This is a genomic window from Nodularia chucula CCY0103, from assembly GCF_963923915.1.
GTDB classification, from domain to species: domain Bacteria; phylum Cyanobacteriota; class Cyanobacteriia; order Cyanobacteriales; family Nostocaceae; genus Nodularia; species Nodularia chucula.
Genome location: NZ_CAWUOL010000005.1, coordinates 57672 through 112343, shown reverse-complemented (window position 1 = coordinate 112343; position 54672 = coordinate 57672). Strand labels below are relative to the sequence as shown.

Annotated in this window: 48 protein-coding genes and 1 tRNA gene (1 of these 49 cut by a window edge); 32 read left to right on the top strand and 17 right to left on the bottom strand. The window is 39.3% G+C overall.

The annotated features are described in order from the left end of the window. Window positions 1-74: 74 nt before the first annotated feature. Window positions 75-1049 carry a quinolinate synthase NadA gene (gene nadA, locus ACM0OP_RS03365; protein ID WP_414526968.1) on the bottom strand — a complete coding sequence of 325 codons (975 nt, stop codon included), beginning with the start codon at window positions 1047-1049 and terminating at the stop codon, window positions 75-77. A gap of 150 nt (window positions 1050-1199) precedes the next feature. Between nadA and ACM0OP_RS03360 the strand changes: the two genes are divergently transcribed. Then, window positions 1200-2132 carry a TIGR04168 family protein gene (locus ACM0OP_RS03360; RefSeq protein WP_414526967.1) on the top strand — a complete coding sequence of 311 codons (933 nt, stop codon included), beginning with the start codon at window positions 1200-1202 and terminating at the stop codon, window positions 2130-2132. Between the two features lie 128 nt (window positions 2133-2260). Then, a tRNA-Ser gene (locus ACM0OP_RS03355) sits at window positions 2261-2345 on the top strand. Between the two features lie 266 nt (window positions 2346-2611). On the opposite strand, the gene ACM0OP_RS03350 is transcribed toward ACM0OP_RS03355, so the two are convergent. From ACM0OP_RS03350 to ACM0OP_RS03340, 3 genes are all read right to left on the bottom strand, one after another. Continuing rightward, complete coding sequence (locus ACM0OP_RS03350) at window positions 2612-2824, bottom strand: hypothetical protein (protein WP_414526966.1); 213 nt, start codon at window positions 2822-2824, stop codon at window positions 2612-2614. 472 nt (window positions 2825-3296) lie between these two features. Next, window positions 3297-3725: a type II toxin-antitoxin system VapC family toxin gene (locus ACM0OP_RS03345; RefSeq protein ID WP_414526965.1), complete on the bottom strand. Its 429-nt coding sequence runs from the start codon at window positions 3723-3725 to the stop codon at window positions 3297-3299. After that, entirely contained in the window at window positions 3718-3951 is a 234-nt protein-coding gene (locus tag ACM0OP_RS03340; protein WP_414526964.1) for a hypothetical protein, read from the bottom strand. The genes ACM0OP_RS03345 and ACM0OP_RS03340 overlap by 8 nt, the downstream gene beginning before the upstream one ends. A 198-nt stretch (window positions 3952-4149) precedes the next feature. On the opposite strand from ACM0OP_RS03340, the gene ACM0OP_RS03335 reads away from it, so the two are divergent. From ACM0OP_RS03335 to xseB (ACM0OP_RS03320), 4 genes are read left to right on the top strand one after another with little or no spacing between them, the layout of a single operon-like run. After that, entirely contained in the window at window positions 4150-4437 is a 288-nt protein-coding gene (locus tag ACM0OP_RS03335) for a type II toxin-antitoxin system Phd/YefM family antitoxin (RefSeq protein ID WP_414526963.1), read from the top strand. Continuing rightward, entirely contained in the window at window positions 4430-4711 is a 282-nt protein-coding gene (locus tag ACM0OP_RS03330; RefSeq protein WP_414526962.1) for a type II toxin-antitoxin system RelE family toxin, read from the top strand. Before ACM0OP_RS03335 ends, ACM0OP_RS03330 begins: the two co-directional genes overlap by 8 nt. A 58-nt stretch (window positions 4712-4769) precedes the next feature. Further along, on the top strand, window positions 4770-6017 hold the full coding sequence (xseA, locus tag ACM0OP_RS03325) for an exodeoxyribonuclease VII large subunit (protein WP_414526961.1): 1248 nt from the start codon (window positions 4770-4772) through the stop codon (window positions 6015-6017). Next, entirely contained in the window at window positions 6010-6246 is a 237-nt protein-coding gene (xseB, locus tag ACM0OP_RS03320; protein ID WP_414526960.1) for an exodeoxyribonuclease VII small subunit, read from the top strand. The genes xseA and xseB (ACM0OP_RS03320) overlap by 8 nt, the downstream gene beginning before the upstream one ends. Before the next feature lie 12 nt (window positions 6247-6258). On the opposite strand, the gene ACM0OP_RS03315 is transcribed toward xseB (ACM0OP_RS03320), so the two are convergent. The 3 genes from ACM0OP_RS03315 to ACM0OP_RS03305 are packed head-to-tail and all read right to left on the bottom strand — an operon-like array spanning window position 6259 to window position 13363. After that, the gene (locus ACM0OP_RS03315) at window positions 6259-11691 is read right to left on the bottom strand and encodes a CHAT domain-containing protein (protein ID WP_414526959.1); all 5433 of its coding nucleotides are present in this window, start codon (window positions 11689-11691) and stop codon (window positions 6259-6261) included. A gap of 17 nt (window positions 11692-11708) precedes the next feature. After that, window positions 11709-12659: a DUF1822 family protein gene (locus ACM0OP_RS03310; protein ID WP_414526958.1), complete on the bottom strand. Its 951-nt coding sequence runs from the start codon at window positions 12657-12659 to the stop codon at window positions 11709-11711. Window positions 12660-12664: 5 nt separating this feature from the next. Then, window positions 12665-13363, bottom strand: coding sequence for an RNA polymerase sigma factor (locus ACM0OP_RS03305; protein WP_414526957.1), 699 nt, complete (start codon window positions 13361-13363; stop codon window positions 12665-12667). A 386-nt stretch (window positions 13364-13749) separates the two neighbouring features. Here ACM0OP_RS03305 and ACM0OP_RS03300 point away from each other — a divergent pair, with 386 nt between their 5' ends. Next, a complete protein-coding gene (locus ACM0OP_RS03300) occupies window positions 13750-14283 on the top strand; it encodes a glycine-rich domain-containing protein (RefSeq protein ID WP_414526956.1) in 534 nt (177 codons plus the stop codon). Window positions 14284-14497: 214 nt separating this feature from the next. Here the strand turns inward: ACM0OP_RS03300 and ACM0OP_RS03295 are convergent, their stop codons facing one another. Together ACM0OP_RS03295 and ACM0OP_RS03290 are read right to left on the bottom strand one after the other, a co-directional pair. Then, a complete protein-coding gene (locus tag ACM0OP_RS03295; protein ID WP_414526955.1) occupies window positions 14498-15058 on the bottom strand; it encodes a hypothetical protein in 561 nt (186 codons plus the stop codon). A gap of 443 nt (window positions 15059-15501) precedes the next feature. Beyond that, window positions 15502-17967 (bottom strand): tetratricopeptide repeat protein, encoded by a 2466-nt coding sequence (locus tag ACM0OP_RS03290; protein ID WP_414526954.1) that lies wholly within the window; start codon window positions 17965-17967, stop codon window positions 15502-15504. Window positions 17968-18466: 499 nt separating this feature from the next. Here ACM0OP_RS03290 and ACM0OP_RS03285 point away from each other — a divergent pair, with 499 nt between their 5' ends. The 15 genes from ACM0OP_RS03285 to ACM0OP_RS03215 all read left to right on the top strand — a co-directional run bounded on the left by ACM0OP_RS03285 (window position 18467) and on the right by ACM0OP_RS03215 (window position 35651). Continuing rightward, window positions 18467-18679 carry a hypothetical protein gene (locus ACM0OP_RS03285; protein ID WP_414526953.1) on the top strand — a complete coding sequence of 71 codons (213 nt, stop codon included), beginning with the start codon at window positions 18467-18469 and terminating at the stop codon, window positions 18677-18679. A 74-nt stretch (window positions 18680-18753) separates the two neighbouring features. Next, the gene (locus ACM0OP_RS03280) at window positions 18754-20238 is read left to right on the top strand and encodes a tetratricopeptide repeat protein (protein WP_414526952.1); all 1485 of its coding nucleotides are present in this window, start codon (window positions 18754-18756) and stop codon (window positions 20236-20238) included. A gap of 234 nt (window positions 20239-20472) precedes the next feature. Further along, a complete protein-coding gene (locus tag ACM0OP_RS03275) occupies window positions 20473-22341 on the top strand; it encodes a hypothetical protein (RefSeq protein ID WP_414526951.1) in 1869 nt (622 codons plus the stop codon). Between the two features lie 50 nt (window positions 22342-22391). Then, on the top strand, window positions 22392-23903 hold the full coding sequence (locus tag ACM0OP_RS03270) for an Hsp70 family protein (RefSeq protein WP_414526950.1): 1512 nt from the start codon (window positions 22392-22394) through the stop codon (window positions 23901-23903). A 17-nt stretch (window positions 23904-23920) separates the two neighbouring features. Further along, complete coding sequence (xseB, locus tag ACM0OP_RS03265) at window positions 23921-24154, top strand: exodeoxyribonuclease VII small subunit (protein WP_414526949.1); 234 nt, start codon at window positions 23921-23923, stop codon at window positions 24152-24154. A gap of 32 nt (window positions 24155-24186) precedes the next feature. Next, on the top strand, window positions 24187-25371 hold the full coding sequence (locus ACM0OP_RS03260; RefSeq protein ID WP_414526948.1) for a hypothetical protein: 1185 nt from the start codon (window positions 24187-24189) through the stop codon (window positions 25369-25371). 2 nt (window positions 25372-25373) lie between these two features. After that, window positions 25374-26210, top strand: coding sequence for a mechanosensitive ion channel family protein (locus ACM0OP_RS03255; protein ID WP_414526947.1), 837 nt, complete (start codon window positions 25374-25376; stop codon window positions 26208-26210). Window positions 26211-26343: 133 nt separating this feature from the next. Beyond that, the gene (locus ACM0OP_RS03250) at window positions 26344-27732 is read left to right on the top strand and encodes a cytochrome P450 (RefSeq protein ID WP_414526946.1); all 1389 of its coding nucleotides are present in this window, start codon (window positions 26344-26346) and stop codon (window positions 27730-27732) included. Between the two features lie 168 nt (window positions 27733-27900). Then, entirely contained in the window at window positions 27901-28650 is a 750-nt protein-coding gene (locus ACM0OP_RS03245) for a sucrose-phosphate phosphatase (RefSeq protein ID WP_414526945.1), read from the top strand. Continuing rightward, entirely contained in the window at window positions 28647-29291 is a 645-nt protein-coding gene (ruvA, locus tag ACM0OP_RS03240) for a Holliday junction branch migration protein RuvA (protein WP_414526944.1), read from the top strand. The genes ACM0OP_RS03245 and ruvA overlap by 4 nt, the downstream gene beginning before the upstream one ends. A gap of 225 nt (window positions 29292-29516) precedes the next feature. Further along, window positions 29517-30686, top strand: coding sequence for an 8-amino-7-oxononanoate synthase (bioF, locus tag ACM0OP_RS03235; protein WP_414526943.1), 1170 nt, complete (start codon window positions 29517-29519; stop codon window positions 30684-30686). A gap of 406 nt (window positions 30687-31092) precedes the next feature. Further along, complete coding sequence (locus tag ACM0OP_RS03230; RefSeq protein ID WP_414526942.1) at window positions 31093-32484, top strand: nicotinate phosphoribosyltransferase; 1392 nt, start codon at window positions 31093-31095, stop codon at window positions 32482-32484. A gap of 2 nt (window positions 32485-32486) precedes the next feature. Further along, window positions 32487-33086, top strand: coding sequence for a nicotinate-nucleotide adenylyltransferase (locus ACM0OP_RS03225; RefSeq protein ID WP_414526941.1), 600 nt, complete (start codon window positions 32487-32489; stop codon window positions 33084-33086). Then, window positions 33047-33817, top strand: coding sequence for an NUDIX hydrolase (locus ACM0OP_RS03220; RefSeq protein WP_414526940.1), 771 nt, complete (start codon window positions 33047-33049; stop codon window positions 33815-33817). Before ACM0OP_RS03225 ends, ACM0OP_RS03220 begins: the two co-directional genes overlap by 40 nt. Before the next feature lie 145 nt (window positions 33818-33962). Further along, window positions 33963-35651 carry an NAD+ synthase gene (locus tag ACM0OP_RS03215; RefSeq protein ID WP_414526939.1) on the top strand — a complete coding sequence of 563 codons (1689 nt, stop codon included), beginning with the start codon at window positions 33963-33965 and terminating at the stop codon, window positions 35649-35651. 80 nt (window positions 35652-35731) lie between these two features. Here the strand turns inward: ACM0OP_RS03215 and ACM0OP_RS03210 are convergent, their stop codons facing one another. Next, window positions 35732-36412 (bottom strand): tetratricopeptide repeat protein, encoded by a 681-nt coding sequence (locus ACM0OP_RS03210; RefSeq protein ID WP_414526938.1) that lies wholly within the window; start codon window positions 36410-36412, stop codon window positions 35732-35734. A 463-nt stretch (window positions 36413-36875) separates the two neighbouring features. Between ACM0OP_RS03210 and ACM0OP_RS03205 the strand changes: the two genes are divergently transcribed. Both ACM0OP_RS03205 and ACM0OP_RS03200 read left to right on the top strand, forming a co-directional pair. After that, window positions 36876-37208 carry a YbjQ family protein gene (locus ACM0OP_RS03205; protein WP_414526937.1) on the top strand — a complete coding sequence of 111 codons (333 nt, stop codon included), beginning with the start codon at window positions 36876-36878 and terminating at the stop codon, window positions 37206-37208. Between the two features lie 658 nt (window positions 37209-37866). Beyond that, window positions 37867-38493, top strand: coding sequence for a hypothetical protein (locus ACM0OP_RS03200; protein ID WP_414526936.1), 627 nt, complete (start codon window positions 37867-37869; stop codon window positions 38491-38493). Window positions 38494-38615: 122 nt separating this feature from the next. On the opposite strand, the gene ACM0OP_RS03195 is transcribed toward ACM0OP_RS03200, so the two are convergent. Both ACM0OP_RS03195 and sufR read right to left on the bottom strand, forming a co-directional pair. Beyond that, window positions 38616-38876 (bottom strand): hypothetical protein, encoded by a 261-nt coding sequence (locus ACM0OP_RS03195; protein WP_414526935.1) that lies wholly within the window; start codon window positions 38874-38876, stop codon window positions 38616-38618. A 66-nt stretch (window positions 38877-38942) separates the two neighbouring features. Next, window positions 38943-39626, bottom strand: coding sequence for an iron-sulfur cluster biosynthesis transcriptional regulator SufR (gene sufR, locus ACM0OP_RS03190; protein ID WP_414526934.1), 684 nt, complete (start codon window positions 39624-39626; stop codon window positions 38943-38945). Window positions 39627-39898: 272 nt separating this feature from the next. Between sufR and sufB the strand changes: the two genes are divergently transcribed. From sufB to ACM0OP_RS03165, 5 genes are all read left to right on the top strand, one after another. After that, window positions 39899-41338: a Fe-S cluster assembly protein SufB gene (gene sufB, locus ACM0OP_RS03185; protein WP_414526933.1), complete on the top strand. Its 1440-nt coding sequence runs from the start codon at window positions 39899-39901 to the stop codon at window positions 41336-41338. Window positions 41339-41398: 60 nt separating this feature from the next. Next, the gene (sufC, locus tag ACM0OP_RS03180) at window positions 41399-42181 is read left to right on the top strand and encodes a Fe-S cluster assembly ATPase SufC (protein ID WP_414526932.1); all 783 of its coding nucleotides are present in this window, start codon (window positions 41399-41401) and stop codon (window positions 42179-42181) included. Then, window positions 42181-43536 carry a Fe-S cluster assembly protein SufD gene (gene sufD / locus ACM0OP_RS03175; RefSeq protein ID WP_414526931.1) on the top strand — a complete coding sequence of 452 codons (1356 nt, stop codon included), beginning with the start codon at window positions 42181-42183 and terminating at the stop codon, window positions 43534-43536. The genes sufC and sufD overlap by 1 nt, the downstream gene beginning before the upstream one ends. A 6-nt stretch (window positions 43537-43542) precedes the next feature. Beyond that, complete coding sequence (locus ACM0OP_RS03170; RefSeq protein ID WP_414526930.1) at window positions 43543-44802, top strand: SufS family cysteine desulfurase; 1260 nt, start codon at window positions 43543-43545, stop codon at window positions 44800-44802. A 389-nt stretch (window positions 44803-45191) separates the two neighbouring features. Then, on the top strand, window positions 45192-47465 hold the full coding sequence (locus tag ACM0OP_RS03165) for an alkaline phosphatase D family protein (RefSeq protein WP_414526929.1): 2274 nt from the start codon (window positions 45192-45194) through the stop codon (window positions 47463-47465). Between the two features lie 235 nt (window positions 47466-47700). Here ACM0OP_RS03165 and ACM0OP_RS03160 read toward each other — a convergent pair whose 3' ends face one another. Continuing rightward, a complete protein-coding gene (locus ACM0OP_RS03160; RefSeq protein ID WP_414526928.1) occupies window positions 47701-48771 on the bottom strand; it encodes a tetratricopeptide repeat protein in 1071 nt (356 codons plus the stop codon). Window positions 48772-48860: 89 nt separating this feature from the next. On the opposite strand from ACM0OP_RS03160, the gene ACM0OP_RS03155 reads away from it, so the two are divergent. After that, the gene (locus tag ACM0OP_RS03155) at window positions 48861-49523 is read left to right on the top strand and encodes a class I SAM-dependent methyltransferase (protein ID WP_414526927.1); all 663 of its coding nucleotides are present in this window, start codon (window positions 48861-48863) and stop codon (window positions 49521-49523) included. Between the two features lie 23 nt (window positions 49524-49546). Here the strand turns inward: ACM0OP_RS03155 and ACM0OP_RS03150 are convergent, their stop codons facing one another. The 4 genes from ACM0OP_RS03150 to ACM0OP_RS03135 all read right to left on the bottom strand — a co-directional run bounded on the left by ACM0OP_RS03150 (window position 49547) and on the right by ACM0OP_RS03135 (window position 53516). Further along, the gene (locus ACM0OP_RS03150) at window positions 49547-49849 is read right to left on the bottom strand and encodes a hypothetical protein (RefSeq protein ID WP_414526926.1); all 303 of its coding nucleotides are present in this window, start codon (window positions 49847-49849) and stop codon (window positions 49547-49549) included. Window positions 49850-50182: 333 nt separating this feature from the next. Then, window positions 50183-52045 (bottom strand): sensor histidine kinase, encoded by a 1863-nt coding sequence (locus ACM0OP_RS03145; protein ID WP_414526925.1) that lies wholly within the window; start codon window positions 52043-52045, stop codon window positions 50183-50185. A gap of 12 nt (window positions 52046-52057) precedes the next feature. Further along, window positions 52058-52951, bottom strand: a complete 894-nt coding sequence (locus ACM0OP_RS03140; RefSeq protein WP_414526924.1) for a PhnD/SsuA/transferrin family substrate-binding protein — start codon at window positions 52949-52951, stop codon at window positions 52058-52060. A 238-nt stretch (window positions 52952-53189) separates the two neighbouring features. After that, the gene (locus ACM0OP_RS03135) at window positions 53190-53516 is read right to left on the bottom strand and encodes a DUF6464 family protein (protein WP_414526923.1); all 327 of its coding nucleotides are present in this window, start codon (window positions 53514-53516) and stop codon (window positions 53190-53192) included. Window positions 53517-53649: 133 nt separating this feature from the next. Between ACM0OP_RS03135 and ACM0OP_RS03130 the strand changes: the two genes are divergently transcribed. Both ACM0OP_RS03130 and ACM0OP_RS03125 read left to right on the top strand, forming a co-directional pair. After that, the gene (locus ACM0OP_RS03130) at window positions 53650-54384 is read left to right on the top strand and encodes an RNA methyltransferase (protein WP_414526921.1); all 735 of its coding nucleotides are present in this window, start codon (window positions 53650-53652) and stop codon (window positions 54382-54384) included. A 204-nt stretch (window positions 54385-54588) separates the two neighbouring features. Continuing rightward, a protein-coding gene (locus ACM0OP_RS03125) for a serine hydrolase (protein WP_414526920.1) crosses the window boundary here: on the top strand, window positions 54589-54672 show its start. Its footprint extends 1401 nt past the window's final position; 84 of the gene's 1485 nt are visible here — the first part of the coding sequence; its start codon is at window positions 54589-54591; the stop codon falls past the right edge of the window.

Sequence of the window (54672 nt, the reverse complement as noted above, 5' to 3'; positions counted from 1 at the left end):
GGTTTATCTTTTAAAAAATAAAACCCCTTAGCAAACAAGACAGCTAGGGGGTTTTCTTATATTTGACAATTTAACTAAACACTCATATCCAGCATTCGTTGCATTGGTCGTAGCGCCGCCTCCCGGATATCTTCTGACATAGTGATTTCAGGAGTGCGGTTTTTCATTGCCAAATACAATTTGTCCAGAGTATTTAATCGCATAAATGGACATTCGTTGCAAGCGCAGTTATTCAATGGTGGGGCAGGAATAAAGAGTTTGTTGGGAGCCAGTTTTTGCATTTGGTGAATAATACCTGGCTCTGTAGCCACGATAAATTCCTGTGTAGGGCTATTTTGACAATATTTGAGTAAAGCTGCTGTTGAGCCGATAAAACTGGCATGGCGCAATACACTACTTTCACATTCCGGGTGAGCGATCGCCTCTGCTTCTGGGTGAGTAATTTTTAACTGGACAATTTTCTTTTCAGAAAAGGTTTCATGGACAATGCAGCTACCTTGCCATAGGAGTAAATCTCGGCCAGTTTGTTCCATCACATACCGTCCCAAGTTCCGATCTGGGGCAAAAATAATCGGCTGTGTGGGTGGTATTTGTTGCACAATCTGGACAGCGTTAGAACTGGTGCAGATGATATCGCTCATGGCTTTAATCTCAGCCGAGCAGTTGATGTATGAAATTACCAAATGATCTGGGTGCGCTGCTTTAAATGCGGCAAACGCTTCTGGGGGACAACTGTCTGCTAAAGAACAACCAGCATCTAAATCTGGTAAAAGCACCAATTTATCAGGATTGAGTATCTTTGCTGTCTCTGCCATAAAGTGAACACCAGCAAAGACAATCACATCTGCATTGGTCTGGGCTGCGGCTTTGGCCAATTGTAATGAATCCCCAATAAAATCGGCGATATCCTGAATATCCGCTTCTTGATAGTAATGCGCCAAAATAACGGCATTGAGTTCTTTTTTAAGATTCTCAATGGCAGCAAATAAATCTAGCGGTAGTCCACCCGGTGGGGTTGTCTCTGTTTGAGGTAGTGCAGTGGTAAACACAGTTAGGGGTTGCTTTAAGTTGCCAGTTTTTGTCCTGTGGATTCAATTATAGTAGTTTTTACCAAAAATAGTAGCAGGTGGATATTCCGTTAGTTATGTCCAAATTCACGTGAGTTTCATATCCTGGAGATAGAAGGCTAGGAAAGTGGCATGACCAGTCATAAAACCAAATCAATAACCCTAAAAATTGCTGTAGTTGGAGATGTTCACGACCAATGGGAATTAGAAGATGGCATTGCACTCAAGCATCTGAATGTTGACTTAGTGCTGTTTGTGGGCGATTTTGGCAATGAATCGGTGGATGTGGTGAGGGCGATCGCCTCCCTGGATATTCCCAAGGCAGCAGTGATGGGCAACCATGATGCCTGGTACACTGCCACGGAGTGGGGACGACGAAAGTGTCCTTATGACCGTTCTCAGTCAGATTGGGTACAGGAACAACTCGATTTATTGGGATCTGCTCATGTAGGTTACAGTAAGCTAGATTTTCCCGCCTGGAATTTAACTGTGGTAGGCGGTCGGCCTTTTACCTGGGGTGGACCAGAATGGAAATTTGCGGACATCGTGCAACAACGGTATGGTGTAACCAGTTTGGAAGAATCCACTAATCGCATCGTTGAAGCGGTCAATAGCGCTGCTCATGAAACAATTATCTTTCTCGGTCACAATGGCCCTAGCGGTTTAGGCGATCGCCCCGAAGATCCATGCGGTAAGGACTGGCATCCCATCGGTGGTGACTTTGGCGACCCAGACCTGGGTGAAGCAATTTCTCAGGCTCTCACGGCTGGTAAAACTATTCCTCTAGTGACATTCGGGCATATGCACCGTACTCTTAGACACACTAAAAAAGTGCAGCGCAAAGCTGTATTTAGAAGTCCAGAGGGAACAATTTATTTAAATGCGGCAACTGTACCCAGAATTTTGGAAAATCAGGGCGAGAAATTGCGTAGTTTTTCCATTGTCTCCTTAAACGCAGGTGAGGTTTCCCAAGTCTCCCAAGTTTGGATAGGCCATGATTTCCAGGTGACTTTAGAGGAAATTTTGTACGAGGGATCACAAAGCTTACCGGAGGCTTTCGCTTAATGTGTCCTAGATATTTGCCTTCAATGTAGATAATGAGATATATTATGATCTGTCAGCTTGTTAATATTCGGCAAAGACGCTATATTAGTGTATCGTCGCAGATTTATTAAAAGCTCGACAGTTTTATTGGAGAGGTGGCAGAGTGGTCGATTGCGTCCGACTTGAAATCGGATGAGGCTAAAACCTCCGGGAGTTCGAATCTCCCCCTCTCCGTTGATTTAAACTATCAAAATAGTTAAGGAAGCCGCCGCTCCTACAATGTTATCTAAACATTTGAATTATCTGATGTTTATTTAAGGTTTAGGCGATCGCTCTCAAATGAGGTTAGCGATACTACATAATTCTAAGACAATTTTTTAACTGCAGAGGTACACAGATAAAACAGGGCTTGCTGCTATTATCAGGCGATCGCTTAAATTTGACTACCTCCCAAAAAGCATAGATTTTCTAGTTTAGACCACAGTACAGTCATTTATTGGCTATTTATCTGTGATTAACTCCGGTTTACAGTGAAGATTAAATAAACGCTGGGTTGAGTTAACCAGCCCATCCAGAGACTGAGGCTGATTTTTCAGAGTGCTAAAAGTCTCCATAATCGGCATTAAGCAACGTTTCGCGTCTTCATATCCACTGTTTTTTAATTCTGCTATACGTTCAGCACCGAAGTCAAACCAACTATCAATTAAGCCCATGAGTAGTGTATCAGACTTATTAATTGGTGATGCTAAAAAAAGTGATTCTCAGGTGTTGAAACAATGGCTAGTTCAAATTTGCACAAGAACTGGTAAGTAAATATGCTACAATACCGATGTGTTTAAAAAAAATATAAAATCAATGTTATCAAAAAAAGAAGTTCTAAAATCACTTATAGGTGAGGAAGTTGGTATTTCTACAGGTGATGTGATAAGTATTCATCTTGATAAACGCTCACATAGTTCTATGTATAGAATTACACAAGTATGAGAAGATATGTTTGAGGCTTTTTATATTCCAGACAACAGACGCCACCTGTTCAGTATTAGTCATTTTGGGTACGTAAACTATTAATCATGTTGAGATGCTCTATGCAACGCAGGGCAAAGGCATCTAAATGTTGACGAAGTGGTAAGAAGATGTAGGGGCAAAGTAGTACATATAACCTAGATAAAAGCATCAGGAGCGATACTATAAACGCCAATTATCTAGTCTGAGTGAATAACCTAAGTTTTGAATCCTTTCATAATGAGATAAATTACCAGTAACTAAAGTCACATTATTATGGATAGCAATAGCAGCAATCATACAATCAGGATAACCAATCCTTTTACCTATTGCCTCTAAATCAGCGTATATTCTCCCGGCTAATACGGCTTCTTCCAATTCAAAGGATAATATCTCCTGTGAATCCAGGATAGTTAAGAACTGCTGAAGACGTTTCTCCTGCTTGCGTTTTTGCCAACCTTCTACGATTTCCATAACTGTGATTACAGAAATTGTATATTTATCAAATTTATTTAAGTAAATATTAGCCTTAGCAATAATAACAGGATTTGCTCGTTTAATAATTTCTGAAAGAATATCCGTATCAAGTAGGGATTTTTCTACTTTATTCATCCGCTAAATTATGCCCTCTTTTTTCCATAGCTTCGGCAACAATTTCATCTACAATCTCTGGAACATCAGCATATAATCCCATTAATGGATCTTTTTGTTCCTGGATTTCTGCTAAACGTTCAATTACATGAGTAATCAATTCTGATAGACTTGATTGATTGACGATCGCCAGAGTTTTTGCTCGTTCAAAGGTAAGTCTATCTACTTGAACTTCTATTTTTTCCATGATGGTTTTACCCTGTCTAGATTAATCAATAGATTAGTTTATAGTGTAACGTAACCTGGTATGCGTTAATTAGTGTTTTTTCCTTAGAATCAAAGTGAAGTGTTTTTTGAGTTCTAGCTGCGTTTTTCTCACGTTCACTCAGGCATTTGGGTATTTGCAGTCTCTTCTATGAGAATAATCTGCTAAAATATAGTCAAAATGTCTAAAATAGTCAAAGCTATCATGCAGACCTACACTCTCACAGATGCTCGGAACAAACACGGTGAGGTTTTTGACAAGGCTACTACCGAACCAGTTTTACTAACTAAACAATCACGTCCCAGCCATGTGATTATCTCAGCCCAGAGTTACCAAAAATTAATTCATCGGCTGCAAGAATTAGAGGATATGGTTTTCGGTCAGGCGGCTGAAGTTGATTTGCATAATTCCCAAATGGTGGGTACAGAGGCTTTCACGTCTGCATTGGAGCATTTAGCTAATGGCTAGGCTTGATGGTCTAGCAACTGTTCTTGATTTTTTGAATGGTTTGCAACCTAAAATAGCAGCGCAAATTGCCAAAAAGGTTTTAGCTTTAAATATTGAGCCTTTACCAACTGATAGTGAAAAGCTATCGGGTTATGAAGGTTTCTATCGAGTTGATAGTGGGGAATATCGAATTATATATAGATATTTTCCTGATCAAAATTTAGTAGAAGTAATTTTAGTAGGTAAGCGTAATGATGATGATGTCTATAAAAGATTAAAGCGCTGGTTGGGATAAACTTTGGTATTCATGAAAAATGCTAAAATCGCTCCAGCACCAATGCTCACCAACCGAGATGACTTTTAACTCTCTACTTCCCGACACAGCGCTTTCAGTAGCTGGATTAACTGACTATATCCGCTTGTTGTTAGAGCAAGATAATCAATTACGCCAAGTTTGGGTAACTGGGGAAGTTTCCAGTGCTAACAACCATCACAGTGGGTTATTTTTTACACTACAAGACCCAGAAGGGACAGCCGGGATTAAGTGTGTGGTGTGGAAAAGCCAAATCCCTAAACTGGCTCAAATGCCAATTGCTGGTGAGCAGTTAATTATTTTGGGTAGTATCAGAGTTTATCCGCAAAGGGGAGAGTATCAATTATCGGTTTGGCAAGCGATACCTGCTGGTGCAGGTTTACAGGCGCTACGCTATCAACAATTAAAAAACCGCTTGCTGGCTGAGGGTTTATTTGATCCAGAACGCAAACGTCCTTTACCTCTGCATCCTGAAACTATTGCTGTGGTAACATCACCCACTGCGGCGGCTTGGGGCGATATTCAAAAAACTCTCAAACAAAGATATCCCGGTTTACACGTTTTATTTTCTCCGGCTACGGTGCAGGGTGAGCAAGCACCAGATTCTATAGTTAAGGCGATTAATCGGGTTAATCGTGATGGTCGCGCCGAGGTGCTGATTTTATCACGGGGTGGTGGTGCGGTTGAGGAATTGGCTTGCTTTAATGATGAACGGGTGGTAAGGGCTGTTGCTACTTGTTCTATCCCGGTAATTACTGGTATTGGTCATCAACGGGATGAGTCTTTGGTAGATTTAGTTGCTGATGCTTGTGTACATACACCGACGGCGGCGGCGGAAACTGTTGTACCATCTCTGGCAGAGTTGTATTTTCAGCATCGGCAAAGGATAGTTGCGTTGAGTGATTCAGTAAGTGAATTTGCGGGAAATGCTGAGGATAAGTTGCAAAGTTTACGGTATGGTTTGCGGCGTTTGGGGTTAGATAGACAGGTGCAGCAGGAGATGCAGCAGCTAAGTTGGAAAAGGCAACAATTGATACAGGTGACTTTGGGGCGATCGCACCAAGCACAGCAGCGTTTAGAATTGTTACGGGAAAAGTTGGCTAGTCTTGACCCTAAAGCAGTGTTACAGCGTGGTTATGCTGTGGTCAGTAAGGAAAATGGGGGGATAGTTCGCTCTGCGGCTGAGTTAACGGTGGGTGAGGATTTGTTGATTCAGTTGGGACAGGGAGAGGTTAAAGTGAAGGTGATGGAAAACAAACCACAAAGAGACAGAGAGTTGAATGGTTAAACGTAAGGATGCTTCGAGTTCTGATTCAATGGCGAGTTGGAATTATGAGGGGAAGGTGATTGAAATAGAAGAAATTATTGCTCGCATTGAGGCAGGGGAGTTGGATTTGGAAGATGTGTTTGAGCAGTTTTCTACTGCTGTCGAGTCTTTACGTCAGTGCGAAAATTTTTTGCAGCAGCGACAGCAACAGGTGAATCTGTTAATTGAAACTTTGACAGATGAGTCATAGTGTAATATGTAACTATTCATTATTTCCTGTGAATTTTATCACTCCCGCACTGATTAAAATCAGAACTATCATCACTGGGAGGGGAACTACAGCCAATCCTAATGATAAAGATAGCAATATTACGGTAAAAGTGGTTATTAAAATAATACCTCCTACTGTTAAACCATATAAACCGCCCAACGCCCGCATTAGAGTTCGTTTTAGATCAATTTTTAGATATTTTTTAGATAGCCAATAGATGGGGTAAATTACGACAATAATTAGTGTCACAACAGATGTTAAAATAACTCCAACAGTCCAAAATAAACCTTGCAATATTCGCCCAATAGAGGCGCTTATTTTAATTAATAGGTCAACCGGATGAAGGATATCATAAGTAATATCGAATCCTAAATTAGCCACAGATTTAAAGATGCTAAAAATCACAAATCTGGGCTTGAGATGATAAGTTTTTGATTTATTATTAAAAATTCGGTAAAATTCGGGATAGGGCAATATTTCTGAACACAGATAGTATAATTCTAGCAAATATTGTAACCGATCATAGTTATCATTTTCCCATCGGTTTTTATAAGTATCTTTCAATAGATCCTTAAGATGTATCACAACTTCTCTAGCGACTATTTCCGCCTTTTCTCCCTGAAGCATTTTTTCTAATGCAGCAGTGGGATGAGAAAAATGTCCATTATATTTACCCTTAACTAAACTAATTAATGTGGAAATTGCTAAAGCATTTCCAGGGTCAAATAAACCTAAAGTCTCGGCTAAACCTAACTTGAATGATGTATCTTCAGTAGATTTCAGAATTTTAGTTAATGCGTCAATAATCATTTGGCGGCGAGTGCGATCGCCTACTTCCGCATTCCAATTATAATAAACTGTAGAGCGGAACTGAGTAGCAATACTTTGGCGCTCATCTGCTTTAGTCTCATAATCATATAACTGCATCCACATTTCAATGCAAACAGGATTTCCTGGGTCAATTCTGCCTAAATTCTGAACTAAACAATATTGAGTATAGCAACGAGGAAACTTTAAAATTAATTCAGTTAAATGAGCAATTACCTGGGGATGATTCCGAGAAAAATTAGATAAACTATCAGCAATATTACTAATTAAAGCAGACTGGCGAAACAAGCGTTGCAAGTATATGGTTTTCTCAGCATACTTTCCGTATTCTTCTTCCGACTCCCGCGCTAATTTAGCAATACAGCGAGTGATATTATCTTGATCAATAGATGATTTCTCTACAAAATCCATAACTTCTTCAAAATAAGCATTCTGCCAAGAAATCAAAGTATTAATAGCTACTTCCCGGTAGAGTTCAGAAAATTCTCCTAAATATTTTGCTGCTGATGCACGCCTATCTACACAAGTATCAGTTTCCATTAACTCTCGTAAATGATTAATAGCTTTGATATTAACCGGATCGATTTTAATTAACTGTTTGGTAATACTTAAACGTAAATCAGAAGATTCTGCAATTTTTAACCTGTGGCTTAAAACCTCAATTGCAACCAAATCACCTAAAGCCACATCTCCCAAAATATCAATAGTTTTAAAGAAAAATCTACTTGTTGCTTTTTCCTCATCCAATTTATGAATATAAGCACAAAGGGAATGAATAATTACCGGATAATCTTTACCTAAATTTTTCCAACACTGAAAAATCGCCACATCTATTTCATTTTCTGGCTCCTGAACAGCTACTTTAATTAAAGTATTCATAGCCAGTTGATTGACTGGAGAAATCGTTAATAATGCTATAGCCAGAGAAACCTGTTTAGCCGCAATTAAATATTGCCGATAACGCGGATTTTTAGAAAAATTATTATTCTGATTCTCTTCTAATAAAAGATTCTGCGATAATTGAACTAATTGGTTAATTAAATATTCAGCTATGTTAGGATTTTCATCAACTAAGCACTGACAATATTCATGGAAACATGAATATATTCTACTTTCTGTAGAAGGAGTATTTTTCCAACATTGGATTAACCTATCAATGGCTTCTATGACCACTGATTTTGTCAGATTTGGCATCCTGTGATTACTATTAGCAATACATCCCAAAACCAACGCAACATTAATTTCTATATCTTCATCTTCTGCATAATTAAAAAAATCAATAAATTGATTAATAGCTTTTTCATTGTTTTTAGCAATGTGAATTACAAATTTTGTAGAATAAATACGGTGCAACTTATTGTCTTCCTGATGACGCATTTTGAAATGCTCTAGCAAAGCATCTATAACTAACGGATGTGCGGGAGACAAATAATTTAGTGTTAAAGCTGGAACAATACGACATTCCGGTTGATTACGCCTAATAAAATTAACAAGCCATTTTTCAGACAATTCAGGATTTGTTCTAGTAAATGCTATTTTTGCGCGGTTTTCAAATGCCTTAAATGGAAGTGACCAATCATTTTCATCTTCATTACTTTTATAAATAAAGCTAGTCTTACCAACTAGGTCTATCATTTCATTTACAGTAACTGTAGTATGATGATAATCATCTGTTAATTGACGTTCCAGTGGACGACAGGGTTTAAATTCTGCTAAAGCTGCTACTGCTAAAAACCTGGCTTTGTATGTGTAAAAAAACTGTGAATCATCTCGAAATCGCCATAAATTTTCAATTAGTAATTGTTTAAAATCATCTAAAACATCTTCTCTACCAAACCATAACAACATCACCTCTTGCCATTGAGAATCAAATACACGATAATTTCCATAAGGTGGAGGTAGAATAATACTGTGTTTGAGAAAAAACTCATATTCGCCTTCATTAATTGCTTTAGCAGCAAAGTATTGATGAAACGTCGGGTGAAAAAAAGCATAAATTGGCTGATTGGAATCATATTTAGATGTTCCAACTTGATTCAGCCAACCCAACTGGAGAGCTAATTTTAAATTAGTTTTTAAAATTAAACTTGCCATAAAATGGGAAATATGGAACGGTGAGGTATATAACTCCATTCCACTGTTAGCAATAATATTTTTAATTGCAGGTAAGAAAAATTTAGTAGCCGGATGAGGATTTGCTGTAACTTGCTCTAATTGCGCTGATGTAACTTTCCGGTTCTGTTTATCTTCAAAACACCGCTTTGCTAATATACCTAAATCATGATTTAATTGATCAATCGTACTTTGATTTAAAGTTAAGCGTTCATTAGTCTTAACAAGAATATTATCTTCTTGGCGAAATAATTCTGCTTTCCATTTATAAAAATCTTCTACAAAGCGTTCATATAAGGCGGCTCTAGAAGTCAAAATTTGTGATATTGTTTTATCTTGATTCGTTTCCCAAACTAAACATAAGAGAGATAATATCAGAGGATTACTTGATAAATCTTCAATGCGTTTATTCCTATCCTGTCTAATTTCAGTAATTAATGCCTCTCCTTTCTGAGAATTACCAGTAAACCAGCGCCGAATAAACAAAGTTACCTGATTTACTTCTGTACTAAACATATTGGGATTATCGCCAGCCGTGAAATTTAAATTCTGGAAAATTTCAAACTGTTGTAATAGATATTTATTCGCTTCCCAAAGATGAAGACGACAGGTTAAAATGATATTAGCTTGAGATAAAAAATTAGATTGATTAATCTGGCGTGTCACTTCTCCCACAGGATCACCAGAGTTCACATTCATTTCATCAACTCCATCCAGCAATAACCAGACATTTTTACTAGCAAATATCTCAGATAAATTTTCCTGATTAGCCCAGGATAATTTACCTTCTGCTTGCGCCCGTTTTAGCCATACTGTTTGCAAGTAATTTTCTAAACTTTGTGTGCGGTTCACATTTGCTAAATAAACCCAAATTACCAGCCTGTTTAAATTCCAATAAATCCAATCTCCAGCCCGTTGTAATAATAAAGTTTTACCGCTTCCAGGTTCACCCAGAATTGCTAATCTTCTAACTTCGCCGATATTACTGCGAGTAATTACTTTTTCCAGAAATTCTATAAATTCATAATTTTTAGGAATTTTATGATCATCAGATAATTGCCGGACTTCCTGCCAATTATTTGGCTGAATTGTTTGTAATAACCGTAATTTTGGAGCAATATAAATATCTTCAATTTCTAACCCTTTAATTTTAGTTAAAAGATTGTTTTGTAACCGTCGCAGAGCGTCTAATGTAAATAATGTTAAACAGCATCCTCTCCAATCACTATTAACTTTGAGTCCAGTTAATAATTGTTCCCAAGTTAGATTTAATATTGGTGAACTTTGAAAAATAATCGGTAGCCAACTAGCTAAAGGATATTGTGCTTCCAGTTTATTTAGTTGTCTTCTGGCTTTGCTAACTGCTGTATGAATTGGTTCCCGATTCTGTACAAATTCTTGTAAAAAAGTTCTGATGAAATTAACAGCCACATTATTAGGTACTTCCTCACGCATAACGATAACATAAGGAATTTGTAAATCCATCAAGTCTTTAGCTAAACCCAAACCATCACAAGAATTAAAAATGACTAACTTCAAGCCAAAAGCTAGTGCAGATTTAATGGCTGAACGTAATTCGCCTATACTTAAGCTTTCTTCAGAATTAATATGTAAAACACCAGTTTGATCCTTAGACCACAGGGTGTTACTATGTCCAGCAAAGACTAAGATATCCCAGCCTTGAGGAGTGAGAAAACTATTGTTATTTATCTGAGATGAAGATGTCTTGATGAAAACATCTTGATTGGGTTGATAATCCCAAAGGACATCATATAATTCTCGGCGGGAAAGTGTGCTTTTTGCTGATATTTGTATATCTAATTGTGTTTGAGCCAGTTGGGGAACTATTTTAATTTCTGCCTGTTTTTGGGTAAAAATATCATATATGGCGTTAATATCTCCTGTAACATCAATTCCTTCAGTAGCACCAATTACCGTTAAAATTCTAATTCCATTTCGCAATGAAGCTGGTGAAAATTTTTGAATTGGTTTGAGTTGCGGAAAAGATAAAGTAACTTCTACATCTCCTAATCGCTGCAAAATATCCCAATTATGCCAAGGTAAACGCCAGAGAAGAGGATTGTTAGCTTGGATAACTAATCTTGAATGGGGATAAGCAGAAAAATTATTAATTATTGCTGTCCGAATCACCTGAAAGGACTTAGAATTTAGCCATTCATTTAATTGACCTTGCAACAGTTCGATATATTCCCTAATCTCTTGTTTGGGATCTTTTTTGTCTTTTGAATTTTGGACGTTATATTTTCTTTTACGCGTGTGATATTGGTGATCAATATTCTGCTTGCGTTTCAGGGGATTAACTTGATAATACAAGTTTTGGATATTGGCATATACACTGGAAATTTGGGGATTTTTTGGTAATGTTGCTGTGATATATCCCTGAGCTTGCTGTAATTGCAACTTAACTATAAAGCCTTGCTCAAAATCCCCTGATTCAAATAATAAAACAGCTAATGATTCCATGAATTTATGTACCTGTTTTAAACTTGAAAAAATTCTACAAACCTATCTTCCCCCAATGTAACTTCGATACTAAATTCAGTATTAAAATCTACTTCGGTAAGTTCAATCATGGGTTCAGGGTAATCATCTCCCGCTATTAAATCTCCATCTTCATCCAATAATTTCAGGATAATTCCTAAAGGTAAGTTAGGCTCGGTATCTCCCGGATATAAGCTAACCGTTATTTTCATTTCATTTTCCACTTCAACAGTTAATGAAATCAGGATAATTACTAAATGATTACCTAAGTTAATCACTTTAGCTCGACTGCAATTCAATGGTATATTAATTTTTTGATTTCTCAGACCGCTACTTACTAATATTTGCTCTGGTTTTTGCCATGTTTCTCCATCATAGTTATTCTCTAACCACCGTCGCAACAACTCTACTGATAAATTAGGCTCATCAGTATTTTCTGGTGCTAATTCTTCTTCAGCAATAGGTGGTAAATTTAGTAAGTAATTTGTTAATTCTGCAAGAGGGTGAAGATCATTCAGTGAAATTATTTCTGGTGTTTCTATGTTTTCGCAAGCTGGGAGAAATCCTAATATTTCCACTTGCTGTAAATTTTCTACAAATTTTACAGCTATATAACCAATTCTATCTCCTATTACTTCCGAAGGTAAAATTAGGGAATTTTCTGCTGCTAAAAAGGGACGACATTCTAATCTTCCCAAATCAGGAAGCACTAAATCAGCTACGTTATTAAAACGACGAATTATAGGATGCCAACTATCACTAGCATTTAAATCTGTTTCAAATTCCATCCAGCGCAAGAAACTATCAACTGCCAAAACAGCTAAAGTGTTCAGATAAACTTGTTTGACTTTGGCAGAAGCAGACTGTTCAGACGCAAATCTTTTAGCACATTCGTGGTTTTCTAGGGTGAGAGGAACAGTTATGAAAAAGGGTTCTGCATTTTTTGTCATATCATTTATGCCTCATAAAATAATAATGAAATTTGATTTAAAAGTGGTAAGCATTTTCGCCGCCAGTGTGATTCAATGGTTTTCCATGATGCTATTTGAAAATATTTACCGATTTCTTGCCAAATTTCTGGCGGTTGTTTTAACATTCTCAGTTTAATCAGTGCTTGACAGTTACATTGAGGGTTATTCTTCAACTTACATTTTAATAATTCTTCATCTTGTTCGAGAAAAGATTTGATTCGCTTTTCTTTTTCTTTATTTTGAATTATTTCTTCTTCGGTGATTAGTTGCTCAATACTTGTAATGTTGATGTCATAAGTTAGAAAATTTAAATGTGTGTCACTCTCTTCGGCAATTTGTATATCTAAGCTCAGGGGTTGTTTTTTATGCTGACGATAAAGATCAAAAATCTTGTTTTTTAAGATTCTATTAAACCAGGCGACAAAAGAACGGCGATTAATTTCAGCATTAGCATTGAGAATCCGAGTTATAGACACCTGAACGAATTTTCTAATTCCTAGCCACACACCTTCTATAGCACGGTTAAAGGCATCTTCATAGTTAATTTTAGGATCGTAATTTCTGCAAATACCGGGTAAATTAGGAATCAATTTGAGAATTTTGCCTATAATTTGCCGTTCATCTCTACTCCGTTGTTCTGTTTTTGAGAGTGCTTGAAGTAGTTGCTGTAGGTGTTCATCCATAGCATGGTGATTGATAATAAGATCATGGATATGGAAAATATACCAAATAATTAATCACGTAACTGTGTATTTTTTGTGATTTTTTTTTATAAAAATTTATACTTAAATCGCTGGCTGAGGATGAAAATAGATAATTTAGCCTTGATGATTGGTTAGCTTCAACGATATTCAGGGTTAAGAAGTTTGTGTTTTTTGATATACATTTCAAGATTTGATTTGTATGTATACGACTATAAATATAGTATTTATAAATACTGAAATATTCGTATGATCACTAATTTTTTTTCCTATTTGCTGAGTGAGGTAAAATTTTTCTGTGCAAATAATGCAGAACTGACAAAACGACTAACGACTGTAAGACATACAGTTTTTCAGGATTTGAACAGATGTTAGTTGAACAGCGCGTTTCATCCACCGAAAGGTTAACTTTTTTGCAGAAGCTAGAGGTGCTAGATTTAGAGCCAATTGCCTTTTTGCTGATGCATCCAGAGAAGGGTTGTGGTTGGACAAGAGAACAAACCGTGCGTGCTTTGAAGCAATATGTAATATTTTTGTTCTTGATGTATGTCTATCCCCATAATAAAATTATACCTACTCAGGAAATTGATGCTGTTTGGCATTCTCACTTGTTAGATACCGCTAAGTATAAGGAAGATTGTCAAATGCTATTTGGTCGTTTTATTAACCATTTTCCTTATGCGGGACTAATGGATGAAGTGGATAGAAATGATTGGGAAGTTGCTTTTGCTGAGACTCAGGTATTATTTGCAGAACATTTTGAGTTTGATGGTTTAGTCAACTGGGTATCTCCATCGGGTTGTCAACCTCTCAAACAACAAAAACAGCTGCGCCCCCGTGTGGTTAATATTAAAGCAGATGTGATGGCTACTTTACCTTGGAGCGCTCTGCAATGTGGATAATTTAACTTAAACAAAATAGTTGTAGGGTAGCTAGGCTATCCTACTTTTTCTAATTTATAATTTTGGTGAATGGCTTGCAAAAGAGTTTGGGTTTTTTCTTATACAGTTATAAATTGTTTGAAGAACATATTTTAATTAACTTGGCTGCATACTAGGGAATTTTCATTGAAGTATATCCAAATTATAATTAAGATGTCGAATTTTTATTAAATATTTATTCTTTAATATTTAATGCCATAACTGCCATGTTTTGTTCATATTTTGGATGTTCAACTATTGCTATTCTTTTAAATCCATATTTTTGATAATATCTTTCTAATATTTGGTTATCCATAACACAGTCTAAATATATTTTATTAATATAGTTATCAACAGCATTTTTAATTATTTTTATGATAATTTTTTCAGCAATTGAATTTTTTTCTTGTAGGTTTTTACATAAACTTTTAACAATCCAAATATTGCTTTCTATCGTCAAATGTTCAGGATAATAATTGGGTAATTTTTTAGAAATCGCAAACGTGCATAGTAAAACTCCACTTTCATTTCTCACAATAAAAGCTTCTCCTTTCGAGATATTATGATATATTTTCTCTAAATCATAGCCTTTATTCCATTGTTTAATTCCTCTACTTCTATAGTAATCAGCAGCAGACTGAAAAAGTTGACATATTTCAGCAAAATCAGAAAATGTGGCTGTAACTGCCAAGTCTTCAAAAAGATCAGGAAAACTATAACTTTTTGTAATAGTTGTATGATAGGCGAATGTATTCATGACTGTTTACTTTTAGTAATATAGTTTGGTTTTTCTATATCTACCTACTTAATTAATTCAGCATACAAGCCCCTAACTGAAGCTATGAAATCTACTCTAGTAGAGTTTTTGAGACTTTGTGTAGATCAGTTTGAGTCAAAAGCGGTGATCTTGACAATAAAGTTTAAATATGAATTTGTTAAATTTAACAGTGACTGAAGTAAAAAAATAAGGAATAATTGGGAAGTTTCTTTTCCTCAGACTCAGGCGTTATTTGCAGAACATTTTGACTTTGATGGTTTAGTCAACTGGATATTTTCATCTGCTCGTTGTTAACCTCTCAAACAATAAAAAAGGCTGCGCCCCCGTGTGGTTAATATCAAAGCAGATGTCATGGCTGCTTTACCTGGGAGCGCTCTCAAATGTGGATAATTTAACTTCAATTTTGTAGTAGTACATAGTTACTATATATTACTTTTTATCACTTGCAGCAAAGTTTGGGTTTCTTCGGCTTCAGCCAACATTCCTAATTTCAAAAAGTCTTGGTATGCTGATTGGGCGAAGGATTGAGCATCTGTCCAGTTACCATCAGCTTTTGCTAAAAATGCTGTGGATTGTTTACAGAAAGCAATGGTACATTGGTCTAAGTTTTTTTCTGCTACTAGTAGACATTGTTCTAATAATTCTTGGGATTTTTGCAGATTCCCCAGTTCTATAGCAATATCTGCTAACCAGTTTTGAATTAAACACATTGCCCGTTGCCAATCAATAGTTTTAGCCAGCGATAGAGCTTGCTGATAGGATGTTTCTGCTTCGTGGTAATTGCTAGTTTTGAAGTGAATTTGACCTTGATTATATAATATCTGAATTTGGTGACGGGTTGCTATTTCTGGGTCTAAGGTTACTCGATTGAGTAAGTTTTGACTCCAATGGAACCACCGATGAGCTTGAGGAAATTTTTGTTGTTCTATGCGTAAGCAGCCGATATGAATAGCTAAGGTTAATTGAAAGTTGCTGTTTTGATGGTGACGAAGTTTCCAAGCTTGTGTAAATAGTGTTTGTGCTTCTGTAAATCTATTATTGCCTATGAGTGTGAGTGTCCAGCCTTTGTTAGCCATCAGTTCGGCTACTGTTGACCAATGTTGATGTTGTATGGCGGCTTGGATGAGCCAGTCTATCCAATCTAATCCATTGCGCCAAGCTGTTGTGCGATCGCCCCTAGAATATCCTTGAGTATGAGAATAACAATTAATGTTGCGCCACAGTTGTAAAAATTCTTCATATCTGTTTTGGTCAATACACCATTCCATTACAGCTTGCAGGTTATCCCACTCCTCCTCTAAAATTTCATAATCATGCCATTCCTTTTCATCCTTCTGCCCATATTCCTGGGAGTATTGCAAATACCAATTAATCCACCTCTCCCTTGCTGCTTGCTCAAACTCACAGTTAGCTGCTAATTCCCCAAATACATAGCTGCGAGTCAATGGGAGATTAATTACATACCTCTCTTTCTGAAATTTAATTAACCATAGTTGTTGTAATACAGCTAATTCTTCATCTATGTTGCGGTCATCTGCGATTGGTAATGCTACCTGAACAATTGCGGCTTTCATTGCAGGTTGGGGAAACATAGCTAAAGCCATTAACAGATAATGGGCGGGTTGGTTTTGCAATGGTTGCAATGAACTCTCAAACCAAAACCGAGGTATATTGTGCTTTGGTTGATGTAGCTGCTGCAATACCCCATCCAAGGAACGAGAAGCCCGCAATTGACCAATAGGATAAATGATCGCACCAGGTATGCCCCCAGTGCCATCGTATATTTTCTGATATTGGTTAGTATTTATAACTACACTACCTTGGCAGGCGAGATTTTCAATTAACTGAAAACAGGCTTCTTCTGATAAAGGTTCTAAGGCAAGATAACAATCTAACGGTGCTTGCTGACGAGATGTGATGATGACTTTGACTGTGGGAGGTAATTCGTAAATTAAAGCCAGAACATCCTCTTGGTCTTCCACTGTTTCCAAGTTATCTATAATCAATAAGCTATGGAAAGACGACAGCTTAACTCGTAGTTGCTGTAATTGTTGTTTTGGGTCTAAGATACTCTTAATTTCAGGAAATTCTATAGTATCGGCGATCGCACTGATAATATCTATACGCTTACTCTGTTGTTGTGTCCACCGTAATAAACCACAACCAGTCAAATGCTGCTGTCTAGCAGAAGTAAAAATAAAAGCGTCAAAAATTGGCACATTAAAATTATTATCGCCATTCAACCTAGCTTGCAAACAACGATAAGCAACTTCTAACACCAACGCCGTTTTTCCAAGTCCACCACTCCCCTCCACAATAACTCTGTATATATTTTTTTGAGATAAAAAATTCAGCAACTCACTGATTTCTGTTTCTCTACCCACCAGTTCTGTATAGTCAGGTGTGGGCAGATTATTGTAAATAGGTCGAGGATTTGCGAGTGCTGCTAGGGGAATTTCTGCTATTTCTTCCCATTCTAAACCCAGAGCATCACAATAAGCCTGGAATGCAGGCGCATTAATACGACTTGTGGGGGTTTGAGAAGTAAAACTCCTCCAAGTTCTGTAAGAAATACCTTTAGCAAAAATTTCACCGTCGTCTATCAATTGTTTAATATTGTGCAGCAATGAACCTGGAGAATTTCTGATCTGGCGTTTAATATGATCAATATTCTGATTTTGCTCCACCACGCGGAAAATATTTGCAAAATTTTCCAACCACCGTAAATCATCATCAGACCAATTATTTTCTTGGGCATATCGGTCAATTAAACACTTAGAAGCTTCAGACAAAGGTCTAATATCCTCCTCGCTGACCCTCCAGCCCTTCTGTAGCCTACCATTCCTAATTCTTTCTTGTTGTCCTTCAGCCACTTTGAAACGTCTCATAACACACATGATTTTAGTAAATTGTCAAGGATCACTTAGTTTTATGCATCTGATCTAGAAGAGTTCTAGATCACCTTGCTAAAGTATTTATCAATACAATTTGCGAATAAAACATTAAGTAATAAATATAGCCAGCTAAAAATACATTACCAGATAATTACTTATGCTGCCAAAACAGCAGAATAAAGATTTATTTGTGATTAATGCTAAATAATTGGCAATTATCATGATAATACCTCAAAAATACCTGGGAATACCTGGATGTCAATCCATCCCCCTAAAAAATTTATTATACTGCATAGAATATTTAATACTGAAAATATTTTATGTAAAAGTTAATAAAACTACTGGCTTGAGGGAGTGATATTACTAAGTTATATTTGTCTCAATTAATAGCTGCTAAAGTCAGTTTAAATTTTCTACATACGGAAAATTGGCAGACATGAAGCCAGCAAATTGGTGAAATCTTTCCACAGCATGGATTTAAGGAGAAAACCTCATGATTACCGTACAAGCCATTAAAAACATCAATGGTAAGCCCATTAGAGGCTTAAAAGTTTATATCGTTGCAGGCGGAGTTAGAGTGGCTTATACAAATGCTAATGGCGAAGCGATGATTAACTTTCCTCTACCTTCCAAAGGTAAAGTTGTTATTGATAGACAAACAGTACATGAAGGTACATTACAAGCATATATGAAGTTCTATCTTTAACCTTCTGATACTAGAGACAATTCCTAGTAATTTCTCTACTAAATTCACAATATCTCAAAGGAAAATATTAAGTCATGGATGAAAATAAATTCATTGATTATTATCAAGTTCTGGGACTTAATCCAGAATGGGAGATTGACAAAATTCGGAAAGAACTGTTGAAAAAATTTGCGGAAGCAAAAGGAAAGGTTATTGGCGCAGTTGGTGAAAAATATAAAGCAATTAGTAATCTGCTCAAATTGATTACCGAAGCTCGAAAAATACTCACAGATCCTGATGCTAAAGCTAAATATGATCAAGAATTAGCTCAATGGAAACTCACAGCAACCCAGGAAGAACGTGCAGCCGCCGCAGCTATTCCTACAATAGAAGAAATTTGGCGATTAATTGATGAAGGACGCTATAAGGAGGCTGTTGTTGCTGGTAAGAAGTTAGTTGATTTTACTCCTAATGATGATCAAGCATGGGAAGTCTATGGATATGCTAATTACCGTTTACCAGATATAGCTACAGCTATTGATGCGGCGGAACAAGCTATTCGTTGTAATTCAAAAAGGGCTGATTTATATGCTGATGCTGCTCAATATTACAGTGATGATCACCAATGGAAAAAAGCTGTTTCGCTTTTAAATCAAGCCATTTCACTTGAGCCGAATAATTCAGGATATAAACTGACTTTATCTAACGTTTATATCGAAAATAAAATGTGGGGAGACGCAGAGGGAGTAATACAAGGTGTTTTAAGTCAAGAACCTGCTAATGAAACAGCACGTCAATTTATGGCAATTGTGATTGCTTCACAAGCAGAAGAAAGATTTCCTGAAATTGATCATTTATTAGAAGAAAATAAGAAACGGGAAGCACGCAAAATTCTCAAGCTAGTTCAAAAGGAATTTGAAAAAGCCCAAAAGTTAGCTGAAAATGATCCTGATCTCAGAGATTTATTAAATTCCGAGTCAATTTTAGTAAGACGAGTATTAGGAATTAATTTTTACCGCCGAGCTTTAGGATTAATTATTGATTTGGTACTCATATCACCAGCCACACTACTAATGTCAATTGATAATGGTAATAATGCCATAGCAATTTTCTTTGGGGCTTTAATTTGGTTGGCAATTTGGGGCTATTCTTGGATTTGGTTGGCTTATAAAAATCGTGGACAAGACCTCACTAAACGTTTGTTAGGAATACAAATTGTTACTGATGACAATGAAATTCCTAGTTTGGGTAAACTTATTGCTAGAGCTATGTTTAAACCCATAGCAATTGCATTAGGGGGACTTTTTCCAGGATTAGTGTTTGTATTTTCTATGCTTAGTCTCGTGTCAGAAAATGATTCTAGTGCTGCTGGACTTATTGGTGTAATGATTGGATTCATAATCGGTTTATCTATTATGTTCTTTAGGCTGGCATTTGATTTATTTTTCGTAACAAGCAAAGAGTATTTACCGAATGTTTTTGGCTTTTTACTATTTTGTCATGAACATTTCACTAAAACAACGGTAATTCATTCCACCAAAGATGATTGCATGAATTTTTCGGAATATCACTGGTGTTAGCGCGAGTGTCTATTCACCAATTTAAATTCTATATTTTTGTAGGCGGGATTGAACAAACTTAAACTAACAAACTGACAAGATGTTTGTAAAGTTATTGCTAACCTGTCCCATCCAAGGTGCAGCTATAAAAACCCAACCCACCTACAAGATTTAAACAGCTTTTTTTTAGGTACTTTATTTCTAAACAGGCTTATGTCTTTTTGTGATTTATTTACTAAATATTACGAGCAGATTATGACTGCTCTTTTACCAGAATATCAGAAAAAGATTAGAACTATTTATCTTAATGATATTCAGGGCGCTTTAGAAATTATTAAAGGAAGTAATCATCAAGAAATTATAAATCACGCCTATAGTTTGATAGAATCATTAAAAACAGATCATCATCTTAATTCATCACCATTATCTATTCCTGATAGTTATGGTAAAGAGATGATTAAAAGTGAAATGCAATTAAAATGGTTCAGCTTTTTCAGTTCTACAGAAGTGATAATTGATCATCATGAGTTTTACATAGATATTAAAAATAGATTACAGAATTATTTTGATGAAATAATCCGTGCCATTGACATTGTAGCCCAAAGATTAAAGTTGATTTCTGAAATTGAAACAGCCTATATTCAAGCCAAGAATGTAGGTAAGTCCCAGGAAACACTTATAGAAAATTTATATAGTGTTACTGAAAAATCACAACCGATTTTTGTGGAATATTATTCTGTCATATCCACCTTCAGAAATAGCTTCTGTAATTATTTAGTTGAAACTATTGCACAAATAAATGATGCCAAAATTAATTTAGTCAATGAGGTAAAAAATTTAATTTTTGCAGAGCAGTCTAGTCAATGTGAATATGGGCAAGTTTTTTTAAGATATCGGCTGCTGATTGCACAGCATATTGATCCCATTTGTAATGTTCTCAAAAAGTTTTATCTGGAAGGACAGCAACTCCGCTCTGATTTCATTAAGCTTTTGATAAGTAAGCAAGAGCAACCAATGAATGACTTAGAAATATTAGCACAAGATTTGTATCAGCATTTTGATGATTTATTCTGGCAATTAGAGCAAATGCAGTCTGTAGAAATTGCTGAAAAAGCAGCTCGTCAAAACATAGAAGAATTAGGTCAATCTAGAGATTCTTCTATTTTTAAAGAAACATTTGAGGAGACGCATCAATTAGCAATTCGAGGAATTGCAGATACGGTTAAACAGGAAATTTCTTGTGTACAAATGCTTCAGTACATCCAAAATATTGAGCAAGAATATCAAGCAAAGATTCATGAACTTTCGGTGGTGGAGAAGAAATATTTGGAACTGCGAAAAAAGGTAGTTAAGAGCATAAGTAGCGATAGCAAATTCTCCGTTAATCAGTTCAAATTTAGTTCAGACTGTATCCCAAAATTATTTAAGCCGAATAGTTCCTATCAACTAAGTTCTTCTATTCTGAATAATCATGCTCCTGATTTTATCCACGAGCTTTTCAGAGAGCCAGCTAGTGATGAAACGCTATTCACTATTAGTGAGTTGGGAGATAATATAGGCGAAATCATGATCACTGAGACTAAATTGAGTTATGATGAATTATCTGCAATAATGGTTCATCAAGTAAGTGAACTTGGTATGGGAAATATGGTTAATTTTATCCCCATATCACTTGATGATTCAACGCAATTAGATGTAAACAGTTTTCTCTTTTTCTCCTATAATCCTGAACAAGTGCGTCCAGAGCTAACTTGTGTATTAAAGATTTTTCAGGAGAAAAATATACTACATATCCAAAAGTTGATTAATATCCTTCCCTTGACTAACTATGTATTGAATGACTTGTTAGCTAGCTATAAATCAGCCTTTCATGTCGGTTATCGTGAGGTTACTCAACTGATAGAGGATCAATTTTTGGCAAATAAGCTAAAACTGGACTTTCAAGGACATATAGCTCAATCTATGACACGAACTAAGCAACAGTTAAAATCTGCTTATCTGGAAGATTTAAAACAATACACATTACAAGTTTTAGCATCTGATTTTTTGACGAATAACCAGTTCTTAGAATCCGTAGAGAGCTTAATTTTGGCAACGATGAATGCTATGTTTAAATTGGGATAAACCCAGAAATCAGAGACTTTTAAGTACAATATTCTTCAGGAATAAATGTTATGTCATATACAATTGGAATTGATTTAGGGACTACTTACTCAGCGTGTGCATACATTAATGTTGATGGTAAAAGTGAAATTATCCCTAATAGTGAGGGAGAGCGAATTACTCCTTCAGTGGTTTTCTTTGAAGATGATAATGTTGTGGTGGGTAGCTATGCGAAATCTGTGGCTGTGTCTGAAGGTGAAAGAGTAATCCAATTCATCAAACGTCGGATGGGTGGTGATTATCAAATTCATCAAAATGGTCGGAATTATACGCCAGAAGAAATTTCTGCTTTAATTTTGAAGAAGTTGAAGCAGGATGCTGAGTTATTTTTGAACACGCAAATTTCTGATGTCGTGATTACTGTACCAGCTTACTTTGATGATAAAAGACGAATTGCTACTAAAACTGCTGGAGAAATTGCAGGGTTAAATGTGCTTCGTATTATTAATGAGCCAACAGCCGCCGCGCTGGAGTTTTGTGCTAGTCGAGAAGTTGATAACAAAACTATTCTTGTCTATGATTTAGGCGGGGGGACTTTCGATATTACAATTATGCAAGTCAATGGGAAAAATGTAGATGTGACTGCTACTGGTGGAGACCATGAGTTAGGAGGAAAAGATATTGATGATTGTCTGGTCAATCTTTTTCAGGCAGAATTTATCAAAGCTACTGGCTTCGATCCGTTAATTTCTATTGCTGGTGAACAAGAACTACGTGCTAAAGCTGAGGAAACAAAACGTAAGCTTTCTTCTAGTCCTCAGACGAGAGTGGCTCTGAATGTAGAGGGTAGAGTAGCGAATTTTAAGGTGAGCCAACATCAATTTGAAGAGATAATTGAGGAAATTGTTCTCCGCACGGAAATGAATATTGAATTGGTGCTGGAGGAAGCGGAATTAACAACTGAAGATATTGATGATGTTTTATTAGTTGGTGGTTCTACACGTATTCCCCTTGTGGGTAAAATGCTAACTAGATTATTTGGTAAAGAACCTCTGCGAACTGTGAATCCAGATGAGGTGGTTGCTCAAGGTGCGGCGATTTTGGCGAGTACAATTGGAGTTGAACCAAGGACAAGAAGTTCTACTACTACAAATGCTTTACCAACTGTCTCAGATGTTTGCGCGCATAGTTTAGGCGTTGTCAGTCTGAATGATTTTAAAGTGCCAGAAAACTCGATAATTATTCAGAAAAATAGTAAAATCCCTTGCGAGGCTTCTGAAGTTTATGGTACTGTAGCTAAGAATCAATCTAAAATTAAAATTATTATCCTACAAGGAGATGCACAAGACCCAGATGATTGTGTAGTTTTAGGAGAGGCTTATTTAGAAAACTTACCTCCTTCTGAGGCTGGTTCTCCGGTGGAAATTACTTTTTTGTATGATCACAATGGTATTCTGAGTGTGACGGGAATATTTCAGCTGACTGGGCAAAGTGTCTCAGCTAAGATTGAAGTGCAAGGTACTATGTCGCCAGAAAAAGCACGACAAAGTATGCAGGAACTTAAGTCAGTTAATGTTGAGTAGGTATAGCAGACAGTTGAATGGTTAAGCGTAAGGATGCTTCGAGTTCTGATTCGATGGCGGGTTGGAATTATGAGGGAAAGGTTATGGAAATAGAAGAAATTATTGCTCGTATTGAGGCGGGTGAGTTGGATTTGCAGGAGGTGTTTGAGCAGTTTTCTAGTGCTGTTGAGTCTTTGCGTCAGTGTGAAAGTTTTTTGCAGCAGCGACAGCAACAGGTAAATTTGTTAATTGAAACTTTGACGGATGAGTAACAGTTAGAGGAGATAACTGTTAACACTAAATAATGATAGGCGCAAAATTCCGATCTTCTATTCATTGGTTTCAGTCTTGGCTCTCCCAGGCTAAAACAACTAATCCCGATAATCTTCTCAATAAACCGCCTGAAGAAGTTATTCAGGAGTTTTCACAAAAATTAGCTCAATTATCACCTCCACTGGAATATCAGACTTTTATTCAAGAAAAACTGACTTCAGCTTTGTCGGATTGGCAGCAAAATGTTACATCTGCCAATAGTCTGGTGATTCTAGGTTGTTCTGTGGAACCAATTGCTCAAATTATTCAGGAAAGTTTAACAGATGAGTTCTCCAAAAGTTGGCAAATTATCCATCCTCTAGCGCTGTGTAAACGTTCACCTGATTGTTCATCTCTGGAAAAAGCAATTAGTGAGGCTTTATTTTCTGAAACAGAGTCTCGGTCAACAGATTGTGGCGGTGATGCTAATTCAGAACTGAGTGAACGGCAGACTTTAGTTGTGATTCCCTCTCTGGAACAGTGCTTTTTGCGATGTATTGAGGGGTGGGAAAGTATCGAGTTTTTGCAAAATGCTGTTGTCAAGGATAAAACTCAGTTTTGGCTGATTGGTTGCAATTATTCGGCTTGGACGTTTCTCAATCAGGTTTGTCAGGTGAGTGCTTACTTAGAACAAGTTCAACCCCTTCCTAAATTGAAAGGAGATGCACTGCAAAAATGGTTAGCACCTGTCACCGCACAATTAACTCCTGAAGACAGCGACGCGGATATGGATTTAGCTGACTGTAAGTCTCTTGCTAGTCTTGCTTCTGGGGTGAGTAGCGTGGCTGCTCAATTATGGCTGCAAGCATTACGGATTCGTGCGGCCGATATCCCTGATGATATTTCTGAGTTTCAGTCTGCACTAACGCCTGAAGGTGTAACTCTAGAAATTTCCGTGAACCTCCGACAAACGAAGCCGATTTTGCCGAGTCTACCTGATTTGACTGCTACTGACCGCTACCTACTGCATTCTTTATTGTTACATGGACAGATGACTCGGACTGATCTAGCTCTAAGTTTAGGCGAAAGTGAACAACTTGTGCGATCGCGTGTGCAAATGCTTCAGCGTGCGGGTGTAATAGTACAACAGCAAGAGCAATTGTATATTTATCCTGCTTACTATCCTTCACTCAAAACAGAGTTAGTTAATAACAACTTTTTGCTTGGAGAGGAATAATTATGCTTGTGTCTATCTCTACTAGCTTGTTTGCTCAATTGTTCAATGATAATGGCATCACCGAAAAACTCCTAACTGAGATTACGGTCAACAAGATTCTCAAAGCTCTGATTAGCGTTTTTGTCGCCTACGGAATTGCTGCCACATTTCAATCTTTTGTAAATTGGCTATCAGAGCGAGTAGCGCGGCGGTTCCGACTTACAATTAAACAGTCAGTACCTTTTTGGAAAGGACTGATTTTGATTGTCACTGTAGTTTACCTACTCAATCTATTTCTGAATCTATCGGAAAAAAATCTCTTAGCACTCACAGGTACAATTGCTGTGGGATTAGGATTTGCATTTAAGGATTATGTAAGTTCGATTATAGCTGGGGTTGTGACCTTATTTGAAGCACCATATCGAGTCGGCGATCGCATTCGCATTGGCGAACACTACGGCGAAGTCATTGGTTACGGTTTACGTGGACTCAGATTGCAAACTCCTGATGATAGCGTTGTTACTATTCCCCACAGTAAAACTTGGACAGATGCTATCTCTAATGCTAATAGTGGTGAATTAGAAGCCCAAGTAGTCACCAAATTTTATTTAGATCATTACGTTGATTGTGAAAGGGTAATACGACTTTTATACCAAGCTGCTTACAGTAGTCGATACACTCAGTTAAAATTGCCCATTTTTATCGTGATGGAAGAGTTACCTTGGTGTACTCACTTCAAACTCAAGTCTTATCCAATGGATGCTAGGGATGAGTTTATCTATCAAACGGATTTAATGCGGCGAGCTAAACAAGCATTTACTAAACATGGTCTTTCTTATCCCACTCTTATCCCACATTGAACCAGGAAATATCTGAAATGATTTCTTAAAATAATTAATCTTTGCCATTATAAATCTCTCTATTTGATGAAGAATTTAAAATTAACGGTGAGTTAATCTTCTCGAATACATACAAACTTAGAGGATTTTTGGTATGGTTCGCGATGTATTCGAGTTACCAGCGCCGCCAGTTAACTCTATTGTTGGACATTTACTTGAACTTGGACAAGACCCGTTAGGATTTCTCACTCGTTGTCGTGACTATGGTGATATTGTTCCCTTACAGATGGGGTTAACACCTACTTGTTTAGTTACTCATCCTGAATACGTAGAACAAGTTCTCAAAAATCGCCAATATTTTATTAAAAGCCGAGGTTCCCGTGCTTTAAAAACTTTATTAGGAGAGGGCTTATTAACCGCAGAAGGAGAATCCTGGTTTTGGCAACGTCGCCTGATCCAACCTGTATTTCACCAAAAACGGATTAATAAATATGGCGAAGTCATGGTAGATTACACCAACCGAATGCTGCAAACTTGGCACGATGGTGAAACTCATGATATTCATGCAGATATGATGCAGCTGACGCTGCAAATTATTATGAAGTGCATCTTTAGCACTGAGGTGGATGAAGGGGAAGCCAAAGTTGTTGCTAATGCACTAGATGTGGCTATGCAGTGGTTTGAAAGTAAGCGGAGGCAAAATTTTCTGGTGTGGGAGTGGTTCCCAAAACCGGAAAATATCCGTTATCGTCATGCTGTTGCCCAAATGGATGAAGCTATCTACAAACTCATTCAAGAACGTCGCCATAGTCAGGAGGAAACCAATGATTTGTTGACCATGCTTATGGAAGCAAAAGACGAAGAAACAGGTCAGCAGATGGATGATAAACTGCTCCGCGATGAAGTAGCGACCCTGATGTTAGCTGGCCATGAAACCACTGCCAATGCTTTATCCTGGACGTGGATGCTTTTGGCACAAAATCCCGACGTGCGGCAAAAATTAGAATTTGAGCTAAATCAAGTTTTGCAAGGAAAGTTACCAACACTCGCAGACCTGGGGCAATTAGTTTATACACAGCAAATTATCAAAGAATCAATGCGGTTATACCCTCCAGTATCTATACAGGGGCGGGAAGCAGCAGTTGATACCCAGCTTGGCGATTACGAAATTCCCCAAGGTACGACAATCATGATGAGCCAGTGGGTGATGCATCGTCATCCCCAGTATTTTGAAAATCCCGAAGCTTTTCAACCAGAACGTTGGACACAGGAGTTTGAAAAGCAATTGCCTAAAGGAGTATATATTCCCTTTGGGGATGGACCAAGAATTTGTATTGGAAAAGGTTTTGCTCAAATGGAAGCGGCTTTGTTATTGGCGACGATCGCTCAAAGCTTCCAAATAGATTTAATTCCAGATTATCCCATTGTGCCACAGCCTTCAATTACCTTGCGCCCAGAACATGGATTGAAGGTGCAACTTAAGCAAATTGGGTTAAAGACTTCTCAAGACGGAAAACGTCAACAAGTTCAAACTTCTTTTTAGCTGCAAAAAATATCATTGCTCAACCATTTTGTCCCACGCTGCACTTCATGTCAGACGTGGGGCTTCTTTTTGTTTCAGCTAAAATCTGCTAGATTAACTCGGAACGCATAGTCAAGTTTAAAATTGTCAGGTCTTGTTGCAACTACTAACTTGGGATATATCAAAATCATGAAACCATTTCTTTTTGTCTCTGACTTGGATAACACCTTCGTAGGCGATGACAACGCTTTAGCCGCACTGACAAAATCACTGACTGAACACCGTCAAGCATACGGCACTAAGATTGTCTATGCCACAGGGCGATCGCCTATTCTTTACCGCGAACTCCAAAAAGAAAAAAATCTTATGGAACCGGATGCGTTAGTTCTCTCTGTGGGTACGGAAATTTATCTTGACGGTAAAGATACCCCCGATGCGGGTTGGTCAGAAATCCTCTCCTCTGGATGGGATAGTGAATTGGTATTAAAAATCGCTCAGTCTTTTCCTGAGTTGGAACTGCAACCAGATTCCGAACAACGGGCTTTTAAAGTCAGTTTTTTCTTAAAGCAAGAGGTAGCAGTTAATGTCTTACCGCAACTAGAGGCGGAGTTGCTAAAATCTAAATTAAATATAAAATTAATCTATAGTAGCGGTATTGACCTTGACATTGTGCCTCTTACCAGCGATAAAGGTCAGGCAATGCAGTTCCTCCGTCAAAAGTGGAACTTTGCAGCAGAACAAACAGTTGTCTGCGGTGATTCAGGTAATGATATTGCTTTATTCGCTGTAGGCGAGGAACGGGGAATCATAGTCGGGAATGCACGTCCAGAGTTACTCCAGTGGCACAACGAGTACCCCGCTAACTATCGTTACCTAGCACAAGCTGTTTGTGCTGGAGGTATTCTCGAAGGTTTAAAGTATTTTGGCTTCTTAGAATGATTAGCTATCTCAAAGGGATCGTCGCTGGTATTCAAACAATTGGCGGGAGTCGCATGATGTTGACTCTCGAAGTGAATAATTTGGGGTATGATTTGCAAATTCCGCAACGCTTGGCAAAACAATTGCCAGAGTCGGGCGGAGTGACACAAATTTTTACCCATCTGCAAATTCGGGATGAAGTGCCGTTTCTCTACGGCTTTGCTTCACCCGCAGAACGGGATTTGTTCCGCCAATTGCTGACTGTAAGCGGTATTGGTACTGCTAGTGCGATCGCACTTTTGGACACTTTGGAAGTTCCAGATTTAGTCCAAGCCATTATCGCTGCCAATACCCAAATCTTAATTCAAGCTCCTGGTGTGGGCAAAAAAACCGCAGAACGTATCTGTTTGGAACTGAAAACCAAGTTAGTCGAGTGGCGCAAATCAGCAGGCTTCTTCGTCGCCACAGGCGGCCCCGCACCAGCGATTTTAGAAGAAGTGCAAATGACTCTTTTTGCTTTGGGATATAGCGCCGATGAAGTGAGTCACGCCTTACACGTCGTCAGTGAAGATATTGGATTATCTCAAGACGCTTACGTGGAAGATTGGATTAAACAGGCGATCGCGCATCTTAGCAGCAGCGAAGAAGTTACTCATACGTAATTCGTAATGCCTCTTTTCCTGCGGAACGCTACGCGAACAGAGGAGCTTCGCTAACGTAATTCGTAGTTCGTAGTTCATAATTCGTAATTAAGAAAGTCTGAGTTTTCAGGTTTGCATCTATTCTTATTCGTACTGCTTATATCATGTCTGCCTAATTAGTTATCATCCTGTACATCCCCGCAAAATTGTCTTTCCCCCTGCACCCCTGCACCCTGCCTGCTCCCTATGTCTCAAGACCCTTACAGTTGGATAGAATCATCTCTGGCAACTATTCACAAAGCTAATTGGTATCGTTCTGTACGAAAAATCCAGGGTCGTCCCGGTGCTACCGTGCTGTTGTCTGGGGAAGAGGTAATTAATTTTTCCAGTAATGATTATTTGGGTTTGGCTGGGGATGAACGCTTGAGTCAAGCCGCAATTAATGCTGTAGAACAATGGGGAACTGGTAGCACTGGTTCTCGATTAATCAGTGGACATAGAGAATTGCACCGGGAATTGGAACAGGCGATCGCATCTTGGAAACAAACCCCAGATGCAGTAGTATTTAGTTCTGGGTATTTAGCCAATTTGGGTGCGATCGCTGCTTTAGTAAGTAAGCGTGATTTAATTTTATCTGACCAATACAATCATTCCAGTCTGAAAAATGGCGCAATTCTGAGCGGTGCAGAATTTCTGGAATATCCCCATTGTGATCTAGCCGCATTAACAACTCAATTGCGTCAGCAACGGCAAAACTACCGTCGTTGTTTGATCATCACTGATAGCGTCTTCAGCATGGATGGTGACTTATGTCCATTACCAGAATTATTAGACATAGCAGAAGAGTTTAGCTCTATGCTACTGATCGACGAAGCCCATAGCACTGCTGTACTGGGAAACACAGGCGCAGGGTGCATCGAACATTTTCACTGCACAGGTAAAACCCTAATTCAAATTGGTACATTGAGTAAAGCCTTGGGCAGTTTAGGTGGTTATGTAGCAGGAAGCACCAGCCTAGTTGACTATTTACGCAATCGCGCCCCTACTTGGATTTACACCACAGCCCTTTCACCCGCAGACACCGCCGCAGCCTTAGCCGCAATTGAAATAGTACAACAAGAACCCCAACGCCTAGAGCAACTATGGCGGAATGTGAATTATTTAAAACAGTTAATTACAGAACAATTACCCCACTTAAAATTACTACCCACAGAATCAGCCATACTCTGTTTACAATTACCCAGCGCCACAGCAGCACTCAGAATTGGTGAACAGTTAATCACTAAAGGTATTTTTGCGCCAGCTATTCGTCCCCCCACAGTTCCCACCAGTCGCATACGTATATCGGTGATGGCGACTCATGAAACCAGACATCTGGAAAAATTAGTGTCAGTTCTCAGTGAGATTTTAGTATAGCAACGGACATACTGGTTAGGACATCATCATGGTTTTAAGGGAACAGGGAATGTCCTAATTACCTTTGAAGCATCGGAAACGTGTATCTCAGGCGTAGCCGGATGCGCGTAGTTTATAATATCCGCAATAGTTCTTCGGCTATCTTTGCAATACTTTAGCGGCTATGTAAGTATACGCTTGAGTCTTGAGGATCAATTATTCATGAAAATTAAAATCTAGCCCTCATTCATATCTCATTATTGGTTAAAATCACTATTACAATATATTAAGTATTGGTAGATTTTCCATAAAAGTGTTTTTCTGACCGGGTATATATCCATATATAGGCGGATGTCTAGTTAAAGTTGACATTATTTATAGTAAAATCTACCATAATAAGATAGCATTCTTCTAAGGAAGCTCTGTCATGGTAACTTTTCCCAACAGGGACGGCATAGATAAAGAACAACTAACTCTATGTGCGGCTGATTACAGCCTACTTACCGACCTTTATCAGCTGACAATGGCAGCTTGTTATACAGGCGAAGGTGTAGAACAACGGCGGGCGAGCTTTGAGTTATTCGTGCGGCGCTTACCAGAAAATTTTGGTTATCTCATAGCTATGGGGCTAGAGCAGGTTTTAGAATATTTGACTAACTTTCGCTTTAGTTCTGCTCAAATAGAAGCTTTACAAAAGACAGGAATTTTTGCTCATGTTAGAGAAAACTTTTGGACACTCTTAGCCCAAGGGTGTTTCACTGGGGATGTTTGGGCAGTACCAGAAGGAACAGCTATTTTTGCTAATGAACCATTATTAAGGGTGGAAGCACCTTTATGGCAAGCCCAACTGGTGGAAACTTATTTACTCAATACTATTAATTATCAAACTTTGATTGCGACTAAAGCCGCACGTCTGCGAGATGTGGCGGGGGAGTCAGCCACACTGCTGGAATTTGGCACAAGAAGGGCCTTTAGTCCCCAAGGTGCTTTATGGGCGGCGCGGGCGGCTTTGGCTGGCGGTTTAAATGCTACATCGAATGTGTTAGCAGCGTTACAACTGGGAGAACAGCCTAGTGGTACTATGGCTCACGCTTTAGTTATGGCAATGTCAGCAATGACAGGTAGTGAAGAACAGGCTTTTACGGCTTTTCATCGCCATTTTCCGGGTGCGCCATTATTAATTGATACTTATGATACTATCGCTGCGGCAAAGCAGTTAGCAGCAAAAATTAAGGCTGGAGAAATGGAATTAAGTGGGGTGAGGTTGGATTCTGGAGATTTAGTCAGTTTATCAAAACAAGTGCGATCGCTCCTGCCCCATGTGTCAATTTTGGCTAGCGGCGATTTAGATGAATGGGAAATTGCCAAACTCCAAGCTGCTGGTGCGGAAATTGATGGTTATGGGCTGGGAACTCGATTAGTTACGGGTGCGCCTGTGAATGGAGTCTATAAATTGGTGGAAATCGATAATATCCCGGTAATGAAACAGTCTACTAGTAAGGTGAGTTATCCCGGACGGAAGCAAATTTTCCGCTCTTGGGTCGGAGGTCAGGTACAAACTGATACTTTAGCTTTGGCGGATGAAAGCCATGTCTCCGGTTCATCTTTGTTGCAGTTAGTTGTTCAGAATGGTGAACGGTTACAGCCCCCAGCAAGTTTACAGGAAATTCGCGGACGCACTGGGGTAAGTGTGGCTAGTTTACCCCTAGAAACTCGTCGTTTGGATGCGCCAGTAGGGGTGGAGGTGGGAATTTCTCCCCGGTTAGGGGAGTTGATTTTAAAGACTAAGAAAGAAACCACGGAGACACAGAGGACATAGAGATGAGAATTGCTTTGTTTGGTACGAGTGCAGACCCGCCGACTGCTGGACATCAAAAGATTCTCAGGTGGTTATCTGAGGTTTATGATTGGGTGGCTGTTTGGGCGGCGGATAATCCTTTTAAGTCCCATCAAACGCCCTTGGAACATCGCGCAAGAATGCTGCAATTGTTGATTAGTGATATTGACTCGCCACCGCGTAATATTGCTTTGGAACAGGATTTGAGTAGCTTCCGCACTCTGGAAACTGTGGAAAAAGCTAAATCTCGTTGGGGTGAGAATGTTGAGTTTACTTTAGTAATTGGTTCTGATTTATTGCATCAGTTACCCCGTTGGTATCGCATTCAAGATTTGTTACAGCAAGTGCAATTGCTGATTGTGCCACGGCCAGGATATGCCATAGATGAGTATAGCTTAGAGGCGGTACAAAATCTGGGTGGTCAAATGGCGATCGCTACCTTAACTGGTATAGATGTTTCTTCCACCGCCTATCGAGAACATGGAGATACTCAAGCCCTGACTCCCCCCATTGTCGCTTATATTCATCAACAGCATTTGTACAAATGCCAGGACGCAACCCCAAAAAGTTACCAATTCCACTAAATCAACAACCAGCCTGCGGCTATCCTCAGCAACCTTTGGCTGATTTTAAGGTGGGTGTTGATAATGTGATTTTTTCTGTAGATACTGCCCAAAATCGCCTGCTAGTGCTTTTAGTCATGCGACAGCAGGAACCATTTTTAAATTCTTGGAGTCTTCCGGGTACTTTAGTACGTCAAGGAGAATCTTTAGAAGATGCTGCTTATCGGATTATGGCGGAGAAAATTCGCGTGAATAATCTCTATTTAGAACAGTTATACACTTTTGGTGGACCCCAGCGCGATCCCCGCGAAGCTACTGATCATTATGGTATTCGTTATCTCTCTGTTAGTTACTTTGCTTTAGTGAGGTTTGAAGAAGCAGAATTAATTGCTGATAAAGTCTCTGGGATTGCTTGGTATCCAGTTAAAGATGTACCGCAATTAGCCTTTGATCATAATCAGGTTTTGGCTTATGGTAACAGACGTTTACGAAATAAGTTAGAGTATAGTCCTGTGGCTTTTGATGTTTTGCCCACTAGCTTTACTTTAAATGATTTGTACCAATTTTACACTACAGTTTTAGGGGAAAATTTCGCCGATTACTCTAACTTTCGGGCGCGTTTACTTAAGTTAGGTTTCTTATCAGATACCGGGATTAAAGTGTCACGGGGTGCAGGTCGTCCGGCTAGTCTCTACAGGTTTGATGCTGATGCTTTTGCACCCTTAAAAGATAAACCTTTAGTTTTTATTTGAATACCCAAAATTTCAGGAAAATATATTTATGAAAGCTACCAAATTGCTGACGGTTGAAAGCTGATAGCGATAGAAAAACCCCACTCCCAGTCCCCAGTCCCCAGTCCCCAGTCCCCAGCTATAATAGCCCACAAATCATAGCAGAATGAAAATTGCGATCGCTCAACTCAATCCCATAATTGCTGATTTAGCCGGTAACGCTCAAAGAATTGTCGAAGCAGCCCAAACAGCAGCCTCTGAAGGTGCGCGTTTATTATTAACACCAGAACTTTCTTTGTGTGGCTATCCCCCCAGAGATTTATTGCTGAATCCAGGTTTGATTACAGCAATGGCGATCACTTTAAAACAGCTAGCTACAGATTTACCGCCTAATTTAGCTGTATTGGTTGGTACTGTTTCCCCAAATTTAAAAGCGTCTACCACTGGAGGGAAAGCTTTATTTAATAGTATAGCTTTGTTAGAAAATGGTCAGGTAAAGCAACTGTTTTATAAGCGGCTTTTACCTACTTATGATGTTTTTGACGAAAACCGCTATTTTGAACCAGGGCTACAAGCTAGTTATTTCAGCCTTGATAATGTGGATATTGGGGTGACGATTTGCGAAGACTTATGGAATGATGAGGAATTTTTAGGTAAGCGCCATTATCCAGTTAATCCTATTGCTGATTTAGCAATACTGCGTGTGGATGTAATTGTTAATTTATCGGCTTCACCTTACAGTGTCGGGAAGCAGCAATATCGAGAATCTATGCTCCAACATAGTGCGGTGCGGTTTTCCCAACCGATGATTTATACCAATCAAGTAGGTGGAAATGACGATTTAATTTTTGATGGACGCAGTTTTGCTTTGAATCGTCAAGGTGAAATTGTCTGTCGTGCTAATGGTTTTACTCCTGATTTCGTTTTAGTTGATTTTGATGAGGCGCAGCGAGATTTACAACTCAGTTCTGTCGCACCTGCATATCAATCAGAAGCAGAGGAAATTTGGCAGGCTTTGGTGTTGGGAGTGCGAGACTATGCCCTCAAATGTGGTTTTTCAAAAGTGGTGCTGGGTTTAAGTGGGGGAATTGATTCGGCATTAGTAGCGGCGATCGCATCTGCTGCCCTTGGTAACAAAAATGTCCTCGGTGTGCTGATGCCTTCTCCCTATAGTTCCGCCCATTCTGTCACCGATGCTTTGGCATTAGCCGCAAATTTGGGGATTGAAACCAAAATTTTAAAGATAGAGGAATTAATGCAAGGGTTTGACCACACCTTAGCTGATTTGTTTGCAGGTACTGAATTTGGCATTGCTGAGGAGAATATTCAGTCCCGGATTCGTGGTAATTTATTGATGGCGATCGCCAACAAATTCGGTTATCTCTTACTATCTACTGGTAATAAATCAGAAATGGCAGTAGGTTACTGCACCCTTTACGGTGATATGAATGGCGGGTTAGCTGTAATCGCTGATGTTCCCAAAACCCGTGTTTATTCACTGTGCCATTGGTTAAATCGGGATACTGAAATCATCCCCCAGAATATCCTTACTAAAGCACCCAGCGCCGAACTCAAACCAGGGCAAGTTGATCAAGATTCTCTACCCTCTTACGAAATTCTAGACGACATCTTGCAACGCCTAATTCATAACCACCAATCAGCAGCCCAAATTGTCGCCGCAGGACATGATCCGGTAATTGTCAATCGCGTGATTCAAATGGTAGCGCGGGCTGAATTTAAACGCCGACAAGCACCCCCAGGATTAAAAATTACTGATCGCGCCTTTGGCACAGGTTGGCGAATGCCAATTGCTAGTAATTGGGCTGCTGTGAAAAATGCCTACAGCATATCCTAGTCTAATAAAGTCCAAATTTATCTGCGTTTGTCTGCGTCCATCTGCGTTTAATTATTACTTGTACTCACGTAAAAACCCTATCAACCTCCTAACTCCCGCAACATCCCATCTATTCTGTTGACTCCCACCGTATCATTGCGCCGTTGATACAAGTTGCGCGCCCTTTGCAGTAAGTCGTTGGCACGTGAGGTTTGTCGTCGCTGTTTGTACATCAAAGCCATAAACTCATAAGTTTGGGCATTATTGGGGTCTAGTTTAATTGCTTCTTGGTAAGCCCAATTAGCGGCTGTAAAGTCTCCTAAACGGGCTTGAGTGATACCCAACCCCAAATAAGCATTTAAATTGCTACGGTTGAGTTGGATGGCACGACGGTAAGAATCTCTCGCCCCATTAGTGTCACCCAAATTCACTTTGATGTAACCCACAGCGTAATGAAAATCACTATTATTGCCATCAATGGCGATCGCCCGACGATAGGCAGCTAATGCAGGTTGAAAATTTCCTAATTGGGCATAAAGATAACCAATTCCAGAATGAATCCTCGCATTTTTTGGCTCAATATTAGCCGCTTGTTGATAGATGGCGATCGCCCCATTATAGTCCCTAGCTGCCACCAGCCTCTGCCCTTCCTCAAACATCGTCCTGACTTGAGGATTTGCCGTTTGTGCTATCAGCACCTGAGCCTGCGCTACTCTCGGCATACTAACAGCAGCAAATCCCAAGCTCAAAACACCAACTATCAGTGATATACGTTTGTACATAATCAACTTCCTCAAATTTTCTGGGACTTTTTTGTACATTAAAACAAAAAAAAATGAATTTTGAAAACTCTACTTATTTACATTTACCAAAAATAAATGAATTGTCAATTCCAATACTTTTTGACAGCAGAAAATCTCCTAATTAACTACTAAAGGACAGACTAATTATTATAAAGTATTTAGTATATACCACCAATTAATTTGTGGTCAGACAAAATGCCTGATTTAAGGATCATTTTTCCTATCGACTGACTGCTATGCAAATAACAGGTATCTTACCTTGCTATGATCCTACTAGACAATTAACTAGCAAATAACAGACTAATCTGCCTAGACCAACGGGTACTGACAACTCCCAACTCAACTGCAAAAAGAGTTTACAGCCCTAAATTGATTGAGGCTATCCATCGAAAATTTCAAATCTAAAATTCAGCGATTAACTGGCTATTTACAGGACTAACCCATGATTATCACAACAACCGATGTAATCCAAGGTGCGATTATTGACTCATATTTAGGCATTGTCACGGCGGAAGTCGTCTATGGTAGTAATTTCATCCGCGATTTTTTTGCCAGCATTCGAGATATTATTGGTGGACGTACTGCCAGTTACGAGAGACTATTTGAGCAAGGACAACGCAAAGCCATAGAAGAATTAGAACAACGCGCACAACGTTTAGGAGCAGATGCCATAATTGGCATTCAATTTGATACTGGAACCATCAACATGAACGTTGATCAGAGTGGCGTTTTATTGCTGATTACAGCCACAGGTACTGCTGTCAAAATGCGTTAAATCATCAATGCTATTGGGTAATAAAATATAATTACCCATTCTTTTTTTATAGATAATTTTATGGCTTAATTAAATTCAGGGAACAGGCAACAGGAAATGTCCTAATACCAATTATTTATGAGGCTGCATATTATTTTGACCCCCCCTACACCACAAACATCCACTTCCCTCCTCGCTCGCGCTATGGTGTACACATATCCTGATCCAAAGAGATTTTTTAGCCCTAAAAACCGAATTTAACAGTAAATCCAGTTCCCCTCCTCGCTTGCGGGGAGGGGCTAGGGGTGGGGTTTTATGACACAAAAGAGAATTTCGCGACTTGTGTGTACACCGTAGCCTCGCTTGCGGGGAGGGTTAGGGAGGGGTTCTTTATATGCCTCTTTATATAAAATTGGTATAACTACCTTTGCGGTTGCTATATGTAAAAATCAAACCGGATCACCACACATCTAAAAAATAGACATAAATATCAGCTAAATTTACAACAAAATTAGTCATAAATTAATTTTAATCCTACGGAAGATACAGTAACTAAGTCCCTCTATCGATAGATATTAAAAATCATATCTAGCAATTTAATTTAAAGCAGAAGCATGAATCCTGAAATGAATATACCTGAGAAAAAACTTTGCTGATAAAGCAATGGAGAAAATAAACTATGTCTTACATAAATCGCATGGGCGATGAAGTTATTAATGAACCATCCCTAGCAGGTAGAGTCGCTGAATATCATGATCGAGTGCGTTGGGGTCCAATAATTGCTGGCGTGTTAGTCGCCTTAGCTACTCAATTAATCTTGAGTTCCTTATTTGGTGCTATCGGCGCAGGTACAATCGCAGGTTCAGGAGCGCCCAGAAGCATAGCACCTGATGTTGCTGCTAATGTGGGAATTTGGTCAACCTTGGCTTTATTAATTTCCCTCTTCATTGGTGGTTGGGTAACAACGCGGACTTGTGGTCCCATGAACAGCAGTACAGCTCTGCTCAATGGTGCAATTCTGTGGGCTACTACTATCGCCCTCAGTTCCTGGCTCTTAGCAACTGGAGTCTGGGGTACTTTTGGTGTTGTGGCTCCCAATGTTGCAGTAGTCGTACCCCAAACTGTTCAACCAGGCCTTCCCGGACAGCAAACTGGTATCACTGCTGAACAAGCCCGCCAAATTGCGGCGGAAACTTCCAGAGCTTTGTGGTGGTTTGTCTTGGGTTCCTTGTTGAGTTTAGCTGCGGCTCTCATGGGTGCTGTTGCAGGCGCTCGCAGTCCTAGAACTAACAATTACAGGGCTTAAATGCAGTAGGGAGTGGGGAAAAGAATTTTCTTCCTCCCCTCTTGCATGGTTATTTTATAAATAATTGGTATTCGTGGTTCTATATAGCGTTTCTTTATTAAGGTACAGGAAGCCACTCCCTTTTACCACTTCAAATACGAAGCCTCAATACCTTGCTCACGCTTAATTTTGGCATCCTTTTCAAACCAAGTAATTACTTGCTGTGTTGTTAAATCCTCCATCGCCACACCGTATTCTTGGGCGATATGCTGCAAAAGTTTTAAAGACGAAATTGTTAATCTGGTTAAAAACTTTTCGGAAGAAGACAACAAAGCTGCATCAACTTGGGCTGACTCTTCTAAGGTGAGAAATTGGGTTGTCGGTTGCTGGGGTGGTATATCCATATATGTAAGTGCTGAACATATTTCAATGTTAATTCATGGAAATTAAATTGAATATGACCACAAACTTTATACATCAGATGATTCTGGTAGAGCTTGGATCAAATAACCGCAACGATGTTCACCATTGATAATCCAATGGGTACGCTCTACGTGACAATCTGGTAACACCGCCGCAAACATTTCCAATTCATGACCGCAGATACTAGGGAAAGACTCAGCGACATCAGAAATGGCGCAATTATGTTCCATGAAAATAAAGCTATCCTGGTGTGAGGATTCCACAGAGTGATACTCCGCCATGAATCCTTCCGCTTTTCTCAGATTAACTAAATTAGCTACACGCTGTTCTAGTGAGCCGTTACCCAGGAGATCGCGGTATTCTTGAGCTTTACGCTTCCACTGTTTTTGTAAAATCGAGATCACCTGTTCCCGCCCTACAGTTTCTGCTAAAGTGTCCAGCAGCGACACCGCAAATTCTCCATAGCGATCGCTTTGATAATCATTCAAATTCCGGTGTAGGCGATCGCGTCCCCGGCGACTCAACTTATATATATGTTGCGGCCGCCCCATCCCCACTTGTACCGATGTATACAAAACTAACTCCTCCGTCTCCAAATCCTTCAGATGACGGCGAATTGCTTGCTTGCTCACATCTAAAACTTCCGCTAACTCAAAAGCCGTTGCTTGTGAGCGTTTAAGCAGATACTCCAGAATATCTTGCTTGGTCGAGGTCTGGTGAGTAATCTCCATTTTCTCTACAAGACGCTCCGCGAACGTCCCCCACAATTTTTTTTCAGAAAATTTGACTTTAACAACATTCTTGTTGTTAATTTAGCGTAAAATGAAAATAAATTAAACAACCGATAAGTTGTTTTACTCCCTAAGTCCTATTGTAACAGCCTTGTAACCACTAGGTAACAGCAAAAGGGAAAAGGCTCAACCACAGCCCGTCTCCCATCCTTAAAGAGATTTTCGTAAACAGATTCCACAATTCCAGTTCTGAACACAAGAGATTAATACCGATGAGTGCCACTGTCAAAACCTTAGTCAACCAACCCTACAAGTACGGCTTTATCACCGATATCGAAGCCGACACTATTCCGCGTGGACTAAATGAGGACGTTGTTCGCTTGATCTCCGCCAAAAAGAACGAGCCACAGTTCATGTTAGATTTTCGCCTCAGATGCTATCGCCAGTGGCAAAAAATGACAGAACCCACTTGGCCAAGTGTCAAGTATCCCCCAATCGACTATCAAAATATTATCTACTATTCTGCGCCCAAACAAAAGAAAGCCAAGCTCAACAGCTTAGATGAAGTAGATCCTACCCTGCTGGAAACCTTTGAAAAATTAGGTATTTCCCTCAATGAACAGAAGCGCCTCGCCAATGTCGCCGTAGATGCGATTTTCGATAGCGTTTCTGTTGCTACCACTTTTAAAGACAAACTCGCCGAAGATGGAGTTATCTTTTGCTCAATTTCGGAAGCCTTACAAGAACATCCCGAACTTGTCCGCAAGTACCTGGGTAGCGTCGTCCCCGCAGCAGACAATTATTTTGCAGCCCTCAACGGGGCTGTATTTAGTGATGGCTCTTTTGTCTATATTCCTAAAGGCGTAAAATGCCCAATGGAATTGTCTACATATTTCCGTATTAACTCCGGTGATACAGGACAGTTTGAACGGACTTTGATTGTGGCTGAAGAAGGTAGCTATGTTTCCTACCTAGAAGGTTGCACTGCGCCGATGTATGATACCAACCAATTACACGCTGCTGTGGTGGAACTTGTCGCCCTGGATAACGCGGAAATCAAATACTCCACAGTCCAAAACTGGTACGCTGGGGACGAAAAGGGTAAAGGTGGAATTTATAATTTCGTTACCAAGCGCGGTTTGTGTCAAGGTGTCAATTCTAAAATTTCCTGGACACAAGTAGAAACAGGTTCAGCGATTACTTGGAAGTATCCTAGCTGTGTGTTGGTGGGTGATAATTCCGTAGGTGAATTTTACTCGGTGGCGCTGACAAATAATATGCAGCAAGCTGACACGGGGACAAAAATGATTCACGTGGGTAAAAATACTCGCAGCACGATTATTTCTAAGGGGATATCTGCGGGGAACTCTAGCAATAGTTATCGCGGTTTGGTGAAGGTGAATCCCACGGCCAAGGGTGCGAGAAATTATTCTCAGTGCGACTCGATGCTGATTGGCGATAATGCCCATGCTAATACTTTTCCTTATATTCAGGTGCAGAATAACACTAGTAAGGTGGAGCATGAGGCTTCTACTTCTAAGATTGGGGAAGATCAATTGTTTTACTTCGCTCAACGGGGTATTTCTCAGGAGGACGCTATTTCGATGATGATTAGCGGTTTCTGTAAGGATGTTTTTAATCAGCTACCTATGGAGTTTGCTGTGGAAGCAGATAAGCTTTTGAGTATGAAGTTGGAAGGTAGTGTTGGGTAGTTGGATTTAGATTAACGAACCACGAAGGCGCGAAGTGCGCGAAGTAAGAGAAGAGAGAAGATGATTATTGAAAATAGTGATGTTGTGCTGTCGGTTCGGGATTTGACGGCTAGTGTTGATGGGACTCCGATTTTGAAGGGTTTGAATCTTGAGGTTCGCTCTGGGGAGATTCATGCAATTATGGGGCCGAATGGTTCGGGGAAGAGTACCTTTTCTAAGGTTTTGGCTGGACACCCGGCTTATGAGGTGACTGGTGGTGAGGTGATTTTTCAAGGTCAGAATTTACTGGAAATGGAACCGGAGGAACGGGCTAGAAGCGGTGTGTTTTTGGCTTTTCAATATCCTTTGGAAATTCCGGGTGTGAGTAATTTGGATTTTTTACGGGTAGCTTACAATTCTCGCCGCAAGGCTCAGGGTTTGGAGGAGTTGGACGCTTTTGATTTTGATGATTTGATTGAGGAAAAGTTGGAAGTTGTCAAAATGAATCCTTCTTTTCTCAACCGCAGTCTGAATGAAGGTTTTTCTGGTGGTGAGAAGAAGCGGAATGAAATTCTGCAAATGGCTCTGCTGGAACCAAAGTTAGGTATTCTGGATGAGACTGATTCCGGTTTGGATATTGATGCTCTGAGAATTGTGGCTGATGGTGTGAATCAATTGGCTAATGCAGAAAATGCCACGATTATGATTACTCACTATCAACGGTTACTTGATTATATTGTGCCTGACTATGTTCATGTCATGGCTCATGGTCGCATTCTCATGTGTGGTGGTAAGGATTTGGCGCTGGAATTGGAAGAGCGCGGTTATGACTGGGTGTTGGAAGCTGCTGAGGTGGGTGTGTAATGACTATGCAAGTTTCTCCTATTCCGGTGACTGAATCTACTACTCTGTTGAATAATGATGATTATTTAATTGGGTTATTAAGTGAAGTAATTCTCTCGAAAACTGAAAGTTGCTTGCTGGAATTACGCCAAGATGCTGCTAATTGGGTACGTTATTCTACTTTCCCCACGACTCGTAATGAGGAATGGCGTTTTACTGATTTGTCGGCGCTGCGTCAGGTGCAGTTTCATCTGGACAGAGAGTTACAATCAGTTGATATCTCGCCTTTGATTTTACCGGAGGCTGTTAACAGTCGTTTGGTATTTGTCAATGGAATCTATGCGCCGGATTTATCCGCCGTTGCAGATTTACCTTCTGGTTTGGTGGTAGGTAATTTGGCGGGTTTTTCCCAGTCTCAGCAGGAGAGTGTTAAACAGTATTTGGCTCAAGCTGAGGGTTCACAGGAGGTTTTTACTGCTCTCAATACTGCGGGTATCTCTGATGCGGCGGTGGTTTGGGTGGCTAAGAATGTGATTGTGGAAACGCCTATTCATCTGTTGTTTGTGAATACTGCTGGGGAGAAGGCGACGATTTCTCAGCCCCGGTGTTTGGTGGTGGCTCAGTCTGGTGCTAGTGTGACTGTGGTGGAAGAGTTTATTAACCGCAGAGGCGCAGAGAACGCAGAGGGGGTTTATTTCACTAATGCGGTGACGGAAGTTTGGCTGGATGAAAATGCTCAGGTGAGTCATACGCGGGTAGACAGGGAAGGTACAGAGGCTTTTCATGTGGGAAAAACTGCTGTGACTCAAGCTCGTGATAGTCGATATACTTGTCATGCTGTGACTTTTGGCGGGAAGTTATCTCGCCACAATTTGGAGATTTTTCAAACTGGTGAACAAACCGAAACGACTCTCAATGGTTTGACGATGATTTCTGGCAAACAAGTGGCTGATACTCATAGTGCGATCGCACTTAATCATCCCCATAGTACCAGTAGACAATTACATAAGTGTATTGTAGGCGATCGCGCTCATGCAGTATTCAATGGCAAGGTATTTGTGCCGAAAGCCTCGCAGTTAACCAATGCCGGTCAGTTAAATCGCAATTTGCTACTATCATCAAAGGCGCGAGTTGATACTAAGCCCCAGTTGGAAATTACCGCCGACAATGTGAAATGCGCTCATGGTGCTACCGTTAGTCAGCTGGAAGATGATGAAATTTTTTATCTCCAAAGTCGGGGAATTAATGAAAATGATGCCCGTAAGTTGTTAATTAATGCTTTTGCTGCCGAAATTATCAACCAAATTCCCGTCAAATCTCTCCAAGAAATCTTATTAAACACAGTCAATAGTCTCAAATCTGTGACTAATAACTAATTACCCATGACTTTCACCCCTACCAAAACCCTAGCTGATCAAGTTCGCGCTGACTTCCCCATATTGCATCAGGAAGTTAACGGGAAACCTTTGGTTTATCTGGATAATGCAGCTACTTCCCAAAAACCTCTGTTCGTGTTAAATGCTTTGCGGGATTATTACGAACAATATAATGCTAATGTGCATCGCGGCGCTCATACCCTGAGTGCTAAAGCCACTGATGCTTATGAAGGTGCGCGAGATAAAGTAGCTAAATTCATTAATGCTGCGTCACGTCAGGAAATTATCTACACCCGCAACGCCAGTGAAGCCATTAATTTGGTAGCTTACAGCTGGGGAATGAACAATTTGCAACCAGGAGATGAAATTATTCTCTCGGTAATGGAACATCACAGTAATATTGTTCCTTGGCAATTTGTCTCACAAAAAACCGGGGCGGTGTTAAAGTTTGTGCAATTGACACCAGAAGGTAGTTTTGATTTAGAACAGTTTAAAAACCTGATTTCTGACAAAACAAAATTGGTTGCAGTCAGTCATATTTCTAATACTTTGGGTTGTATTAATCCAGTAGCAGAAATTGCGGAAATAACTCACAGATACGCTGCGAAATTCTTAGTTGATGCTTGTCAAAGTGTACCTCATACCCCAGTAGATGTGCAACAAATCGACTGTGATTGGTTAGTTGCTTCCGGTCATAAAATGTGCGCCCCCACTGGCATCGGATTTTTGTATGGTAAATTAGAACTATTGGAATCTATGCCGCCATTTTTGGGTGGTGGTGAAATGATTGCCGATGTCTATTTAGACCATTCTACCTATGCAGAATTACCCCATAAATTTGAAGCCGGGACACCTGCAATTGCCGAGGCGATCGCACTAGGGGCGGCAGTAGATTATCTTAGTAATATTGGCATGGAAAGAATCCACGCCTACGAAGCCGAACTCACGGCTTATTTATTCCACCAATTAACGCAAATACCCCAAATCACAATTTACGGCCCCAAACCCAACGCCAAAGGGGAAGGAAGAGCCGCATTAGCTGCATTTACAGCCGCAGATGTCCACCCCAACGACTTATCCACATTATTAGACCAAGAAGGGGTAGCCATTCGTTCAGGACATCACTGCACTCAACCATTACACCGTTACTTAGGTTTACCGGGAACCGCACGGGTAAGTTTATCTTTCTATAACACCCGCGCAGAAATTGATATTTTTATCAAAGCGCTGAAGGAAACCTTGGACTTTTTTGCTGGTTTCTCCTAATACCAATTATTTGTGAATCTGCATATTATTTTTACCCCACTCCTTACCCCTAACCCGTAAAATCAGGTTCCCTCCTCGCTTGCGGTGAACCGGCGCTGTAGGCGACTGGTGTAAAGCCTTGCGGGTATGGCTGCGCTTACCGCGTAGCGTGCCGGAGGCATCACCCGAAGGGGGAGGGTAGGGATTCTTTTTATGCATCTTTATAGAACCCGCCATATGCAATCGCGTGTTGTGTCGGTTAATTAGGAAACTTCGACCTCGGTTTATTTTGATTGAAAGGAATAAAAATGGCTAGACTTTTGGTTTAGAACTCATCCCTATTTCTCACCCCACCGAATGTATTTCTTAAAAGTATACTTTTATTTATTTAACAGTTTGTACAGTTGGGAATGAACTATCAATCTGAGGACGAGTATTTACACGAGATGCCCGTAATTCTAGCAGGGCCAATGTTACAACATACAGAACCTGAATCAGTTACGGTCTGGATTGCGCTCAAACAGGCTTATCAGGTAGAACTCAAGGTTTACGACACCACAAATAACGGTACAGTGTTAGGAAATGCTCTATTCCAGGGAAGACGTTCTACCATTGCCCTTGGTAAATCGCTGCATATTGTGGCCGTAACAGCTCGTTCTTTAAGTATGTACCGCCTCAGAAGCGATCGCATCTACGCTTACGATCTTCAATTCATTGACCAAACTGACCAAACTCAGCAAACTTTGCAGCAAGTCTTATGTTCCAACCGCTTTCCTCACATTAACATCAGCTATTTTGCCCACCAAAAACCAACCTTTGTCCTACCACCCAGTAATCTGCAAGATTTGCGAATTGTGCATGGTTCCTGTCGCAAACCCCACGGGCATGGGTTTGATACATTACCCATTCTAGATTGCCTAATTGAAGAAACTGCTAACCAGCCTCGACAACGCCCCCATCAACTGTTTTTGACTGGCGACCAAATTTATGGAGATGATGTATCTGAGCCACTATTGTGGGTTTCCAGTATGCTTGGTGACGCGTTATTGGGTTGGGAAGAACGGCTACCAGCCACTCAAAAAAAGCCTGGGGATGCTGCTTATTACACACCAAAGCAACTACCTCCTGGACATCGGGCTGATGTGGTAACTCACCAAGCTGGCTTCACCGCAGGATTAGACAATAAACGCGCTAAGGTCGTTAATCATCTTCTGAGCTTGGGTGAATATTATGCATCTTATTTATTGATTTGGTCTCCAGTGTGCTGGCCAGATACTTTTTCTCAGGGACGAAAAATGATGAAAACTCGCAAAGCCACTCGCCAGTGGGATCAGCAAGTTGAAAATCTGCGGCAATTTATCCACACTCTTTGGAAAGTCCGCCGCGCCCTGGCCAATATTCCCATGTACAGTATCTTTGATGACCATGATGTCAGTGATGACTGGAACCTCAACCAAGCTTGGTGTTTGCGGGTACTGGGACAACCCTTGGGGCAACGAGCTGTACAAAACGCACTGTTAGCCTATACAGTTTTTCAAGCATGGGGCAATACACCCTGGCAATTTGAAGCCAATCAATCTGGTGAAAAACTCTTAATGGCGGCCCATGACTGGTCTGCTTCCCAAGGAACAGATACTGCGGCCTATGAGGCGATCGCTCGTTATGTGGGAATGCCAGCCAATAACCCCCACACTGGCTTACCTGAGTTTGCTTCGGACGGTTCTGTATTAGTGCTAGATCGACATCCAGAGGCACTTACTTGGCACTATACAGTACGTAGCAATTGCCATGAAGTAATAGTTTTAGATACACGTACATGGCGGGGCTACCCTGCTGAACAAAAACCGACAGCACCACCAATGCTGTTATGTCCACAAACCTTTGAGCGCCAACTCTCCCTACCTCTACAACAAGCTTCTGGGATTCAAGCCACAATGGTGATTGCACCGACAAATGTGTTTAGTTTGAAAGTAATTGATAGGATTCACCATTGGCAATTGCAACGTGACAAAGTGTTTGCAGCAGATGTAGGAGATTCCTGGAATGTTAACTCCCAAGCATTGGCGAAATTGCTCACAACTTTATTTGCACAACGCCAAAAATTCGTGATCTTATCTGGAGATATTCACTACAGTTCAGTTATTCGTTTATCTTTTGTAAGTACTTCTCCAGATTTTGCCAACCCATCAGTTTTAGTGCAGTTAACTTCTAGTGCAATCAAGAACGAAGAGCCTATTACTCGTATACTACATACACAACTGAAACACTGGCTCTTACCCGAAAAGGTACGACATTGGATAGGATGGCTCAATCCACCGGATATGGTAGAACAAAGAGCTAGACAATCCCACAATCCGCAAATGAAACCAGATTGGAATTGTCACCTGGAATGGATTCCTCGACAAAACTTTCAGACTCCTAACTTTGGCACTAATGTGTCATGGCTCAGGACTCCTCGACAAACAGCCAAAAAAGATAAATGGCTATGGTTACAGCAGCTAATGTTCTGGAAATCTCCGTGGTTTCAAGATGGAGGAGAAGTGGTGGGAGTCAATAATTTGGCCTTAGTTCAGTTTGAATTGACAGAGACCAGTAATTCTTACAAAGTTATGCAAGATTCATACTGGTTTTCTTCCTGGTATCCTACCCGAATTGTTTATAGCCGCTTCGAGAGCCAAGTATAGCGGTTCCCGCTTGAGTGCAATACAGTATGGCTTAAAATTCTTTGCCTATAGCCTTTCCCAGTCTAATGAAATACACACCAATTTGTTCCCTTTTCCCTGTTCCCTAAAACTGAAAAACTTTGTACCTCACGAGCATGGGAACTGCTATATCTTGTTTTGACCATGCTTGTCACCCCCTCAATAGCAGCAATTTGTCCTGCATCACTTACGTTCGTGTAGCGTATCGGAGGCTTGATTATGAATTAGTAGAGCTATCCTCATATTGCATAACTTTGGCATAATCACCCAAGGCTTCGCAGGTAAACTTTAAACTAGTAAAAGCTTGTTTTTCAATAGACTGATCTTTTAATTCTCTAGCTAATAGCAAACGTTCTTCATAATATTTAGTAGCTTTTTTATAATCACCCAAGGCTTCACAAGCCACCCCTAAACTAGCAAGAGATTGTTCTTCAATATGATGGTCTTTCAATTCTTTTGCTAATTGTAACCGCTCTTCATAATACAAAATTGCTTTACCATAGTTACCTGTAGCACAACAAGCATTACCAAGATTCTTTAGCACCTGAGAAGCAAGACGAAGATGTTTAAGTAAACGTGCTGTTCTGACACATCTTTCATAATAAGCGATCGCCTCTGCATAATGATCTACAGCATAATAGGTATTACCAATATTCTTGAGTACCTTTTCCATTCCCCAATTGTCTTCAATTTCTTCAACAATTTTTAAACTTTGCTTTTGATAGATAATAGCTTGCTTAAATTTACCCACGGCTTTATATACCAATCCCAAATTATTTAGAGCTGCAACTTCACTGCGCTTATTTGACAGTTCATGGGTGACTTTTAAACACTGTTGCAGATACTTGATTGCTGGTTTATAGTTTTTCAAGTGACGGTAAGCATTACCCAACAAAGATAATACTTGCATTTGGATCGTTAAATCTGTAGTAGGCTGTGATAACGCCAAACACTGGTGAGAATAGGAAATCGTAGCTGTGTAATTACCTGACATATAGGCGACAAGTGCTAAAACAGCCAGTGTTTCCTCCTGTTTTTGTGCATCCCTGACACCCTGAAATAACTCTAGGGCTTGTCGTAGTGATTTTAAAGCCGCTTTTAATTCACCAGCTTTTTGTTGTTTAATACCTTGATGGAGTAACTGAGATGCTTCCGACAAATCCTCATCTGTTTCCAGTGGAAGTACAATTTCTCCCAAAGAATTTTCTTCCAATTCATCTGTATTGTTATTGTATTTACCGGAATATAAGTTATTGTTTATACTATTTATAATGTGGTTGTATGACATCGACCCATTCCTGTTAATTTTTGTAATCAATTTATTATTCCCCAAACCACCGTCTTAGTTTCATAAGTTAAAAAACAGGGAGATGCATTATGCAAAGAATTTTGGAAACAGAAGTGATGGATACCTGGGAAGAAGCTATTGACTATGATACAATGAACTTTGCTGAAGTTAATAGGGCTTTTGCTTCAGAGGCGATCGCATTAACGCCAAAAAAACAGGCTTTAGTATTGGATGCAGGAACTGGAACTGGTCGCATTCCGGTGTTAATCTCCCAAATAAATCCTGAATGGCAAATTATAGCTATTGATTTAGCTGAAAATATGCTGCAAATTGCCGCAAAAAATATACAAGCAGCTAACTTAGAACAACAAATTAGCTGTGAGTTAGTTGATGCCAAAAAATTACCCTATGCAAATACAGTATTTGATATGGTAATCTCTAATAGTCTTGTACATCATTTACCCGAACCACTACCCTTCTTTCAAGAACTCAAGCGCGTTACCAAACCCAATAGCAGTATTTTAATTCGTGATTTAGTCCGACCATTTAATCAAGTGCAAATGGATATTTTAGTGGAAAGGATCGCCACTGAATATAACTCCCACCAGAAAAAATTATTTCGTGATTCTCTACAAGCTGCGCTCACAATAGATGAAGTGAAACAACTAGTTTCATCTGTAGATTTAGCTGGAGTCAAAATTTATCAATCAAGTGAGCTACATTGGACAATTGAACGAGCTGGAACGTTTTAGAACAACGAAATAATTACCAAAATTCATCTATTCATTGGTATTCTTGTATTCCACACTTGTTCAAATTCAGCTTTGGTAATGCCAAACTCTTGAATATCCTTTTCGCCTAAAGGTTTATCACATAACATTCCATGATTGTCTGCAAAATGGTTGCCATCGTAAAACAATACGTTACCATTTTCATAAACTTCTATTTGTCTGACAGCACACAAATCACGTCCGACTTCCATAAAATAAGTGCTTGTACCCCACGTATCATAATCGCCGCCAAGGGATTCATCCCAAAACCATTTACAATATTTCCTGAACTTGGTTGATAATGACATAATTTATTCACTCCTATGAGGGATTGTTGCCTTCCAGCTATTATATGAAAATGTATGTTGTATCCATCTAGATGGCGTACCTGGAAAACTTAAGGTAACGCACTACCAGAACTCAATGGCTATCAAGATTAACTTCACTCCTTAAATATGCTTGGCTCTAAATAAATTTTTCACAAATCTGCCAAAGCCAGCATGAATCGGTATAGTTTTATTCTACCCTACTATTCTCACATATAGCGTTTACTAATCATACAATGTATATTATGGCCTCCTGATCACTTGCGGGGGTTGGCTTATCGTATCTAACTAAAGAGAGAAACGCTATATCATATATTAAAAGTTAGGTTTGGTTTTAACTGGCAAAATAATCATAAACTCTGTACCTTTTCCTAATTCTGAAGTAACGTTTATTTTACCTTCGTGTTGTTTAATAATCTGGTAACAGATACTTAAACCTAAGCCAGTTCCTTTACCTATTGGTTTAGTAGTAAAAAAAGGATTAAATAACTTATTCATGATTTCTGGAGGGATTCCCGAACCGTTATCTTTAATCCCTACTTTGATGAAAGATTCATCTAATGTCTCTGTATCTATAATAATTTGTTTATCACGGCTATTATTTTGTTCTTGGAGCGCATCTATAGCATTACTTAAAATATTCATAAATACTTGATTTAGTTGAGCGGGATAACATTCAATTAAAGGTAAATCTCCATAATTTTTCACTAATGTTATTTCTTGTTTAATTCTATGATTGAGAATTAAGAGTGTATTTTCAATCCCTTCGTGAATATTCACATCTTTGATAGTTGCTTCATCTAGGCGAGAAAAATTACGCAAAGATAGGACAATTCCTCGAATACGTTGAGCGCCAATTTTCATAGAAGTCAACAGCTTGCATAAATCTTGGCTAACAAAGTTTAAATCTATTTCTTCAATGGTTTCAGCAATTATATCCGTTGGTTCCGGGTACTCTTGCTGATATAAGTTTATTAAATTGAGTAACTCTTCAATATAATCATTGGCACATTGAATATTACCATGAATAAAATTAACTGGATTATTTACTTCATGAGCTATACCTGCTACCATCTCTCCCAGAGAAGACATTTTTTCTGTTTGGATTAATTGTCCTTGGGTTTCTTTCAAATCTTGTAATATTTTTTCCAATTCCTGGGTGCGTTCTTCTACCCGTTGCTCTAAAGTTTGACGTGCTATTTCTAATTCCTGGGTGCGTTCTTCTACCCGTTGCTCTAAAGTTTGACGTGCTATTTCTAATTCTTGTGTATAATCTCCGACCCACTCCACTAATTGATTCAGTGAGGTGGCTAAAGTCCCTACTTCATCATTACTATTAATATTAGCTCTGAGTTGAAAATTTGATTCTTGGGTAATTCTGATCGCAACTTTAGTAACAATTTCTAAGGGATGAGCAATTAACCGACTTGTATATATGGCCAGTGCGGCGGCGATCGCCACTGAGAAGGCCATACTAGTAAATATAACTTGAAGTCGTAATGTTTGAGCTTCTTGAAAGCGATGATGTGCTTTTTCTTCTTGAATATCAGCATTACTTATAATTTGGACTAACTCATCAGAAAGTTTGTCAAATTGGATATTAATATTAAATTGCTCTATTTGCTGAATTAAATTTATTAAATCTGTTTGATTGGAGTTATTTTTTTCTTCAAAAAGGTTGTCTGTTTCAACTTGTTTCCAAAAGGCTGATACTGTTTGATTGTATAGTTTAGTTGTGAGGCGATAATTTTTTAAAAGTTGATAAAATTTTTGTTGGTCGATGTCTAATTCATCGTGGTTTTCTTTAATAAATAATTCAGCGTTATCTAATTCTCGATTTACGGTCACTACTTGATTTTTAAATAAGTTTTTTTCAAATTCAAACCAAATTGAGTTATTTAAAACACTGACTAAACGTTGTGGATGTAACCTGATTATAGATACTGAGTTTTCTAAATTTTTTAACAGGTCTTGCTGCGCATGAGATAAATTTAATTGTCTATAGGCATTTACTTCGTTGTTGTATGAGATTAGTAAACCAGTAATTGTCCCAATAAAAGAAATTCCAATAGTTACGGCATAACCATAACTAATTTTTTTCGCAATAGTCCAGCGATTACTTAAATTGTTTAGCCAAGTAACTTTTTCTTGAAGTCGCTTTTTCTGTTTTGTAATCATTTATATTTAAGTTTATTCTAGGAAGCTTCCTTGACCTATTTCCTGATATACTTCACGAATTATATTGTAATCAGCATCATTAGCTGCTATAAATTTTGAGCCTTGATATGGTTGATTAGCGGTGGAAGCTATGAGACTTTGAATAAGTTGATCTTGATGTTCTAGCATCAGCGATCGCACAGTTCTTATCATCCTATCTGGCCACTGATTATTAATGACAAATAAATCACTAGGAAGCAAGTTTCCCTTGGCCAGTATGGAAAAATCGCTCTCGGAGAAACTGTAATTATCTAATATTGTTTGGTATCTATCTGATGCAACTGTCCAAGCATCTACTTCACCCTTTTTCAAGGATTCTATCCCTGCATTACCTAACATGACAATTTTGACATCACTGTTAGGATCTAATCCAGCATCTATCAGCATTTTTATGGGAGCTAAATGTCCGGAAGTTGAACCAACTCTCAGCATAGCTATTGTTTTACCTTTAAGTTGATCTAGTGTTTTAATGTTGCTGTTACTACGGACGACAATTGTGGGATAGTAGTCATGGCGTTCGATAGCAATGAGCGGAATAGCTTTAGCACGAGAATGTAATACCACATATTCTGATGGTCCCGCTAGTATGATATCTACCTGACCATATCTTAATGCGGCGGCAGCATCTGTGCGATTTTCTCCGGGAAAAAATTCAATTGGTATGCCTAATACTTCTGCTAAAGCAGTGCGAAAATCACCATAACCCGCTTCTAAAGCTTCTAGACCAAGAGCATCTGCTACTGCAAGTTTGAGGCTTTTAGAAGTGTATTTTCTTAATTCATTGGAAGTATTGTTAAGCGAGTTACATCCTGTTATAAAACCGCCAATGAACAGGAGAAAATTACTCAGCAATTTACGCCTTTTCATAAATATTAAGATTAGTTATTTTAATAATTTTCCGAAAAATTATGAAAAACAGTTAATGGTATTATAATATTTTTCCGAACTTAATTCTACTGTAGAATTACTTAAAACATCATTGCAATGATTAATAATACTTAGCTAAAATTATGATTTTAATAAGTACAAAGGTTAAGAAAAGGTTATTAAGTAATAATGGTAAAAATGGTTTTCTAAATACTAAGACTTTTTGAATATTGTTGTTTTATGCTTCAGATAATTCTGTGGGTTGATAGTGATGACAATCGCCACAGGGACCACTGGGGTTGACAGCACAGCGCATATAGCCAGAACGGGCATTAAATTTACAGCTGATATCGCCAATGAGATAACCGACACCTTCTAAATAATAGCGATCGCCCTCAGTTGGTCTACTAATTTCTCTCATTGGTCTGGGGGAAAAATTTCTAGAGGCTTGTCTGATGCGAAGGTGTGTGCGCCAACGGCTTTTGCGAATCACCCAGAGGGAAAATAAAGAAGGTAACAAACCCACAATGATCACTAAAAGGATCACTAAAAGTGTCTTCAACACGTGATGTTGACCTCTGTAATGCTGTAACTATTCTTTCCTGATGTTACACCTATTTCCTAATTCTCATTCCCCTGAAGCGGCCACTGTTAGGTAAAATGCACAAATTAGCGGAAGCGATCGCGGGAGGTAAGAAATGGGATTGGCTGGGATCAAAATTGTGTTGGTGGAACCAGCAGGACCCCTGAATGTCGGGTCAATCGCCAGAGTTATGAAAAATTTTGGTTTAGATAATTTAGTATTAGTGAATCCCCAATGCGACCCACTAGAGGAAGCAGCGATGAAAATGGGGGTTCATGCCCAGGATATTTTAGAATCTGCGGTAGTAGTGACAACATTACCAGAAGCATTGCAGGGATGTGTGAGGGCGATCGCCACTACAGCCCGTGTCCGTGATTGGGATACACCTTTAGAAAATCCTCGCACAGCCTTACCGTGGTTACTAGAGTTACCAGACTCCCCAGCAGCCCTGATTTTTGGGAGAGAAGACCGAGGCTTAAGTAATCAAGAATTAAATTACGCCCAGCGATTTATTCGCATCCCCAGCAGTGACAATTATCCATCTCTCAATTTAGCCTCAGCCGTAGGTATTTGCTGCTATGAACTCGCCCAATATTCAGCACCACCCACACCGCCAACAACACATGATCTCGCCTCCTTGGATATTGTGGAAACCTACTATCAGCAATTAGAATCTTTACTGCTAGATATTGGTTATTTGTATCCCCATACAGCCACCACTCGCATGGCCAAATTCCGTCAATTGTATAATCGCGCCCACCTGCAAACTCAAGAAGTAGCTATGCTACGGGGGATTTTACGACAAATAGAATGGGCAGTTAAAAACCAATCTAATCATGAAAACTCTTGACACACTGCTATATAGATTGCAAAGTTAGACACCGAAAGGCTTTTACCCTAATCCCCAGTCCCCAGTCCCCAGTCCCCAGGTATACCTGCTATAAATATACAGAATAATTCACCCCGAAAATAGTTAAGATAGCTTAAACTAAACAGAAAAAGGCTACTAGCTAGTCAAGGTAATTACCGCCTCTAGCTACTTCAAGAGTAAATTTTGGTTCAGGAATCTGCTGGAAAACAAGCGAGTGGGTTACAAGGAGTAACAGTGTCAGAATCAAGTGACAAACGAAGAAACGTC

What these genes read in the sequence shown, in the direction of transcription:
- bioF (WP_414526943.1), top strand. Translation starts at nt 29,517, where the DNA reads ATGTCTCAAGACCCTTACAGTTGGATAGAATCATCTCTGGCAACTATT.
- ACM0OP_RS03270 (WP_414526950.1), top strand. Translation starts at nt 22,392, where the DNA reads ATGTCATATACAATTGGAATTGATTTAGGGACTACTTACTCAGCGTGT.
- ACM0OP_RS03350 (WP_414526966.1), bottom strand. Translation starts at nt 2,824, where the DNA reads ATGGGCTTAATTGATAGTTGGTTTGACTTCGGTGCTGAACGTATAGCA.
- ACM0OP_RS03200 (WP_414526936.1), top strand. Translation starts at nt 37,867, where the DNA reads ATGTCTTACATAAATCGCATGGGCGATGAAGTTATTAATGAACCATCC.
- ACM0OP_RS03345 (WP_414526965.1), bottom strand. Translation starts at nt 3,725, where the DNA reads ATGAATAAAGTAGAAAAATCCCTACTTGATACGGATATTCTTTCAGAA.
- ACM0OP_RS03255 (WP_414526947.1), top strand. Translation starts at nt 25,374, where the DNA reads ATGCTTGTGTCTATCTCTACTAGCTTGTTTGCTCAATTGTTCAATGAT.
- ACM0OP_RS03140 (WP_414526924.1), bottom strand. Translation starts at nt 52,951, where the DNA reads ATGAAAAGGCGTAAATTGCTGAGTAATTTTCTCCTGTTCATTGGCGGT.
- ACM0OP_RS03360 (WP_414526967.1), top strand. Translation starts at nt 1,200, where the DNA reads ATGACCAGTCATAAAACCAAATCAATAACCCTAAAAATTGCTGTAGTT.
- ACM0OP_RS03305 (WP_414526957.1), bottom strand. Translation starts at nt 13,363, where the DNA reads ATGGATGAACACCTACAGCAACTACTTCAAGCACTCTCAAAAACAGAA.
- sufC (WP_414526932.1), top strand. Translation starts at nt 41,399, where the DNA reads ATGATTATTGAAAATAGTGATGTTGTGCTGTCGGTTCGGGATTTGACG.
- ACM0OP_RS03330 (WP_414526962.1), top strand. Translation starts at nt 4,430, where the DNA reads ATGGCTAGGCTTGATGGTCTAGCAACTGTTCTTGATTTTTTGAATGGT.
- ACM0OP_RS03220 (WP_414526940.1), top strand. Translation starts at nt 33,047, where the DNA reads ATGCCAGGACGCAACCCCAAAAAGTTACCAATTCCACTAAATCAACAA.
- ACM0OP_RS03275 (WP_414526951.1), top strand. Translation starts at nt 20,473, where the DNA reads ATGACTGCTCTTTTACCAGAATATCAGAAAAAGATTAGAACTATTTAT.
- xseA (WP_414526961.1), top strand. Translation starts at nt 4,770, where the DNA reads ATGACTTTTAACTCTCTACTTCCCGACACAGCGCTTTCAGTAGCTGGA.
- ACM0OP_RS03290 (WP_414526954.1), bottom strand. Translation starts at nt 17,967, where the DNA reads ATGAGACGTTTCAAAGTGGCTGAAGGACAACAAGAAAGAATTAGGAAT.
- ACM0OP_RS03130 (WP_414526921.1), top strand. Translation starts at nt 53,650, where the DNA reads ATGGGATTGGCTGGGATCAAAATTGTGTTGGTGGAACCAGCAGGACCC.
- ACM0OP_RS03165 (WP_414526929.1), top strand. Translation starts at nt 45,192, where the DNA reads ATGAACTATCAATCTGAGGACGAGTATTTACACGAGATGCCCGTAATT.
- ruvA (WP_414526944.1), top strand. Translation starts at nt 28,647, where the DNA reads ATGATTAGCTATCTCAAAGGGATCGTCGCTGGTATTCAAACAATTGGC.
- ACM0OP_RS03205 (WP_414526937.1), top strand. Translation starts at nt 36,876, where the DNA reads ATGATTATCACAACAACCGATGTAATCCAAGGTGCGATTATTGACTCA.
- ACM0OP_RS03145 (WP_414526925.1), bottom strand. Translation starts at nt 52,045, where the DNA reads ATGATTACAAAACAGAAAAAGCGACTTCAAGAAAAAGTTACTTGGCTA.
- sufR (WP_414526934.1), bottom strand. Translation starts at nt 39,626, where the DNA reads ATGGAGATTACTCACCAGACCTCGACCAAGCAAGATATTCTGGAGTAT.
- ACM0OP_RS03260 (WP_414526948.1), top strand. Translation starts at nt 24,187, where the DNA reads ATGATAGGCGCAAAATTCCGATCTTCTATTCATTGGTTTCAGTCTTGG.
- ACM0OP_RS03300 (WP_414526956.1), top strand. Translation starts at nt 13,750, where the DNA reads ATGTTAGTTGAACAGCGCGTTTCATCCACCGAAAGGTTAACTTTTTTG.
- ACM0OP_RS03245 (WP_414526945.1), top strand. Translation starts at nt 27,901, where the DNA reads ATGAAACCATTTCTTTTTGTCTCTGACTTGGATAACACCTTCGTAGGC.
- ACM0OP_RS03225 (WP_414526941.1), top strand. Translation starts at nt 32,487, where the DNA reads ATGAGAATTGCTTTGTTTGGTACGAGTGCAGACCCGCCGACTGCTGGA.
- ACM0OP_RS03210 (WP_414526938.1), bottom strand. Translation starts at nt 36,412, where the DNA reads ATGTACAAACGTATATCACTGATAGTTGGTGTTTTGAGCTTGGGATTT.
- ACM0OP_RS03315 (WP_414526959.1), bottom strand. Translation starts at nt 11,691, where the DNA reads ATGGAATCATTAGCTGTTTTATTATTTGAATCAGGGGATTTTGAGCAA.
- sufD (WP_414526931.1), top strand. Translation starts at nt 42,181, where the DNA reads ATGACTATGCAAGTTTCTCCTATTCCGGTGACTGAATCTACTACTCTG.
- ACM0OP_RS03155 (WP_414526927.1), top strand. Translation starts at nt 48,861, where the DNA reads ATGCAAAGAATTTTGGAAACAGAAGTGATGGATACCTGGGAAGAAGCT.
- ACM0OP_RS03285 (WP_414526953.1), top strand. Translation starts at nt 18,467, where the DNA reads ATGATTACCGTACAAGCCATTAAAAACATCAATGGTAAGCCCATTAGA.
- ACM0OP_RS03280 (WP_414526952.1), top strand. Translation starts at nt 18,754, where the DNA reads ATGGATGAAAATAAATTCATTGATTATTATCAAGTTCTGGGACTTAAT.
- ACM0OP_RS03335 (WP_414526963.1), top strand. Translation starts at nt 4,150, where the DNA reads ATGTCTAAAATAGTCAAAGCTATCATGCAGACCTACACTCTCACAGAT.
- sufB (WP_414526933.1), top strand. Translation starts at nt 39,899, where the DNA reads ATGAGTGCCACTGTCAAAACCTTAGTCAACCAACCCTACAAGTACGGC.
- ACM0OP_RS03170 (WP_414526930.1), top strand. Translation starts at nt 43,543, where the DNA reads ATGACTTTCACCCCTACCAAAACCCTAGCTGATCAAGTTCGCGCTGAC.
- ACM0OP_RS03195 (WP_414526935.1), bottom strand. Translation starts at nt 38,876, where the DNA reads ATGGATATACCACCCCAGCAACCGACAACCCAATTTCTCACCTTAGAA.
- xseB (WP_414526949.1), top strand. Translation starts at nt 23,921, where the DNA reads ATGGTTAAGCGTAAGGATGCTTCGAGTTCTGATTCGATGGCGGGTTGG.
- ACM0OP_RS03250 (WP_414526946.1), top strand. Translation starts at nt 26,344, where the DNA reads ATGGTTCGCGATGTATTCGAGTTACCAGCGCCGCCAGTTAACTCTATT.
- ACM0OP_RS03310 (WP_414526958.1), bottom strand. Translation starts at nt 12,659, where the DNA reads ATGACAAAAAATGCAGAACCCTTTTTCATAACTGTTCCTCTCACCCTA.
- ACM0OP_RS03215 (WP_414526939.1), top strand. Translation starts at nt 33,963, where the DNA reads ATGAAAATTGCGATCGCTCAACTCAATCCCATAATTGCTGATTTAGCC.
- ACM0OP_RS03150 (WP_414526926.1), bottom strand. Translation starts at nt 49,849, where the DNA reads ATGTCATTATCAACCAAGTTCAGGAAATATTGTAAATGGTTTTGGGAT.
- ACM0OP_RS03160 (WP_414526928.1), bottom strand. Translation starts at nt 48,771, where the DNA reads ATGTCATACAACCACATTATAAATAGTATAAACAATAACTTATATTCC.
- xseB (WP_414526960.1), top strand. Translation starts at nt 6,010, where the DNA reads ATGGTTAAACGTAAGGATGCTTCGAGTTCTGATTCAATGGCGAGTTGG.
- ACM0OP_RS03295 (WP_414526955.1), bottom strand. Translation starts at nt 15,058, where the DNA reads ATGAATACATTCGCCTATCATACAACTATTACAAAAAGTTATAGTTTT.
- ACM0OP_RS03340 (WP_414526964.1), bottom strand. Translation starts at nt 3,951, where the DNA reads ATGGAAAAAATAGAAGTTCAAGTAGATAGACTTACCTTTGAACGAGCA.
- ACM0OP_RS03230 (WP_414526942.1), top strand. Translation starts at nt 31,093, where the DNA reads ATGGTAACTTTTCCCAACAGGGACGGCATAGATAAAGAACAACTAACT.